Source organism: Cognatishimia coralii (assembly GCF_037478305.1).
Classification (GTDB): Bacteria; Pseudomonadota; Alphaproteobacteria; order Rhodobacterales; family Rhodobacteraceae; genus Cognatishimia; species Cognatishimia coralii.
Genome location: NZ_JBBGAZ010000001.1, coordinates 226,322 through 281,478 on the forward strand (window position 1 = coordinate 226,322; position 55,157 = coordinate 281,478).

Genomic DNA, 55,157 nt, shown 5'->3' on the forward strand with positions numbered 1-55,157 from the left:
GGTTCTGGATGGCTCGGTCGGTGATTTTGTGGAACATCCGGTGATGGGCCTTTTGGCGCGGCCGAATATGGCGCAGGGGCGGGCGGAGTTGCTTGAGGCGTTGTATGCACAGCTTTTGTTGGCTGGGGATGGTTATGTTGAGGCCGTGGGGGCCGAAGGTCTGCCCGTAGAGCTGCATGTTTTGCGAAGTGACCGGATGCGTGTTGTGCCGGGCGCGGATGGCTGGCCCGCGGCTTATGAATATAGCGTTGGTGGGCGCAAGCATCGGTTTGATGCCTCTGCAGGGCGTGTGTTGCATCTGCGGAATTTTCATCCGCAGGACGACCATTACGGGTTTTCTCCGCTACAGGCGGCAGCGGTGGCGATTGATGTGCATGGGGCGGCGTCGCGCTGGTCTAAGGCCTTGCTGGACAATGCGGCCCGGCCTTCGGGGGCGATTGTGTATTCGTCAGGCGATGGGCAGGGCTCTCTGACCAGCGATCAATATGATCGCCTGGTGGGGGAGATGGAAGCGCATCATCAGGGCGCGCGGAATGCGGGGCGGCCGATGTTGCTCGAAGGCGGACTGGATTGGAAACCGATGGGGTTTTCGCCGTCTGATATGGAGTTTCAGAAAACCAAGGAAGCGGCGGCGCGGGAGATTGCGTTGGCGTTCGGGGTGCCTCCGATGCTGCTCGGGATCCCGGGGGATGCGACTTATGCGAATTATCAGGAAGCGCATCGGGCGTTTTTCCGGCTGACGGTGTTGCCGCTAGCGACGCGGGTTTTGGCGCGACTTGGAGCGTGGTTGTCGGAGATGGCTGCTGATCCCGTGCGGCTGCGGCCGGATTTGGATCAGGTGACGGCGCTGAGTGCGGAGCGTGACGCGCAATGGGCGCGAGTCATGGCTGCAGATTTTCTGAGTGAGACTGAGAAACGGCGGATTTTGGGATTGCCAGAGGCGCAAGATGGGTGAGCGGATTGGGTTTGAAGCTTTTGAGTGTGCGCCCGCGTTGCGGCTTGAGGCGCATGAGAGGGTGGCGACGTTGCAGTTTGAGAGTTTGAACAAGCGGCTGGACCGGATTGAAGCGCTGATTGAGCGGCTGGAAAAACGGTTGTGGTTGACGGTTTACGGCGTGGTCGGAGTGATTTTAGCGCAGGCGTTTAGTTCGCTGATGCAGCTGCCGTGAAGGGGATGGCGATGGAATTGGAACGGAAGTTTATGCAGTTCGGTGAGGGGCTTGAGGTCTCTGAGGGCTCGGTCATTGCGGGCTATGCGTCGCTGTTTGATGTGGCCGATCAAGGGGGCGATCAGGTGGCTGCCGGGGCCTATGCGGCGTCCTTGGCGCGGCTTAAGGCTGAGGGTCGCTCGGTCAAAATGCTGTGGCAGCATGATCCGGCCAGACCGATTGGGGTTTGGGATGAGGTCAAAGAGGATGCGCGCGGGCTTTACGTGAAGGGGCGTTTGTTGAGCGATGTGGCTCAGGCGCGCGAGGCGATGGCTTTGGTTGAGGCCGGGGCGATTGATGGGCTCTCGATTGGCTATCGCACCAAGCAGGCAACCAAGGATGGTGCGGGGCGTCGGTTGGTTGAGGTGGACTTATGGGAAGTGTCTTTGGTGACATTTCCGATGCTGCCTGAGGCGAGGGTGGCGGCCAAAGGGGACGCGCTTGCGGATGGTGAATTGCGGGAAATGACGGCGGCTTTGGAAGCCGCGCGGCAGGAGATGGCGGGCTAGGCCGCTTCAAATTCAAGGAAAGGAAAGAAGATGGCTGAGGCGATGTCTCGGGTCGGGGAAGATCTGTCTCCGGTAGAGGAAATGAAGGCGAGCGTGGCGGGGTTTGCGCGTGATTTCAAAGGCTTTCAGGGGGATCTGAAAGTGAAACTGGCAAAGCAGGAAGAACGGATGATGACATTGGAACGTAAGATGACTGCGGCGGCGCGTCCGCTGTTGAGTGCGGCGGCAGAGGAGTCTGCGCCGCATCAGAAGGCGATGGCGGCCTATTTGCGCACGGGCGATGATGATGGGCTGCGTGGGCTGGAGCCGGAGGAGAAGGCTCTGTCCACAGTGGTGAATTCGGATGGTGGCTATCTGGTGGATCCGGTGACGTCGGAGGCGATTTCTTCGGTGCTTTCGTCGACCGCGTCGATCCGCGCGATTTCCAATGTGGTGCAGGTTGAGGCGACGTCTTATGACGTGCTGATTGACCGCTCTGAGGCGGGCGCGGGTTGGGCCACAGAGGTTGCGGATACCACCGAGACCACAACGCCGGCGATTGAGCGGATTGCTATTCCGTTGAATGAGCTCTCAGCATTACCCAAGGCGTCGCAGCGATTGCTGGATGACAGTGCCTTTGATGTGGAAGGCTGGCTTGCGGGGCGTATTGCGGACAAGTTTGCGCGTTCAGAGGCGGCGGCCTTTGTGAATGGCGATGGGGTCGATAAGCCGACGGGGTTCCTCAATCATACTGTGGTGGCTGAGAGCGCCTGGACCTGGGGCAACCTGGGTTATGTGGCGACCGGCGCGGATGGCGCGTTTAACGGGCCGGATGAGCTGATTGATCTGGTCTATGCGCTGGGGGCTGAGTACCGCGCGAATGGCACTTTTGTGATGAACTCGCGCACAGCGGGCGCGGTGCGCAAGCTGAAGGATGCGGATGGGCGCTTTCTTTGGTCTGACGGTTTGGCGGCGGGGGAGCCTGCGCGACTGCTCGGCTATCCGGTGCTGGTGGCAGAAGACATGCCGGATATTGCGAGCGGTGCGGATGCGATTGCTTTTGGTGATTTCTCAGCAGGTTACACGATTGCGGAACGTCCGGACCTGCGCGTGCTGCGCGATCCGTTCTCGGCCAAGCCGCATGTGCTGTTTTACGCGACCAAACGCGTGGGCGGTGATGTGAGCGATTTCGCGGCGATCAAGCTTTTGCGGTTCGCTGTTTCCTAAGAGGCAGTGAAGCGGCGTGGCGGTGTCGGGCTGCCACGTCAGGGCGTGCGCCGGGTGCGCGTGATCTGGCAGCTCCCCTCCGACAGAGCGACGCGCGGCGCGCGCCCGTTGCGGAGGGGAGCCATGAGGAAGGAAACATCAGATGAATTTGGTGGAGACTGGATCTGTTGCGGTCACGGCTTTGCCGCTGGCGGAGTTTCGGGCGCATTTGCGGCTGGGAACCGGGTTTGGCGAAGAGACGCTGCAGGATACGGTTTTGGAAGGGTATTTGCGCGCGGCACTTGCGGCGGTGGAGGCTCGGATCAGCAAGGTTCTATTGGCGCGGGGCTTTGAGATGACGGTGACTGAGTGGTCTGAGGCGGGGGCGCAGGTTCTGCCGCGGGCGCCGGTTTCGGCGGTGTCGCAAGTAGCGCTGCGGGATGTGACCGGCGCGGAGAGCGTTGTGGATGTGGCAAGCTATCGGCTTGAGGCGGATGTGCATTGGCCGAAGCTGCGCTCGGTTGGGGCGGGTTTACCCAGTATTGGGTCTGGTGAAGCGGTTGTTGGTTTTACCGCGGGTTTTGGGGCCTGGGCGGATGTGCCAGCGGATTTGCAGCAGGCGGTGCTGTTGTTGGCCGCGCATTACTATGAGTATCGCAATGAAACGGCTTTGGCGCGCGGGTGCATGCCTTTTGGCGTGACAAGTCTGATTGAGCGGTTTCGGCCTTTGCGTCTGGGCGCGAGGGCGGGGCTATGAGTTTGCCGAATTTAAACCGGTTGTTGGCTTTGGAAGCGCCGACGCAGGTGGCCGATGGGGCTGGTGGGTTTTCCGAAACCTGGGCTGTTTTGGGCAGCTTGTGGGCGGAGGTGAAGCCTCGGACAGGACGGGATCGCGAGCGTGAGGCCGTTGGCACGGCGCGGGTGGAGTACCGGATTACGGTCAGGGCTTTGCCGGTGGGGCAATCTTCGCGGCCAACGCCAGGGCAGCGGTTTCGCGAAGGGGTTCGGCTGTTTCGGATTGTGGCAGTTGCCGATCAAGGCGCTGAGGGGCGTTTTCTGACCTGCTTTGCGCGTGAAGAGGTGGCGGCATGAGTTATGGCGTGGCGGTGGCTCTGCAGAGTGCGATCTATCAGGCCTTGGTGGCGGATGCGGGGGTCAGCACCCTTGTAGGGGCTGCGGTCTATGACGAAGTGCCCGGGGGCGTGATCCCTGCGACCTATGTGACGCTGGGCCCTGAGGTGGTTGTCGATCAATCGGACAAGACGGGCACCGGGGCGGAACATCGGGTGACGGTTTCGGTGGTGTCTGAGGTTGCGGGATTTGCGACGGCGAAGGCAGTGGCGGTGGCGGTCAGTGATGCTTTGCACAACGCGGATTTGATTTTGACGCGCGGGACTTTGGTGGCGTTGCGCTTTGATCGGGCGGTGGCGAGCCGCGAAGAGGCCGCGAATTTGCGGCGGATTGACCTGCGTTTTGTGGCGCGGGTTGAGGATGGGATTTAGGGAAAAGGAGGCGCGGCGATGCCGGCTCAGAATGGAAGAGATTTACTGATCCGCGTGGATATGCTGGGGGATGGGACGTTTCAGACCATCGCCGGTTTGCGGGCAACGCGCATCAGTTTCAATGCGGAAACGGTGGATGTGACCTCGCTAGAGAGCACGGGCGGATGGCGCGAGTTGCTGTCGGGTGCGGGAGTTAAGACGGCGGCGATTTCGGGCTCTGGCGTCTTCAAAGACGAGGGCACGGATGAACGGGCGCGTCAGATCTTCTTTGACGGGGAAATTCCAGATTTTCAGGTGATTATCCCGGATTTCGGTACCATTGCGGGTGCGTTTCAGGTGACCGCTTTGGAATATGCCGGCAGCTATAATGGCGAGGCGAGCTATGAGTTGTCGCTGGCCTCGGCGGGCGCTCTGAGTTTCGTGGCGGTCTAGGCGATGGTGAACCCCTGGGCTGGCGAAGTGGCGCTTGTGATGGATGGTGAACGCCATGTGTTGAAGCTGACTTTGGGCGCTTTGGCAGAGCTTGAGGACGGGCTGAAGGCGGGCGGTCTGGTGGATCTGGTGGAGCGTTTTGAGGGCGGGGCGTTTTCGTCGCGCGATGTCTTGGCGCTGTTGGTGGCCGGGCTGCGGGGCGGTGGCTGGGACGGGGCTCCGAGCGATCTGCTGCAAGCAGAGATTGAGGGCGGGCCTTTGGGGGCTGCGAAGGTGGCGGCGCAGCTTTTGGCGCGGGCGTTTCAGGTGCCGGATGACAGCGCATAGACGGATGGATTGGGCAGCGTTGTTGCGCGCTGGGGTGCAGCGGTTGCGGCTGACACCGTGCGAGTTTTGGGCGCTGACGCCGGCGGAGCTCGCGTTGATGTTGGGGCAGTCGGCGGGGGTGGCTCCGATGGCGCGGGACGAGCTGGATGCGCTTTTGGCGGCCTATCCGGATGAGGAGAGATCTGATGAGTGAGTTTGAGAGCCTGGGTGATCTGGAAAGCCAGTTGGATGCGGTCGAGATGTCGGCGAGTCAGGCTGGGCAGATGGTGGCGGGTTTTGATGGCGAGTTGCAGCGGCTGCGGGGCGGTTTGCAGCATGTGGGCGGAGACCTCGCGACGTTTGAGCGAGGTATGCAGAGAGGTATTCGCCGCGCGATTGATGGGGTTGTGAAGGAAGGCGACAGCCTTGGGGATGCGTTGCGAGGCGTCGTGAGTTCGGTGATTTCAGCGGCTTATAGCGCGGCAGTTAATCCAGTGGCCGATCATTTGGGATCTTTGCTGGCGGGAGGTGTTGGCGGTCTGTTCGGCCTCTTGCCCTTTGAGAACGGCGCGCCGTTCTCGCAGGGGCGTGTGATGCCGTTCGCGAATGGTGGCGTTGTCAGCGGGCCTGTAAGTTTTCCAATGCGGGGTGGCATGGGACTGATGGGCGAAGCGGGGCCTGAGGCGATTATGCCTTTGGCAAGGGGTGCGGATGGCAAGTTGGGTGTGCGTGGTTCTGGAGGCGGTTCTGTGCATGTGACGATGAATGTGCAGACGCCCGATGTGGCGGGGTTTCAGCGCTCTCAAGGGCAGATTGCGGCGCAGGTCAGTCGCGCGATCAGCCGGGGTCAGCGGAATTTGTGAGGTAGGACATGGGGTTTCATGAAGTGCGGTTTCCGGCGAGCTTGAGTTTTGGTTCGCTGGGTGGGCCTGAGCGGCGCACGGATATTGTGACGCTGGCGAATGGACATGAGGAACGCAACACGCCCTGGGCGCATGCTCGGCGGCGGTATGATGCGGGGGTTGGGTTGCGGTCGCTCGATGATATCTCGCTTTTGCTGGCGTTCTTTGAAGCGCGGCGGGGGCAGGTGCATGGGTTTCGCTGGAAGGATTGGGCGGATTTTAAGAGCTGCGTGCCCGGCGATGAGGTGGATTTTCGAGATCAGGAGATTGCGCGTGGGGATGGGGGCGCGACGGAATTTGCTCTGTTGAAGAATTACGTGTCGGGCGAGGAGCGTTATGCGCGGCCCATCGCCAAGCCTGTGGCGGGGACGGTCAAGATTGGTGTGGGAGATGCGGAACAGTTTGAGGGCGTGCATTTTGAGGTGGATCTGACGCGGGGCGTAGTGGTTTTGGATCAGGCTCCGGGGCCTGAGGATTTGATCACGGCGGGGTTTGAGTTTGACGTGCCGGTGCGCTTTGACACGGATCGCATTCACACGAGCGTGGCGAGTTTTCTGGCAGGCGATGTGCCGAATGTGCCGGTGATTGAGGTGCGGGTCTGATGGGGATTTCCGAGAGATTTCAGGCGCATCTGGAGAGTGGGCATACCACATTGGCGCGATGTTGGCAGGTTGTGCGCAGTGATGGCGAGATCCTAGGGTTCACGGATCATGATCGGGATCTGGCCTTTGCGGACACGATTTTTATGGCCGACACAGGCCTGACGGCGCAGGTTTTGGAGCAGAGCACGGGATTGTCGGTGGATAACACCGAGGCCTTGGGGGCACTGACCGCGGCGGCGATTTCGGAGAGCGATATTGCGGCAGGGCGGTTTGATGGTGCGCGAGTGACGGCTTGGCTGGTGAATTGGGCTGAGGTCGAGGATCGCTTGGTTCTGTTTCGCGGGTCCATCGGAGAGATCCGGCGGGCCGGTGGGGCGTTTCACGCAGAGTTGCGGGGCCTGACCGAGCCGTTGAACCAACCGAACGGGCGGATTTATCAGAGGGCCTGTTCGGCTGTGTTGGGGGATCGGGCCTGTGGGTTTGATACGACGACCTCAGGCTATGAGGTTGAGGCTGAGGTGCTGGCGGTTGAGGACAACCGCGTGCTGCGTGTTGCGGCCATAGATGGGGCCGAGGACGACTGGTTCGCCAAGGGGCGGCTGGATGTTGTGACGGGTGATGCCGCGGGTCTGTTTGGGTTGATTAAGAGAGATGCGCAGGGTGACGAGCGCCTCTTGGAGCTTTGGGCTCCTTTGGCGGCGGAACTTGCCGTGGGGGATCGTGTCAGGCTGCAGGCGGGGTGCGATAAGCGGTTTGAGACCTGTCGCTTAAAGTTCCTAAATCACCATAATTTTCGAGGCTTTCCTGATCTTCCTAGCGAGGATTGGTTGACGGTTGGACCGCGTGACAATGGCCAGAATGATGGTGGGAGTTTGCGGCGATGAGGGGCGAGGCTGCGTTGGCTGAGGCGCGGGATTGGATTGGGACGCCCTATGTGCATCAGGCCTCAACGAAAGGCGCTGGCACGGATTGTTTGGGGCTCGTGCGCGGGGTCTTTCGGGCTTTGTATGGAGGGGAGCCCGCAGAAGTGCCTGCCTATACGCTTGATTGGTCCGAACCCTCAGGCGACGAGCGTTTGTGGCGCGCGGCCATGCGGTATTTGCGGCCTAAGCCTATGACGCAGGCGGCCCAAGGTGACGTCTTGTTGTTTCGCATGCGGGATGGGGCTGTGGCCAAGCATTTGGGCATTCAGGGGCGCGTCGGTGCGCAGCCTAGTTTTGTGCATGCCTTTAGTGGCCATGCAGTGATGGAAAGCGCTTTGACCGCCCCTTGGGCGCGGCGGATCGTGGCGCGGTTTGAGTTTCCAGAGAGGTAAGAGATATGGCGACCTTGCTCTTGTCAGCGGCCGGGGCCGCAGTTGGAGGCATGCTGGGCGGCTCTGTGCTGGGCTTGTCTTCGGTGGCGATTGGCCGGTTTGTCGGCGGTGTTTTGGGCAATGCGATTGATCAGAGGATCATGGGGGCGGGGTCTCGGACGATCGAGACGGGGCGGATTGATCGGTATCGCATTACCGGCACCGGCGAGGGGCGCCCGATAGCGCGGCTATATGGCAAGCAGCGCATTGGTGGGCATGTGATTTGGGCGACCGAGTTTGAAGAGCATGTGACGACCTCAGGTGGCGGTGGCGGCAAGGGGCGGCCTGCGGGACCGACGGTGCAACAGTTTAGCTATTCGGTGTCCTTGGCTATTGCGCTTTGCGAAGGAGAGATCACGGGCGTCACGAGGATCTGGGCGGATGGCGAGGAAATTGCCATGCGGGATTTGAATATGCGTGTCTATACGGGCAGCGACACGCAGTTGCCGGACCCGAAAATTGAGGCAGTAGAAGGGCTTAACACGGTGCCTGCCTATCGCGGTTTGGCGTATGTGGTGTTTGAGGATCTGGCGCTTGAGGGGTTTGGAAATCGCATCCCTCAGTTTTCCTTTGAGGTTTCGCGGCCTTCGCCACGGGCGCAAGAGTGGGCGGAGGTTGAGCCGAGCTATGCGACGCAGGCGGTGGCTCTGATCCCGGGCTCGGGTGAATATGCGTTGGCGACCGAGCCTGTTTTTGTCACGCAGGATGTGGCGTCACAGCGCGCGGTGAATATGAATGCGAGGTCAGGGAGTTCGGATTTCGTGACCGCGACGTATGCTCTGGATCGGGAATTGCCGAACTGTGGTGCAGTCTCTTTGGTCGTGAGTTGGTTTGGCGATGATCTGCGCTGCGGGGATTGCGAGATTAAGCCTAAGGTAGAGGCCAACGATCTTCAGGCGTCTTTGGATTGGTCAGTGGCGGGTGTGACGCGGCCTGTGGCAGAGGTCGTACCTTTGGACGGCGGGCGGCCTGTTTACGGTGGCACGCCCACGGATGCGAGCGTCATTCAAGCGATACGGCATTTAAATGAGCTGGGTAAAGAGGTGATGTTTTATCCGTTCATTCTGATGGATCAAATGGCGGGCAATGGGCTGCCGGATCCTTGGAGTGATGCGGATGATCAACCGGTCCTACCGTGGCGTGGGCGTGTCACGGTGTCTGAGGCGCCTGGACGGGCGGGGTCTCCGGATCAGACGGCTTTGGCGGAAACAGAGGTTGCGGCGTTTTTTGGGACGGCGTCGGCTGCGGATTTTGTGGTTGGGGATGGGACAGTCGCCTATTCGGGCCCGCAAGAGTGGCGCTACAGGCGGTTTATCCTGCACCAGGCGGCGCTTTGTGCTGCGGCCGGGGGTGTCGAGAGTTTCTGTATCGGCTCGGAAATGCGGTCTTTGACTTGGGTGCGTGGGGAGGCGGATCGCTTTGTGGCTGTTGAGCAGTTGATTGCGTTGGCGGCTGAGGCGCGTGCGATCCTGGGGCCGGATGTGAAGATCGGCTATGCTGCTGATTGGTCAGAGTATTTTGGCTATCACCCGCAGGACGGGTCGGGCGATCTTTGGTTTCATCTGGATGCCTTGTGGGCGGATCCGAACATCGATTTCGTTGGGATTGATAACTACATGCCTTTGTCGGATTGGCGCGATGAAAAAGGCCATGCGGATGAGGGTTACGGGTCGATTTACAACCTAGAGTACCTCATGGCGAATGTAGAAGGTGGTGAGGGCTATGACTGGTTCTATCACTCGCCTGAAGCCGAAGCGGCGCAGATCAGAACGCCGATCACAGATGGAGCCTACGGAGAGCCGTGGGTTTGGCGTTACAAAGATATTCGCAATTGGTGGTCGCTTGAGCATTACAACCGTATTGGCGGGATCCGCGCGGGCACACCGACGGCTTGGGTGCCTGAGAGCAAGCCCATTCGGTTTTGCGAGATCGGCTGTGCCGCGGTCGACAAGGGGACCAATCAGCCGAACAAATTTGTCGATCCAAAGTCCTCAGAAAGCAGCCTGCCGAAGTACTCTGATGGGCGGCGGGATGAGTATATTCAGCATCAATACCTGAGTGCTTTGTATGGCTATTGGGGCGATGCGGCGCGCAATCCGGTGTCGGAGGTCTATGGTGGGGCGATGGTGGATATGTCCAAGGCCTATGTCTGGGCTTGGGACACGCGGCCCTGGCCTTGGTTTCCCAGCGGCGATGCGCTGTGGAGCGACAGTGACAATTATGGGCGCGGGCATTGGATTTCGGGGCGTGTGACGCATCGGACGCTGGCCTCTGTCGTGCGGGAGGTCTGTGACGCGGCTGGCGTTGAAGCAGATGTTAGTGATCTGCGCGGGATGGTGCGCGGGTATACGGTCGCGGATGTGACCGAGCCGCGGGCGGTGTTGCAGCCGTTGATTTTGCAGTTCGGGTTTGATGCGATTGAGCGCGAAGGGGTGTTGGTGTTTCGCATGCGCGGGGCAGAGGCCGTGGACGAGGTGGTGCCTTTGCTGACAGCACTAAGTGAGGACGTACCGCATGGGATCGCCTTTGAACGCGGGTCTGAAGCCGAACTTATGGGGCGCGTGCGGATCAGCTTTGTGGAAAGCGGATCTGACTACCGGATTGTCAGCGAAGAAGCGGTGCTGGCGGATGAGGCCAGTCATGGGGTCGCCGGGAGCGAGGTGGCGCTGTCTCTGTTGCGCGGAGAGGGCAAGGCGACGGCAGAACGCTGGCTGGCGGAGGCGCGTTTGGCGCGCGACACGGTACGCTTTTCGCTGCCTTTGTCGCGGTTGGCGCTTGGCGCGGGGGATGTGGTGCGGATCGGCGCCGAGGCAGGTGCACGCTGCTATCGCATTGACCGTGTCGAACTAGGAGAGGTCTTGACCTATGACGCCACGGCGGTGGACGCCAGCGTCTATGAACGACCGGAATTAGAGCCGACCGAGGCGCATATACCAGTGGTCGCAGCGCCGGTCCCTGTGCAGCCTTTGTTCATGGATTTGCCCCTGATGCGCGGAGACGAAGAGCCCCATGCGCCGCATGTCGTCGCCGTGGCAGAGCCATGGCCTGGTGCGATTGCGGTCTATGACGCGCCGAGTGACGAGAATTATCAACTGAATACGACCCAAGCCGGACGTGCGCGCTTTGGTGTGCTTGAAAGTGATCTGGGTGTTGGGCCTGTCGGTGTTGTGGATCGTGGCGCATCTGTTCGGGTGCGGATGCGGTCTGGGGCGTTGTCCTCGATGTCACAGGAGGCGATGTTGGTTGGGGGCAATGTGGCTTTGATTGGCGATGGCACGCCTGAGGGGTGGGAAGTTGTCCAGTTCCAGACAGCCCAGCTTGTGGCCCCTCAGACCTATGAGGTTTCTGATCGACTGCGGGGTCAGCGCGGCAGCGAAGAGCGTGCGTGGCCGGCTGGCAGTTGGTTCGTTCTGTTTGACGGGGTGCCCTCGCAAATCGAGTTGGCCAGCGCGCAGCGCGGGATTGAGCGGCATTTCCGTATTGGACCCGCGCGGCAGGCCTTAAGCGATGCGAGCTATGTGCATGAGGTGCATGCCTTTGCGGGCAACGGGTTGCGGCCCTATGCGCCGGTGCATCTGCGGGCGTGGATGTCTGGTGGTGATGTTAGTGTATCTTGGATCCGGCAAACCCGGGTCGATGGAGATCGTTGGGATCTGGGCGATGTCCCCCTCGGCGAAGAAAGCGAGACCTATGAGCTGCGTGTTTCGGTCGATGGGCAGCTCGTGCGGCAAGAAAATGTGACCGCGTCGACTTGGTCCTACACGGCGGCGGATCAGGCTTTGGACAATGCCGAGGGGCTGGTGACCTTCGACGTGGCGCAGGTCTCGGCGCGGTTTGGGGCAGGGCGCAGAGCCTCGGTTTCAATTGGGCTTTGACCCGTGCGATCCGTGATGATCGGAGACCTTATGGCCTTGGCGCGCGGCATTGCAGAGGTTCCCGCGCCGGACCGTGCCTTTGCCTGTCAGGCCGCGTTTGAGCGCGCGCATGTGGCCGACAAATACCGCAAGCGGTTTGGGCGGCTGCACCCCACATGGGGTAATGGCAGCGTTATGGGCTTTGCAATGCTGGCCTATGAGACCAGAACGCAGGACGATCTGAGCGACCCCGCCTATTGCGACGCCTTTGCTTGCGCGCTGGATGCCTTAAAGACCTGGCGCCTTAGCCAGTCGCGCAGGACATGCATTTCAGAACCGCCGGATTGAGTTTGAGCCGCGCATCTGGGATGTCCTCGCCGCAATCCCGACAATAACCATAGTCGTCGTCTTCCATGCGTTTCAGAGCAGCGTTCAGCGCTTTTACCTGTATTTCCCGCTGGGCCTGAGTGGCTTTTGCCATGGCCTGCGATTGCAACGCATCCATGCGCGAAAGCCGCCCGACTGCCTGTTGATCCAGCTCGACCACCGCCTGACCGTCACGTCCCAAACGATCCTGCTCTTCCAATTCGGCAAGCTTTTGGAGAATGATTTCCCTAATTTCGGCCTCTGCACTTGCATTCATAGGCGTGATCCTGTCCACAACACTATTGAATTTGCCTCATTTTTCCTAAGTCGTATAGGATAGAGGCCAAAGGAGCACCGAGATGGCTAAAATACAGAATGTTGTGACAGCGATTGATCCGGTCTGGGAGCGTATTCTGGACGAGGGCCAAAGTGCCGTGCGAGAAGAGCCTCTGTTGGGCGGCTTGGTCCACAGTTCGATCCTGCACCACAAGTCGGTTGAACAGGCGCTGGCCTATCGTATCTCGCTGAAACTGGCCTCGGGCGAGATGTCAGAGCAGCTCTTGCGCGAGATCTGTGAAGAGGCGTTTGCCATGGATCCAAGGATCTCAACGGCGGCACGTGCCGATATCATGGCCGTCTATGAGCGTGACCCTGCGTGCCATCGGTATATCCAGCCGATGTTGTTCTTTAAGGGCTTTCAGGCGGTGCAATGTTACCGGATTGCGCATTGGCTGTGGAATGAAGGCCGTAAGGATATGGCCTATTTCTTCCAGATGCGCAGCTCTGAGGTGTTTGGCATCGATATCCACCCGGCGGCCCGTATCGGGCAGGGCATCATGATCGACCACGCCCATTCTATCGTCATTGGTGAGACCGCTGTGGTGGGGGACAATGTCTCGATGCTGCATTCGGTAACCCTTGGTGGCACTGGCAAAGAAGAAGAGGACCGTCACCCGAAGATTGGTGATGGCGTTCTGATTGGTGCCGGTGCGAAGGTGCTCGGCAATATCAAAGTGGGCGAATGCTCTCGGATTGCGGCGGGGTCTGTGGTGCTGGAAGAAGTGCCGCCGTGCAAGACTGTCGCGGGTGTTCCGGCCAAGATCGTGGGCGAGGCGGGATGTTCGCAGCCTGCGGTGAGCATGGATCAGACGCAGCTTTAAGTCTCTGATATAGAAATGGAAAACGCCGCCCGTTTGAGGCGGCGTTTTGCGTTTCTGGGGGTGGGCTTAGGCCAGCATTGCGATTGGGTTTTCCAGATTCTCAACAATGGCTTTGAGCAGATCGGCACCGAGCGCGCCGTCAATCACGCGGTGATCGACCGACATCGTGACGCTCATAACAGTCGCGACACCGAGCGTGCCGTCCTCTTGGACCACAGGCTTTTTCACACCAGCGCCAACGGCCAGAATGCCCGCATGTGGCGGGTTCACGATGGCGTCGAAATTGTCGATGCCGAACATGCCGAGGTTTGAGATCGCGAAGCTGCCCCCCTGATATTCATGCGGCGCGAGCTTGCGGTCGCGGGCGCGGGTGGCGAGGTCTTTCATTTCGGTCGACAGCGCAGAGAGGGATTTCACGTCGGCGTCTTGAAGGACAGGCGTGAACAGGCCGCCTTCGATGGCGACTGCAACGGCCACATCGGAGGCTTTCATCTGCAAAACGCGATCTCCGGCCCAGACCGCATTGGCGGAGGGCACCTGTTGCAGGGCCAGCGCGCAGGCTTTGATGATGAAATCATTGACCGAGACTTTCACGCCGCGATGTTCAAGCTGTTTGTTCAGCTCACCGCGGAATTTCAGAAGGGCATCGAGTTTCACATCCCGACGAAGATAGAAATGCGGGATTGTCTGTTTGGCCTCTGTCAGACGCGCGGCGATGGTTTTGCGCATGCCGTCAAGCGAGACTTCCTCATAGATGCGGCCTTCGTAAGCTCGGGCGACCATGTCGGCTGATGGGCTAGCAGCCATCGGAGCTGCAGCGGGTGCAGGCGCTGAGGAGGGCGCCGCAGCGGATGCCGATGCAGTCGTTGCTGTTGCGCCGAGAACATCCGCTTTGACGATCCGCCCTTTGGGGCCTGAACCTTTGAGGGTGCTCAGATCAATGCCCTTATCCGCAGCGATACGACGCGCGAGGGGGGACGCAAACACGCGGTCACCGCTTGCGGTGCTGGGCGCAGCCGGAGTCGCCGGGGCTGGCGCGCTTGCCACAGGCGCAGGTGTCGCCGCCGGTGCTGGAGCCGCCGCTGCAGCAGAAGGAGCAGGGGCCGCACCGGCCTCTTCGCCATCCTCCAAAAGGATCGCGATGGCGGTGTTGACCTTCACACCTTCGGAGCCCTCAGCCACTAGGATCGTGCCCACGACGCCTTCGTCGACCGCTTCAAATTCCATCGTGGCTTTGTCGGTCTCAATCTCGGCGATCACATCGCCTGATTGCACCTCATCGCCCTCTTTCACCAGCCATTTCGCCAGTGTGCCTTCCTCCATCGTCGGAGACAGCGCGGGCATTAGGATTTCTACTGCCATGTCAAATTCTCCTTACCGATAGGTGACTTGCTTGACGGCGGCGATGACCTCGTCGGTCGTCACCAGCGCGAGCTTTTCGAGGTTGGCGGCATAGGGCATCGGGACGTCTTTGCCGGTGCAGTTGATGACCGGCGCGTCCAGATAGTCAAAGGCCTGTTCCATGATCGTCGCTGAGAGGTGGTTGCCGATGGAGCCGACAGGCCAGCCTTCCTCAACGGTCACGCAGCGGTTGGTTTTCATCACAGACGCAAGCACCGTGTCATAGTCAATCGGGCGCAAGCTCCGCAGATCGATGACCTCGGCGGAGATGCCGTCTTCGGCGAGCTTATCTGCTGCCTCAAGTGCATAGGTCATGCCAATACCGAAGCTCACGATGGTCACATCAGAGCCCTCGCGCCAGATCTTGGCTTTGCCGATTTCGACGGTGAAATCCTCCATGACGGGGACGTCGAAAGACCGCCCGTAGAGAATCTCGTTTTCAAGGAAGATCACGGGGTTCGGATCGCGGATGGCCGATTTCAGCAAGCCCTTCGCGTCAGAGGCCGAATAGGGCATGACCACCTTGAGACCCGGGATCTGCGAATACCAGGCCGCATAGTCCTGCGAGTGCTGCGCGGCCACGCGGGCGGCCGCACCGTTGGGGCCCCTAAAGACGATCGGACAGCCCATCTGACCGCCGGACATGTAGAGCGTCTTGGCGGCAGAGTTGATAATCTGATCAATCGCTTGCATGGCGAAGTTAAACGTCATGAACTCGACTATCGGGTTCAAGCCGCCAAAGGCTGCGCCGACTGCGATACCGGCAAAGCCATGCTCGGTGATCGGCGTGTCGATGACCCGCTTGCTGCCGAATTCATCGAGCAAGCCTTGCGAGATCTTATAGGCCCCTTGGTATTCCGCGACCTCTTCACCCATGAGGAAGACATTGGCCTCACGCCGCATTTCCTCGGCCATGGCGTCGCGCAAGGCTTCGCGGACGGTGGTGGATTTCACCTCTGTGCCTTCGGGCCAATCGGGTGTTGTGTTGGCAACTGGTACGGGATCTGCAGGGGCCGCTGCCGTGGGCGCAGCGTTTGCCGCCGGTGCAGGGGCCTCATCCGCCGCTTGCGCCACGGGCGCCGCGCCGGCCTCTTCGCCGTCTTCCAGCAAGGTCGCGATGGCGGTGTTCACCTGCACGCCTTCGGTGCCTTCAGGGACCAGGATCGCGCCGATCACACCTTCGTCGACCGCTTCGAATTCCATCGTCGCTTTGTCGGTCTCGATTTCCGCGATGATGTCGCCCGAGCTGACCTCATCGCCTTCTTTGACCAGCCATTTCGCCAGCGTACCTTCTTCCATCGTCGGCGAAAGCGCGGGCATGAGAATATTGATTGCCATGTTTTACTGTCCTTCCACCGGGGTAATCATTCCGACCACATTGCCTTGGCCGTCTTCCACATAGGCGCAACGGCCAATGCCTGGGTAATCCATCGGCGGCAGAGCCTCGGCCCCGCCATTGTCCAGCGCCCAGGCGTAGCTTGCGTCGCAGTCATCGACCTCAAAAGTCATGGTGCCACCCCGGATCGCGCTGCCTTTGGCAGGGGTTTCATTCAAGCGTTTCATGAGGCCAATGGTCAGATCGCCGCCCAAGCCTTTGCCGCTGGCGAGCTGATAGTCGATCTCTTCGCCGCCCGGCATGGCGTCAAACGTCCAACCATAGAGCGCGCCATAGAAGGCCTTGCCCGCCGCGACATCCGCGAGGTGAATTTCAAAATGTGCCATCTTGCCTCCCTATGCCACAATGTCCGTCCACAGCTCGCTTTCGGCGGGCAGGGGGCTGGTTTTGGAAAACTCGGCGCTTTCGTTGACGATGGCCTTGATCTCTTTGTCGATGGCTTTGAGGTCCTCTTCTGAGGCGTGCTTGCCTTCCAGAAGCATCTCGCGCACGCGCTCAATCGGGTCGCGTTCGGATTTCACGCGCTGGACTTCTTCGCGGGTGCGGTATTTCGCCGGATCCGACATGGAGTGGCCGCGATAGCGATAGGTTTTGACCTCGAGGATATACGGCCCTTTGCCCGCGCGACAATGCGCGACGGCCTTTTCGCCAGCAGCTTTCACGGCCAGAACATCCATACCGTCCACGACTTCGCCCGGTATGCCAAAGGCTGCGCCGCGGGTGTAGATGTCAGGCGTCGAGGTTGAGCGCTGCATCGAGGTGCCCATGGCGTATTGGTTGTTCTCGATCACGAAAACCACAGGCAGATCCCAGAGCGCGGCCATATTGAAGGTCTCATAGACCTGACCCTGGTTCGCCGCGCCATCGCCGAAATAGGTGAAGGTCACGCGTTTGTTGTCGTTGTATTTGTCCGCAAAGGCCAGACCTGCGCCAATCGGCACCTGAGCGCCAACGATGCCATGTCCCCCATAGAAATGTTTTTCCTTGGAAAACATATGCATAGAGCCGCCTTTGCCCTTGGAATACCCGCCTTCGCGGCCCGTGAGCTCGGCCATAACACCGTTGGGATCCATGCCGCAGGCCAGCATATGGCCGTGGTCACGGTAAGATGTGACGCGCTTGTCGCCTTCTTCCGTGGCTGCCTCAAGGCCCACCACAACGGCTTCTTGGCCGATATAGAGGTGGCAGAACCCGCCAATCAAACCCATGCCATAGAGTTGGCCGGCTTTTTCCTCAAACCGGCGGATGAGTAGCATTTCTCGGTAGTATTCTTTCAGCTCGTCGCCACTGACATTGGGCTTTTTCGCAGCTTTCTTCGCAGCCATTCGGCACGCTCCTCCCAGCTTTGTTTAGCGTTAAACTAAATTCTGTTTGAGCTATTAAAACCACGGGCAGCGCGGTTAGGCCAGAGAAATTTTGCGTGATGTATTGCGACTGGCGTGGAGCAAGGGCCGTAGGCCCGCCACGCCCTGCTCCGAACCGACCCCAAGGGTCGGCGCATTGGTGAGCCTAGACGTGAAAGATCAATGTCACACGGAGTTTGTGAGATAAACTGGCCTAAAGAGAGCTTAGAGCGCCAACCCTCGGTTCGGCGCAAGGCTCGGCTTAGCGGATCACCATCTCGTCGCCGCGAATGAGGCCCAGAACAGAGCGTGCCTGTTGGTCCAAGAGGTCCAGATCCAGATAATCGTCAGACAGGCGCCTCGTCAGGTTTTCCATGCGCGCCACATCGTCCTGCATACTGGCCAGTTGGATTTCCAAAAGCTGGGTTTCTGCCAGAATCTCCGTCCGGCTGAACAGCCCGTATTCCCCCTGCACAGCGGCGAAGGTGAAATAGACTGCCAAGCTGAACGCCACCCCGAAAAACAGGATAGGGCCAACGGCCGGACGGGATTTTGTGACTGCCATGGTAACTGCCAATCTGCCTCAATGGACGGGGTCTTTTGCGACCCTCTATGAGACACAGTATGCCACAGGTGATTCGCCCTGTGAATCCCTAAAATGCACGGGCGATTCGTTTTTTTCGGTTTGGAGTCAGATCGTTAAAGGACGTTAACCCGCGATAGAGGCCTGATAGATCCCATCGATGCTATCCGCGATCACCGCGTTGAACTCGTCCTCGGTCTGCTGCGCGCTGAGGCCTTCGGTCAGGGCGCGCGAGAAAGAGGCGATCATGCCGGTGTTCTGGGCCAGAAGGCCATTGGCCTCTTCGCGGGAATAGCCACCAGAGAGGGCAACCACCTTGAGCACCTGCGGATGATCCACCAGCGCTTTGTATTGGTTCGCGTTGGTGGGCAGCGAGAGCTTCAGCATGATTTGCAGATTGTCATCCAGCGCGTCGAGCTCAGCAAGGATTGCATCGCGCACGAGGTCTTCGGTTTCGGCCTTGTCTGCGATGGTGATGGTCACCTCTGGCTCGATGATTGGCATGAGGCCCTTGGCGATGATTTGTTTTGCGACTTCAAACTGTTGCGCGACATTGGCTTTGACGCCCTCGGCATTAGCGGCAGAGATCACAGAGCGCATTTTGGTGCCATAGATGCCCGCCGCATTCGCACGATCCAGCAGATCATCGAGATCTGGCATCGGCTTCATCAGTTGAACGCCGTTTTCCTCGGCCTCAAGGCCTTTGTCGACCTTCAGGAAAGGCACCACGCCGCGTTTTTCCCAGATGTACTGCGCCGCTGGGATGCCGTCGATCTCGCCATCCATGGTGCGTTCAAACAGGATCGCGCCGACCACTTTGTCACCGTTAAACGCCGGAGATTGCGCGATCCGTGCGCGCATGGCGTGGATCATTCCAAACATTTCTTCGTCGCCGTTATAGGCGTCTTCCTCAACACCATAGAGGCGCAGCGCCTTGGGCGTCGAGCCGCCGGATTGGTCCAATGCTGCGATAAAACCTTGGCCTTTGGCGATGAGGTCGGTCTGGGCGGAATTGGACATTTGTGTATCCTTTGGCAGAAAATAGGAGTGTTAGGCTCCTTCTAGGTCAGCCCCAGAAGGCGCGCAATGCTGGTACCGCTAACCCTCTCCGGAAAAGAAAAGGTTAAGCCGAATGGCTAGGATTGTAGAGCTGCCACGCCGGGTAGGGTCTTGCCTTCCATCCATTCCAGGAAGGCGCCGCCCGCGGTGGAGATATAGGTGAAGTCCTCGGCCGCGCCTGCGCCATTGAGGGCCGCGACGGTATCGCCGCCGCCTGCGACCGACACCAAGCTGCCTGCTTTGGAGAGGTCAGCCGCGGCTTTGGCGGCGGCGTTGGTTGCGGCGTTAAAGGGCTCGATTTCAAACGCCCCAAGAGGGCCGTTCCAGATCAAGGTCTTCGCTTGGGCCAGAATGCTTTCGATGCGGGCAACTGACTGAGGGCCAGCGTCAAGGATCATAGCGTCCGCAGGGCAGGCGTCAGAGGCGACGGTTTCGTTGTCGGCTCCGGCTTTGAATTCACGCGCGACGACCACGTCAGAGGGCAGAACCACGTCGCAGCCTGCGTCCTTGGCTTTGGCAAGGATTTCGCGGGCGGTGTCGGCGAGGTCATGTTCGCAAAGCGATTTGCCCACGTCGATGCCTTGGGCCGCAAGGAATGTATTGGCCATGCCGCCGCCAATCACCAGATGATCGACTTTCGCAACAAGGTTGCCCAAGAGTTCCAGCTTGGTGGACACTTTCGCGCCGCCGACGACCGCGACAACGGGGCGTTTTGGCGTGGACAGCGCCGCTTCCAAAGCGCTGAGTTCGGCTTGCATCAGGCGGCCTGCGCAGTTTGGCAGCAGTTTCGCCACGCCTTCGGTCGACGCATGCGCGCGGTGGGCGGCAGAGAAGGCGTCGTTGCAATAGATGTCGCCCAAAGTGGCAAGGAAGCCAGCCATTTGCGGGTCGTTGGCTTCTTCCATCGCCGTAAAGCGGGTGTTTTCGACAAGAACAACCGCGGTGGCAGGCAGATCGTCAATCATCTCGCGGCTGGGGCGTTCGATGAAGGTGACCTCTTCGCCAAAAGCCTCAGCAAGATAGGGCACGAGCGGGCTCAGTGACATTTCTGGGACATATTGCCCCTTCGGGCGACCGAAATGCGCGAGCATAATAGGGGAGCCGCCCGCCTTCACGATATCGTGGATGGTCGGCACGATACGGTCGATCCGGGTGGTGTCGGTAACCTTGCCGTCTTCCATAGGAACGTTGATGTCCACGCGTACCAAGACGCGTTTGCCTGCCAGATCCATGTCGTCGAGGGTTTTCCAAGCCATAATGCCGTCTCCAATGTCCCGAATTTGCCCTGTGCATATAGGATTAATGCGACAGGTCAATGGCAGCTTGGCAATCCTTTGGCGAGGCACTAGGTTAGCTTCAACGAATATAAACGGAGCAGCCAAATGGCCGAGATCAAAGATCCCGAAAACACCATCCTGATGGAACTCAAAGACGGCACGGTCGTCATCGAACTTTTGCCTGACGTGGCGCCTGGTCACTGTGAGCGTATGAAGGAACTCGCGCGCTCGGGTCAGTATGACAACGTCTGCTTTCACCGCGTGATCGACGGTTTCATGGCGCAGACCGGCGACGTGGCCAACGGCAATATGGAAAAGGATTTTAATATCCGCATGGCGGGCACAGGCGGATCTGATCTGCCGAACCTTAAGGCGGAATTCTCTGGTGTGCCTCATGATCGCGGCACCTTGGGCGCGGCACGTAGCCAAATGCCAGATTCTGCGAACTCTCAGTTCTTTATCAACTTTAAGGACAACCACTTCCTGAACCGTCAATATACCGTCTATGGCCGTGTGATTGAGGGCATGGAGCATGTGGATGCCATCGTACGTGGCGAGCCGCCAATGGATCCTGATCGTATGATCTCGGTCAAAGTCGCAGCGGACGCGGAATAATGAACGGCGGGAGCAACAAACTCGTCGGTGTCGCCATGATGGTGGCAGTTCTGGGTGTGGGCGCTGTGTTTTTGGCGCAAGAAGGCACGCCGGGGCTGACCGATATCACCGAGGTCAGCAGCCAGTTGCCAGACTACGGTCTGGAAATCACCGTCAATGGTGAGGCCGAGGGTACGATTGTGATCGACCTCTTGGAGGGCGTTGCTCCGAACCATGTCGAGCGCATTGTGACGCTGGCGCAGGAAGGGTCCTATGATGACGTGATTTTCCACCGCGTGATCGAGGGGTTCATGGCCCAGACGGGCGATGTGCAGTTCGGCAAAGTTGGCGGTGACAAGCGCATGGCGGGTCGCGGTGGCTCTAGCTATTCCGACCTTCTGCAGGAGTTCTCTGAGGTGCCATTTGAGCGTGGCACGGTTGGGATGGCTCGGGGCGGTCATAGCGTAGATTCTGCGAACTCCCAGTTCTTCATCATGTTTGATCAGGGCTATTTCCTAAACGGCCAATATACGGTTGTTGGTCAAGTGACCTCGGGCATGGATGTGGTCGATGCGATCAAACGCGGGCATCCGCGCTCGGGGGCTGTGGACGGGGATCCGGACCGGATGGTTTCGGTGAAGGTCACACAGAACTAAGGTTCCGATTATACCATTGAAAAGGCTCGGGGGTTCCCGGGCCTTTTTTGTTTCCGGCTCGAAGCGCCTGCGAACGCAGGCAGGGCCATCGTCGGTTCGACGATGGCCCTGCGGTACCGATGACCACCCATCACAAGCACGTTAGGGGGGCTATGCAGGTGGGGTTTATTGGTCCCAGATGAGGCTAACGTTATAGGGAGCCCCATCATGTTCGCACGATCTATCCTTTTCGCCGCAGGCCTCAGCCTCGCCGTAAGCTCGGCTTTCGCAAGCCCCGCGCGCTGGGTCTTTGAGTGGCCCAATACGGATTTTGAGCAGACCTCGATTGAGGATTGGACGGAAATCCTGTCAGGCGGCCCGCCCAAAGACGGCATCCCAGCAATTGACGACCCGGTCATGGTGCCAATCAAAGAAGGCGCGCAGATCGGCGAGCGCGAGCCGGTGATCACGGTTGAAATCGAAGGCGAGCTGCCGCGGGCCTATCCGATCCGTTACCTCACATGGCATGAAATCGTGAATGATCAGGTCGGAGATATCCCCGTCGCTGTCACCTTCTGCCCGCTTTGCAATTCCGGTATCACCTTTGATAGGCGGGTCGGCGACCGCGTGCTGAGTTTCGGCGTCTCTGGCAAGCTGCGCAACTCGGACATGGTCATGTATGACCGCGAGACCGAAAGCTGGTGGCAACAGGCCATTGGCACGGGCATTGTGGGCGAGATGAACGGGGTCGAACTCACGACCCTGCCGACCTGGATGGAGAGCTGGCGTCAATTCGCCGAGCGCAATCCGGATGGCTTGGTGATGGCAGAGCCTCGGTTCGGACGGCCTTACGGGCGCAATCCTTACGTGAATTACGACAGTTCAGCGCGGCCGTTCCTCTATCAAGGCGAAAACCCACCGCATGGCATTCCGCCGCTGGTGCGTGTGATCCGTGTGGGTGACCGCGCCTGGCCAATGACGCGGCTGCGTGAGGCCGGAGAGGTCACCGAGGCAGGCGTGACGCTGACATGGACCGAAGGGCAGGCGTCAGCATTGGACGGGCGTGACATTGCGAAAAGCAAAGAGGTCGGCACCGTGCGTGTGAAAGACGCAAGCGGCAAGGATCTGGCGCATGATGTGATGTTTGCTTTCGCCTATCATGCGTTCTGGCCGAATGGGGAGTGGATGCTGGGGGACGGGTAAACACCGTATTCCCAAAATAGAAAGCCCCGCGAAAATCTCGCGGGGCTTATTTTTGTTACCAATCCAGAATAATCAGTTCCGCGCTTCCGCCAAATCCGCGCCTGTGCGCAGGTTGCGGAGTTTCTTCCACGTCACGTCCGGGTCAATCTTGCCATAGCCCGCGAAGGTGCCAAAGCCGCAATCGGTGCTCGCCACCACGCGGTCCATCCCGACAATATCGATGAAGCGCTGCAGACGCTGGGCGATAAGTTCTGGGTGTTCGACATAGTTCGAGCAGGTGTCAATCACGCCAGGCGCGAGGATCTTATCCTCTGGGATATCGGCATCGCGCCAGACGGTCCATTCGTGTTCATGGCAGGGATTGGCGCTTTCGAACAAGATCGTGTTCGGGCGCGCAGACAGCACGATATCAATGACCTTTTCCAAGGCGATATCATGGTCATGCGGGCCTTCGTAGTTGCCCCAGCAAAGGTGCATCCGCATCCGGTCGGCAGGCAGGCCTTCGGTTGCGGCGTTCAGAGCCTCGACATTGGCGGCGGCCATTTTCACGAATTCTTCTTCAGTCGCGTCCTGATAGCCCGTGTGGCGCGACATCGCGAGATCGGGGCAGTCGAATTGAATATCAAGACCTGCATCCAGAATGGCCTCATATTCAGGGCGCATCGCACTGGCCAAAGCCTCTAGATAGGCTTCGTGGCTGGAGTAGTATTTGTTCACCTGAAAGGCTGTGATCAGACCCGGAGATGCCGCATTCATAAAAGCGCGCGTTCCTTGGCCCTCTTTATCGAGCGCCTCTTTATAGCGGCGAATGTCCTCAAGGGCAGGCTCGAGGTTGACCAGTTTCACCTCTCCAACACAGGAGGCACGGGTGAATTCCTGGCTACCCATAATCGCGCTAAGCTTTTTGGCCAGACCGGGATGGGCCGCGAGGTCTTTTGCCGGTTTGCGATCAATATGGCCGCCAAACCCGCTTAGGCGCTCTTGCATGTAGGTCGAATAGCCGACCTTGCCGAGTTCTCCGTCAGAGACAATGGTCACGCCGGATTCCCGCTGCTTTTTCACGGCCACCGTGATGGAGTCCTGAACGGTCGTCTCAAATTCGTCCTTGTCGTAGTCGCGGCCGTTGTCTTTGGCCAAAAGCAATTCCGAGAGGTGGTCACCGCGGGGGAGGCTGCCGACGTGGGTTGTCTCGATGGTCATACTGCGTCCTTCGTCTTGTATATGAGAAGAGCATAGGCGGTGTCGGAGCGGGGGCGAAGTCAAAACTTAAAAAATGTGCTGACAGGCCTCACAGGGTGAGATTCGTGTGAATGAAGCAGCGGCCAAAAATGAAAAAGCACCGCCGAGGCGATGCTTTTCAGATTGCTATTTAAGCAAGGCTTATTTGCCAGCAGGTGCCGGAGCCGCTTTCGCTGGGGCAGGGCGTTTGCCTGCGCCACCCAGTGGGTCGTCCTGACGCTGGACAGAGCCTTCGAAATGCGCGCCGCTTTCGATGGCGATGGTTTTGTGGATGATGTCACCTTCAACACGCGCGGTGGATGTCAGGCGGACCTTTAGGCCACGTACGCGGCCCACGATGCGGCCGTTGACCACGACGTCGTCAGCAACCACTTCGCCTTTGACAGTAGCGGTTTCGCCAACAGTCAGAAGATGCGCGCGGATGTCGCCTTCGATGGTGCCTTCGATTTGCACGTCACCGGTGGTTTTCAGATTGCCTTTGACATGCAGGTCCGAAGACAAAACGGATGCGCCCACTTTTGGACGTGGCGCCGCGGCTGGGGCAGCGGCCGCTGCTGGAGCGGCCTTTTTGGCTGCTTCTGGCAGAACCGGCTTTGCGGTATCAGCAGGTGTTGCGGCAGGTTCGTTGATTTTGCTTTTAGAAAACATCTCTTGCAGCCTTGATAAATTTCATCGGGTTTACGGCCCGACCGTTAATCCGCACTTCATAGTGCAAATGGGTTCCTGTCGAGCGTCCTGTGTTGCCCATATCACCTATGTGTTGCCCGCGCGACACTCGGTCTCCCTTTTTTACGCGGAATTTCGCCAAGTGGGCGTAGCGAGTTTCGATGCCATGGGCATGTTTGATCTTGATCAGCTTGCCATAGCCCGAGGACCAACCGGCGTGGATGACCACTCCGTCAGCCGTCGCAAAGATATCGGTGCCATGCGGGCCTGCAACATCGGCACCGCGGTGCATCCGGCCCCAGCGCATGCCAAAGCCAGAGGTATAGCGGACTGCGGTTTTGTAAGGCACGGCGAAAGGCGTGGTTTCGGCGGCGATGCGGTACATGTTCAGACGGTCCAACTGGCCCAGCAGAGCGTTGGCGCGTTTCATTTCGGGCGACAGTTCTCCGCCAGAGGTGGTAACAGTCAGAGGCAGGTTTGGACCGCCAAGGCCGGTGTAGCCGCGCTTCACCTCTTCCAGCAGCGCATCAGTAGACAGGCCAGCAGAGGCAAACATCTTTTCCAGAGGCTCGACCGAGACGGTCATCGCGTCTTCGAGCTGGGTGAAGATCTGGTCGTTCATTTCCTCAAGCAGCTTGAGCTCGAGTTCCATATTGTCGGCGATTGCTACAGCTTCGCGGGCTTGTACAAAAAGCTCGTCGCGTTCTGCAGCAGTTTCAGCGAGGGCGGTGACGATGGATTCGACACCTTCGGTGTTCAGATCCTGCGCGACGGTGGATTCAACATAGGCATCTGCATCTGCCGTGACGCGCTCGAGTTCGGTGCGGGCCTCGTCGCGTTCTTTCATTGTGCGGCGCAGGGTGGACTGGATCACCTCGATGCCAGTTTCCAGCTCGCGGGATCGGGTTTCAGCCGAGAGCAGCTCGGATTGCATCAAAGAAATCTGCTCAAGCGCGGCGGTGAAACGTTCTTGGGCGGCCAAAGCCTCTGCCGAGCGCTGGTCGCGTTCGTCAGACAGAGTGTTCAGACGCAGCTGATAGTTTTCCTGATCGCGTTTGGCCTGTTCGCGGAAATTGCCAGAGCCGATCGAGTCCATGAACAGAACGGCCGTCACGATAATCGCCCAGCCCACCACAAGCGCACCGCATCCGGCGATCATCAGCTGGGTGTGAGGTTTCAGGCGAATAAAGCGTGTGTCCGTGTCGGACCTTAGGAACAAACGGCGTTCCGGGAACCACTTTTCTAGCAGCACATGAATTTTAGACGCAATTCCACGCAAAACGTCTTAGTCCTTTGGTTTTTCCCCGTTGGTGCGCCAATGTCCCCAGGCGCTCCAATTTCATTAACGGGCAGGTAAAGTTTCGGCAAGGTTTTTGACGACGCAGGCAAGTTTCCGCTTTGATTGTCCACGCATCTCGCGAAGTTTAACCTTTTGTTAAGGCTTTGTTTCCGCCTCTGTCAGCTCAAGGTCTGGGGTCATCGGCCAGAGGCCAATAAAAATCCGGTGGCAGGCCCGCTTCGGCGCGTTTTTCTTCATTGAACGGAGGTTTAAGGGCCCCGTGGAAGTATTTGCGCACCAACTTGTGAAAAACCTCTTTGGGATCAAGGTCATGGCGGCCGCAAAGGAAGTGGAACCATTTGGAGCCATAGGCCACATGGCCGACTTCTTCGGCGTAAATTACCTCTAGCGCCTCGACCACTTGGTCAAGCTTCGCTTTGCGGAAGATGTCGATCATGCCAGGGGTCACGTCCAGTCCACGCGCTTCCAGCACCATGGGAACGACGGCCAATCGCCCCATGAAATCATCCACTGTGTCCTCGGCGGCGCGCCACATGCCGGCGTGGGCGGGGAGGTCTCCGTAGAAACTGTCTAAATCCTCAAGGCAGTCGCAGATCAGGTTGAAATGTTTGCTTTCTTCATCGGCGGCTTTAACCCAATCGTCATAAAAGCCAATGGGCATTTTCACATCGGTAAACCGCGCGATGATGTCCCAATGCAGATCGACCGCGTTCAACTCGATATGCCCAACCGCGTGCAAAAGCGCGATCTGACCGGGTCGAGAGCCGGGGCGGCGGCGCGGCACATCACGGGGCGACAAAAGTTCCGGTTTCTCTGGACGGGCAGGATGCAACGGCGGCGTGGCGGCACCGATTTCGGGTGTTTCACCCGCCGCGCGCGCGGCAAACCACTGCGCCGCATAATCCCGAGACAGCGCTGTCTTCGCGCGGCCATCTGCGGTCGAGAGCACCTCGACCGCCATGTTTGCAAGGGTCTTCATCAGAGCGCTTTCGCCGCCTCCATGACTTCGTCCACATGTCCCGGAACTTTCACCTTGCGCCAGACCTGGGCGATTTTGCCCGCGCCATCGATCAAAAAGGTCGAACGTTCGATGCCCATATAGGTCTTGCCGTACATCTTTTTCTCTTTCCAGACGTCATAGGCCTCACACACGTCAGAGTCGGCATCCGTCAACAGCTCGACCGTCAGCTCTTGTTTTTCGACAAACTTGTGGTGGCTTTTCATATCGTCCTTGGACAGGCCAAAGACCTCGACGTTTTCCGCCGCAAAGGCCTCTTTCAACTCGCTAAAACCGATGGCCTCTTTGGTGCAGCCGGAAGTGTTGTCGCGGGGATAGAAAAACAGCACCACCGCTTTGGGTTTCAGGCTGGACAGGGTGACGTCCTCGCCAGAGGTGCTGGGCAGGGTAAAGTCGGGCGCGTTCTCGCCGATCTCAGGCATGAGTTCTCCTTGGGCTTTCAGTTTGAAGCCTATATGGTAGAGCGCAGAGCGCGACAAGAAACCGATTGCCGCAATAAAAAATTACCCGAGCCGCCGTGCCTGAACAGATGACCCAGCCTGATCCCGTCAAACCCAAGTCGCGCTTGCGGCGTCTGGGGCTGTGGAGCTTGGGTGTCGTGCTGGTGCTTGGTGTGGGGCTGGCAGTTCTAGCGATGACCTCGATTGGACGCACAATCCACGTCGCGCCTTGGATCAACGCTCAATTGGTGACGCAATTGTCCGGCGCTGTGCCCGGAGCATCCGTCCAGTTCGAAGGCGCGACTTTGCTGATTGAGGATGATCTGCATCCGCATGTGGTCTTTGAACGTCTGGATCTGGTGCCCGACGATGGTGGCCCTGTGATGTCGATCTCTGAAGTTGAGGCCTCTTTGTCATATCGCAAGCTTTTGCAGGGACAGATCGCGCCGCGTGAAATTCGTATGTCCGGGGTGATCCTGAATGCCACCCGCGCCGATGAAGGCGAGGTCGCGCTGGCGATTGACGGCGGGCAGGGCGGGGCTGCGACCTCGACTTCTTTGGGTGACATCGAACGTGAAATTGACCGCCTCTTGCAGACATCAGAGTTTGAGAACCTTTCGCGCGTGTCGCTGGATGCGATCACCATTCAGTTTGACGACCAGCGCGCGGGACGCAGTTGGACGGTGGATGGGGGCAGCTTCCTTCTGACACGCGACGACAAAGCGCTGCGCATGACGACGAATATCGCCTTGCTGGGCGGGCGTGACTATGTGTCCACGCTTGAATTTAATTTCGAAACCGAACTCGGCCAACCGGAAGCGCAATTCGGTGTGAACTTTGAAGACGTACCCTCCACCGACATCGCGTCGCAATCACCCGCTTTGACATGGCTGAGCATCCTAGATGCGCCGATCTCCGGTGCGATGCGCTTTGAGATTGATGAAAGCGGAGACCTTGGCCCGTTGAATGCGGCCCTGCGCATCAGCGAAGGCGTTGTGCAACCCGGTGGCGTCGTGCGTCCGGTGCCGTTTAAATCAGCAGGGACGCATTTCACCTATGATCCTCAAAGTGACGCGATTGAGTTCACTGAACTTGTGGCGGACAGCGCCTGGGGACAGGCGCGCGCCGAAGGGGTGGCCTATTTGCGCGACCTGCAGGGCGGCCTTCCCGGAGCGCTTTGGGGACAGTTTAAATTCACCGACCTTAGCGGCAATCCGGCGGGATTGTTCGGCGCACCGGTCTCGATTGATCATGCGCAGGCGGATTTTCGGCTGGATCTGACGAATTTCACCATCGATGTGGGCGAGTTTCTGTTGAAAAGCGAGGGCCAAACCGCTGTCGCAAAAGGACAATTCATCCCGCTTGACGAAGGTTGGAAGGTCAGCCTGAATGCTCAAATGGCAGAGGTGGACGCCCGCGAAGTGATCCGCTGGTGGCCGGAAAACGCCCAGCCCAAGCCGCGCAAATGGGTCGATGAGAATATCTTGGCGGGGCAACTCAGTGACGTGAACTTTGCCTTGCGTGCGGTGCCGGGCGCTAAGCCTGATATCTATCTGGACTTTGAATTTGACGAGGCCGAAGTGCGCTATGTCAAAACGCTCCCGCCGGTGAAAAAGGCAAAGGGGCGCGCGGTTTGGGTCGACAACCGCTTTGTTGTGACGGCTGAGGGCGGAGAGGTCGCGCCGGGCGCTGGCGGCGTTCTGGATGCGACAGGCACAAGTTTCGTGATCCCCAATACTCGCATCAAACAGGGGCCCGCCGAGGTCTGGCTGAAAACCCGAGGCACGGTGACTGCTGCATTGCGCTTGCTGGATCACAAGCCGCTTGAGGTCTTTTCCAAGGCGGGGCTGCCTGTCGATCTGGCGGAGGGCGAAGTCGAGGTCGAGGGCAGGATCAACCTGTTCCTGCGCAAGGGTCTGAAACCAGAGGAGGTCAACTTCGACATTGCCGCCACCGCGCGCAATGTTCGCTCGACGCAGCTTGTCCCCGACAAACAAATCGCGGCCCCCGAACTCTCGATCCTAGCCACCTCTCAGGCGGTGTCAGTGGCCGGGCGCGGGCGCATCGGCAGCGTGCCGATTGAGGCCACTTGGTCGACGGTGCTGGGTCAAGAGACCGGTGGAAAAAGCCAGCTTTTGGGGTCAGTCGAGCTCAATGAGAGCACGGTGGATGAGTTCAACCTCGGTCTGAGCCGTGAGATGCTGTCAGGGCAGGGCAAGGCGGCCATTCGGATTGATTTTGAGCGCGACAAACTGCCTGAAATGCAAGTGACCTCGGATCTGCGTGGGCTGCGCATGGCCATTCCGACCTTGGGCTGGAGCAAGCCTGCGTCGCGGGCAGCAGAACTGACGGTCACTGTGGCCCTGGACCAACCGGCGCGCGTGGAGAACCTACTCATGTCCGCCCAAGGGCTTGAAGCACAAGGGAATATTACGCTTAAGCCTGATGGTGGGATGGATGTATTTACCCTTGATCGGTTGACGGTTGGTAACTGGTTCGATGGGTCTGCGAAGCTCACCGGCCGTCCTGGACAAATAACGCCGGGAATTGAATTGACGTCCGGTACTTTGGACCTGCGGAAACTGCCAGAGGCAAGTAGTGCAGGCGGCGATCGCACACCGGTTCTGGCAAACCTGTCCCGCGTACGGGTGTCTGACACGATTGACCTGACCAGCTTTGGCGGCTCGTTCCTTGCAGGTGGCGGCATGCAGGGCGAATTTCGCGCGCGTGTGAATGGCGGGGCCACGATATCGGGGTCTTTGACGCCCGTGGGTGGGCGCAGCGCGATCCGGATATTGTCGGCGGATGCGGGCAATGTGTTGCGGTCAGCAGAATTCTTGCGCAACGCGAGTGGGGGCACATTACAGCTGGATTTGAACCCGCTGGGCAAAAACGAATTTGACGGGCGGGCAATCATCAATGATGTCCGCATTCAGGATGCACCGGCTTTTGCAGCTTTGTTGAATGCGGTCTCGGTTGTGGGTCTGCTTGATCAAATGGCGGGCGAGGGGATCTTGTTCACGGACGTGGAATCCCGTTTTCGGATTGGCCCAAACCGCATCGCTATTGCGCAGGGCAGCGCGGTCGGTCCCTCGATGGGCGTCTCGGCGGATGGGATTTATCATACGGACACGCGAAGCTTTGATATGCAGGGCGTGGTCTCGCCAATTTACGTTTTGAATGCCATCGGGCGCCCGATTGCGCGCAAGGGCGAAGGCCTTTTTGGTCTTAACTACACGCTCAGCGGACCGGTCGAGGATCTGAGGATCTCAGTAAACCCACTCTCGGTCTTGACGCCAGGGATATTCCGGAACATTTTCCGCCGCCCGCCTCCCTCGCTGGATGAGGCGAGCGAGTAATTTCGGAAGATACCATGCAGCTCTCTGACTTTGATTTTCACCTGCCCGAGCGGTTGATTGCCACGCGCCCTGCGGTACCGCGGTCCTCGGCCAAGCTTTTGGTGTCGCGGCCCAGTGGGATTGTGGACAGTCGGGTGACGGAGCTCGCGTCCTTTCTGGAGCCGGGAGATCGGTTGGTCTTTAACGACACCAAAGTGATCCCGGCGCGTCTTACCGGCCAGCGTCATCGTGTGTCGGCTCAGGGTGCGACAAGCGCAAAGATCGAAGTGACCCTGTTAGAGCCACGCGAAAACGGGCGCTGGCTGGCGCTATTGAAGCCTTTGAAAAAGATTTCTGAGGGCGAGGATGTTGTGTTTTCAGATCGCCTCAAGGCGCGGCTGGTTGAGAAATCCGACGGCCAAGGGCTGCTTGAATTTGATCTAACCGGCGAGAGTTTTGAAGCAGAGCTGGATCAGGCGGGCATGATGCCCTTGCCGCCTTACATTGCCGCAAAACGCGCCACAGATGCGCAGGACAAAACCGACTATCAGACTGTTTTTGCAAAACATTCCGGGGCGGTGGCCGCGCCAACGGCGTCGTTGCATTTTGACGACGCCGTTCTGGCAAGCCTCAAGGCTCGAGGCGTCGACATGAGTTTTGTCACGCTGCATGTCGGCGCTGGAACGTTTTTGCCGGTTAAGGTTGAGGACGTGAAAACCCATAAGATGCATGCGGAGTGGGGTCGCGTGAGCGAAAAGGCGGCCTCCGAGATTGCAGAGACCAAGGCCAAGGGCGGGCGGGTGATCCCGGTGGGCACGACGGCGCTACGGTTGATCGAAAGTGCAGGCCGGGCCGGGGCGATTGCGCCTTGGGAAGGCGAGACGGATATCTTTATCTTTCCGGGCTTTGAATTTCATGTGGCCGACGCTCTGATGACGAATTTCCATTTGCCCAAATCGACCTTGATGATGCTCGTGTCGGCCCTTGCGGGACAGGGCCGCATCAAAGACGTTTATGCCCATGCGATTGCCAATGAGTACCGGTTTTTCTCATACGGGGATTCTTCGATCTTGTTTCCCAAGTAGGCGGAAACTTCGAAAGTTTCCGACGCCGATTTCTTTGAAAGAAATCGCGGGTTTGGGGCGAGGGCGCGAAACGACATCATTCAAATTGGCGTGTCGCGAATGGCTACGTAAATTTTCGCGATTCTGTTAGGGTGACCACACGCAGTAAGGAGTTTCCAAATGGGACAGGTGATTTCCAGTACATGGGCGTTGATGCTTGGCATGTTGCTGTTGATGGTTGGAAACGGTGTTCAGGGCTCTTTGCTGGGTATTCGAGGAGAGATCGAGGGATTCTCGACCGTCGAGATGTCCTTCGTCATGTCTGCTTACTTCTTGGGCTTCCTCGGGGGCTCGCGTCTTGCCCCTGAAATGATCCGCCGAGTCGGACATGTGCGGGTCTTTGCAGCCCTTGGCTCTTTTATCTCGGCTGCTCTGATTGTCTTCCCATGGCTCACCGACCCTTGGGTCTGGATGTTCTGCCGCGCGGTCATCGGCTTTGGCTTTTGCGGGGTTTATGTGACCGCAGAGAGCTGGCTCAATAATGCGGCCACCAATGAAAACCGTGGCAAGACGCTCTCGCTTTATATGTATGCGCAGGTCACCGGCATCATCGCAGCCCAGGGCCTTTTGGTTACCGCAGATCCGTCTGGCTTTGTGCTCTTTGTGATCCCGTCTATCCTGGTTTCTCTGTCTTTCGCGCCGATCCTTCTGTCAATCTCGCCCACACCGGCCTTTGAAAGCACCCACAGCATGAAGCTGACCGAGATCTTTCATGTCTCGCCTCTCGGTGTGGTCGGCATGTTCATCCTCGGCGGCATTTTCTCGGCACAGTTTGGCATGTCTGCGGTCTTTGGCTCGCAAGCCGGTCTGACCATCCCTGAAATCTCGCTCTTCATTGCGATGTTCTACATCGGCTCGGTGGTCACCCAGTACCCTATTGGGTGGTTTTCAGACCGCATGGACCGCCGCGTTGTGATTTTTACCGTTTCAGCCTTTGCAACGGCAGGTGCGGTAGTTGGGTTACTGTTTCCAGGATCTTACACACTTCTGTTGGTCGCGGCTTTCGTGGTCGGTGGCGCGACAAACCCGCTTTATTCACTGCTGATCGCGCACGCCAATGACTTCCTGTCGCGCGAGGATATGGCCTCGGCTTCCGCTGGCCTTTTGTTCGTCAACGGCTGCGGCGCGGTCCTGGGTCCAATCGCCATCGGTTGGTTGATGACCAACCTTGGCACCAGCGCTTATTTCTTATTTCTCGGGGTCTTAACCGGCATCATGGGGCTATACACCATGTACCGCATGACCAAACGTGCGGCACCGTCTGTTGAGGAAACCGGCAGCTTTGCTCCGGTTCTGCCGACCTCGACCTCGGTCGCGATGGAAGCGGCGCAGGAATATGCTCAATATTCCATCGATGAGGAGTCTGATGCACAATCCGCGAGCTAAGTATCCGCTTTGTTGCATTTTGTGACTGTTAAGACTCAAATTTTTGTGGGTAACATTTTCATGACAAAAGCCCACGAGGATAATGCCGATGTCTACGCCCGAAGAGGTCCTGAGTTTTTGGCTGGATGAATGCGAGCCAAAAGATTGGTATGTTGAGAACGCTGAGCTGGACGCGACCATACGCACGCGTTTTGAGCCCGTTTGGAACAAGGCGATGGAAGGGGGGCTTGGTCAGTGGATGGCTTATGCCTCGGGTTGCCTCGCTTATGTGATCCTGACCGATCAGTTCTCTCGCAATATGTTTCGCGGCACGGGCAAAGCTTTCGCCTCTGACTTCGCGGCCCGCGCGGTGACCAAACAAGCGATTAGCAAGGGATGGGACATGCGCATCGATATGCCGGCGCGCCAGTTCTTTTACACACCACTTCTGCACTCCGAGAACCTCTGCGATCAAGAACGCTGCGTGCGTCTGATGATGGAGCGTCTGGACAGTGACGGAAACCTTCTGCACGCCAAGGCGCACCGCGAGGTGATCCGCGAATTTGGCCGCTTCCCCTATCGCAACGAAGCGCTTGAGCGGAAGTCCACTGCGGCAGAGCTGGCTTACATCGCCAAGGGCGGCTATGGCTTCACCGTTCAGGGACTGCAAGCGCAGGCCGCCTAAAGCGTAATCACCCCAGATTTCAAACGGCCGCGCATGAAAATTGCGCGGCCGTTTCTACGTTGCACTTCTGGTCAAGGGGGCTAATCTCTTTTCAAAAGAATTTGGGAGGAACCTATGGCGGCCAAGACATTTGATGTCATCGTAGTTGGGGCTGGGCCTGGAGGATATGTCGCAGCGATACGTGCGGCGCAGCTGGGCTTGAACGTGGCCGTTGTAGAACGCGAGCATCTGGGCGGCATCTGTCTGAACTGGGGCTGTATTCCGACCAAAGCGCTCTTGCGGTCTGCCGAAGTCTTTCACCTGATGAATCATGCCAAGGATTACGGGCTTGGTGCAACTGGTGTGAGCTATGATCTGGATGCTGTGGTCAAACGCTCGCGCGGGGTCGCAAAGCAGCTAACAGGTGGCGTGGGCCACCTGCTGAAGAAAAACAAAGTGACCGTCGTGATGGGCGAGGCGACGCTGCCTGCTAAGGGCAAAGTCTCGGTCAAAACCGACAAGGGCACTGAGGAGCTTGCGGCCAAGCATATCATTCTCGCCACCGGCGCACGGGCGCGCGAGCTGCCGGGGCTTGAGGCCGATGGGGATCTCGTCTGGACCTATAAACATGCTCTGCAACCGCCGCTCATGCCAAAGAAGCTTTTGGTGATTGGATCGGGCGCAATCGGGATCGAATTCGCGAGTTTCTACAACACGCTTGGGTCTGACACGACGGTGGTTGAGGTCATGGACCGCGTGCTGCCGGTCGAGGATGCCGAGATTTCCGCCTTTGCGAAGAAAGCCTTCGTCAAACAGGGCATGACGATCATGGAGAAAGCCATGGTCAAACAGCTCGATCGTGGCAAGGGTAAGGTGACAGCCCATATTGAAACCGGCGGTAAGGTCGAAAAGCACGAGTTTGATACCGTGATCTCTGCCGTTGGCATCGTCGGCAATGTCGAAGGGCTGGGGCTTGAGGCTTTGAGCGTCAAGATCGACCGCACCCATGTTGTGACCGACGAATACTGCCGCACCGGTGTCGACGGGCTTTACGCCATCGGAGATATCGCAGGCGCGCCTTGGCTTGCCCATAAGGCCAGCCACGAAGGCGTTATGGTGGCCGAGATGATCGCAGGCGGCCACCCGCATCCGGTGAAACCGGAGAGCATCGCGGGCTGTACCTATTGCCATCCGCAGGTCGCCTCGGTTGGCTTCACAGAGGCCAAGGCGAAAGAGGCAGGCTATGACGTCAAGGTCGGGCGCTTCCCCTTTGTCGGCAACGGCAAGGCAATCGCTTTGGGCGAGCCTGAAGGCATGGTGAAAACCGTCTTTGACGCCAAGACCGGAGAGCTCTTGGGCGCGCATATGGTGGGCGCTGAGGTGACCGAGATGATCCAGGGTTATGTGGTGGGCCGTCAGCTTGAAACCACCGAGGAGGATTTGATGAACACGGTCTTCCCGCATCCGACCCTGTCTGAGATGATGCATGAGAGCGTTCTGGACGCCTATGATCGCGCAATTCACTTCTAGATGCGGAATTCATACCTCTAAAAGTCTGAAATTCATACCAAGGATGACCCTCATACCATGCCAAGCTTGAACCGCATTGTCATGAACCGCCGCAGCCGCGCGATCCTTAAGGAAATCGGCACTCAAGACCTTGATATCGCAGAGATTTCAGGGCAGTGGGGCAAGAGCCTACCTGCGCGGTCCTACGTGCAATATATGCATCGCGAGCATGACATCTGCAAAGGGCCGGTGACCTATGCGGACGGCACGGTTCTGAAATACGATCTGATCCTCGCCAACCAAGTCTGGGAGCATCTGGACCGCCCTTACAAGGCCACCCAGCACGTCCTCGAGATGCTGCGCCCCGGCGGGTATTTCTGGCTGGCCGTGCCGTTTCATATTCCGTTTCACCCAGCGCCGCATGACTGCACGCGCTGGTCTCCGAGGGGCTTGCGGAATTTCCTGATCGAATGCGGTTTTCCACCGGCGGATATCAAGGCTGCAGGCTGGGGTAACCGCGCGGCGGCGGCTCGGAATTTGGAAGAGGTCTGGCCGCCGGAATATAACCGGGATGAGGATAATCTGGAGAATGATCCTCAGTTTCCGATTGTGACCTGGGCTTTGGCGCGGAAGGCGTAACGCGAGCCGGTCCGACGCGGGGCACGGCGGGCCTTCGGCCCGTGACGCCTTGTCGTCGTGTCAAAAACTGGCAGCAATGCGCCTGCGATTCATTTGTTCACTAAATGTTCACATTTTCTGCTTGGCGTTTTTACCTGCGCGGACTATCTCTGGAGAATGCGAACTTGGGGGCCAGAATGGCTGAGCTAAAGAACATCGAGGTGCGCGGCGCGCGCGAGCATAATCTGAAGTCCATCGACGTGGATATCCCGCGCGATCAGCTGGTAGTGATCACCGGGCTTTCGGGCTCGGGCAAGTCCTCGCTGGCCTTTGACACGATCTACGCCGAAGGGCAGCGCCGCTACGTCGAGAGCCTCTCGGCCTATGCGCGCCAGTTCCTTGATATGATGGAAAAGCCCGATGTGGATCACATCGCTGGGCTGTCTCCGGCGATCTCGATTGAGCAGAAGACCACGTCCAAGAACCCGCGTTCGACTGTGGGCACGGTCACTGAGATCTATGACTATATGCGGCTGTTGTTTGCCCGCGTCGGCACGCCCTATTCGCCCGCCACCGGGCTGCCGATTGAGGCGCAGCAGGTGCAGGATATGGTCGATCGGATCATGGGGCTTGAGGAGGGTACCCGCGGCTATCTGTTGGCGCCGATTGTGCGGGACCGGAAGGGCGAGTATCGCAAAGAATTCCTAGAACTGCGTAAGCAGGGCTTTCAACGGGTGAAGGTCGATGGGGCGTTTTACGAGCTCGACGAGCCGCCCACTTTGGATAAGAAGTTCCGCCATGACATTGACGTGGTGGTCGACCGTCTGGTCGTGCGCGAAGGCATGGAAACGCGGTTGGCGGACTCTCTGCGCACCGCGCTTGATCTGGCCGATGGCATCGCGATTTTGGAGACCGCACCCAAGGATGCGGAGCCTGAACGCATTACTTTCAGCGAGAATTTTGCCTGTCCGGTCAGTGGGTTCACCATCCCCGAGATCGAACCGCGTCTGTTTTCGTTCAACGCGCCTTTTGGGGCCTGTCCCGATTGCGACGGCCTAGGCAAAGAGCTGTTCTTTGATGAACGCCTCGTGGTGCCCGATGCGACGTTGAAGGTTTACGACGGGGCGCTGGCACCGTGGCGGAAGGGGAAGTCTCCGTATTTCCTTCAGACCATCGAAGCTCTCGCCAAACATTATGAGTTTGACAAAAACACCCCGTGGAAAGACCTCGCGCCGCATATTCAGCAGGTGTTCCTCTATGGCTCGGGCAACGAGGAGATCGACTTCCGCTACGATGAGGGCGGGCGGGTCTATCAGGTCTCTCGCGTCTTTGAAGGTGTCATTCCGAATATGGAACGGCGCTATCGTGAGACGGATTCCAACTGGATCCGCGAGGAATTTGAACGTTATCAGAACAACCGTCCTTGTGGGACGTGTGAAGGTTACCGCCTGCGGCCGGAGGCGCTCGCGGTTAAGATCGCAGATCGGCATATCGGGCAGGTGGTGGAACTCTCGATCCGCGAGGCGTTGGCCTGGATCGAAGACGTGCCGAACCATTTGACGCAACAGCGTCAGGAAATCGCCCGCGCGATTGTGAAAGAGATCCGCGAGCGGCTTGGGTTCCTGAACAATGTGGGCCTTGAATATCTGACGCTCTCGCGGAATTCGGGCACTTTGTCTGGCGGCGAGAGCCAGCGGATCCGGTTGGCCAGCCAGATTGGTTCGGGTCTGACCGGCGTGCTTTACGTGTTGGATGAGCCATCCATCGGCCTCCACCAACGCGACAATGACCGCCTGCTGGGCACGCTCAAAAACCTACGCGATCAGGGCAATACGGTGATTGTGGTGGAGCATGACGAAGAGGCGATCCGTGAGGCGGATTACGTCTTTGATATCGGTCCGGGTGCCGGGGTGCATGGCGGGCAGGTGGTCAGCCACGGCACGCCGCAAAAGATCCAGAAGGATAAGAAATCCATTACAGGTCAGTATCTTGCGGGCACGCGCGAGATCGCTGTGCCGGCGGAGCGGCGCGAGGGGAATGGTAAGTTTCTGGAGGTGGTGAAGGCTTCGGGTAATAACCTGAAGGACGTTAGCGCCAAGTTCCCGCTGGGCAAATTTGTCTGTGTGACGGGTGTCTCGGGTGGCGGGAAATCAACGCTGACGATTGAGACCCTGTTCAAGACCGCCTCCATGCGTTTGAACGGCGCCCGCCAGACGCCGGCGCCTTGTGAGACCATCAAGGGGCTGGAGCATCTCGATAAGGTCATCGACATCGACCAGCGCCCGATCGGGCGGACGCCACGCTCGAACCCTGCAACTTATACCGGGGCCTTCACGCCCATCCGCGACTGGTTTGCGGGGCTGCCAGAGGCCAAAACGCGCGGCTATAAACCGGGGCGGTTCAGTTTCAACGTCAAAGGCGGGCGTTGTGAGGCCTGTCAGGGCGATGGGGTCATCAAGATCGAGATGCACTTCCTACCTGACGTCTATGTCACCTGCGAAACCTGTAACGGCGCGCGCTACAATCGCGAGACCTTGGAGATCAAGTTCAAAGGCAAATCCATTGCCGATGTGCTCGATATGACCGTCGAAGACGCGCAGGACTTCTTTAAGGCCGTGCCAAGCATTCGCGACAAGATGGACGCGCTGATGCGGGTGGGCTTGGGCTATATCAAGGTTGGCCAGCAGGCGACGACGCTGTCGGGCGGTGAGGCGCAACGGGTGAAGCTGTCGAAGGAATTGGCGAAGCGCTCGACGGGGCGCACGCTTTATATTCTTGATGAGCCGACCACGGGGTTGCATTTTGAGGACGTGCGTAAGCTCTTGGAAGTGCTGCATGAATTGGTGGATCAGGGCAATACGGTTGTTGTGATTGAGCATAACCTCGACGTCGTTAAAACCGCGGATCATATCATCGATATCGGCCCTGAGGGTGGCGATGGCGGTGGTACGATTGTGGCCGAGGGCACGCCTGAAGAGGTCGCCGAGGTCGAGGCCAGCCACACAGGGCGCTACCTTAAGCCGATGCTGAAGGGTGCCTTGGTGGCGGCGGAATAAGTGGGTTGAACGCGGGTCATATCCATAGGCGGTCATTTATCGTTAAGAGCGGTGCGGCTCTTGTTGGGTCTGTATCGGGTATTGCCTTAGCGGGCGCTGCGCTCCCTTTGCGGATGGCACAGGCGCAGGAGGCGGGCGTGGCCTTGCGCGCGCATAATCTGGCGCTAGCGGTGCAACCCAAACAGCATATTCAGTGTCGCTCGACAGAGGATGTGGCGCGCGCCGTCAAAGACGTCACAGCGCGTGGGACACCATTTTCGATATATTCCAGTGGCCATTGTTTTGCAGGTTTTTCTCTCGGCAAGGAGGCTGTTATCGACGTGAGCCCCATGTCTCAGATCGAAGTGGACCGTGCGCGCGTGACGGCTGGGCCGGGAACGCAGGTTGGCGCTTTGACGCGGGCCTTGGGGGCTGCGGGGCGTATGTTGCCGATGGGGTTTTGCCAGACAGTGGCGCTTGGCGGGCATTTGGGGTGTGGCGGCATTGGGCATCTGAGCCGGTCGCACGGGTTGCTGGCGGATCAGTTGGAGGCCGCGACGGTTGTCTTGGCTGATGGGGAGGTGGTGACGGCCAGTGAGGACAGCCATCCCGATCTCTTCTGGGCTTTGCGCGGTGGCGGTCCGGGCAGCTTTGGGATTGTGACCGAAATGACATTCCGCACACTGCCTGACCGTCCTGCGACCCATATTTCTGCATTGGTGCGTCTGCCCGTGGCTGAGGCCGCACGCGTGGCTGCAGCTTGGCAAGGCTGGTCTATGCAACTGCCGGAGGCCGTGGCGACGACGCTTGAGGTCTTTTCGCCGGATTTTGAGACCATCCAATTGCGCCTTGCAGTGATTGCGTCTGAAGACAGCTCGGATCTGCGCAGTGCAATTGTTGGATTTATGTCTGCCGTGCCATGGCTGGAGGCGCCTAAAGTGACGCAGGGGCTCTATTCACAATTGGCCGATGTTTTTTGGCCGCGGGATTACTACCCGTCAGAGGCGCTGGCGTACGGAGCCGCTTTTGCCGAGACCCGGACCAATGTAAACGTCTGGGCTGCGATGTTCACGCAAGTGGTCCAGCAGAAAGCGCCCCGGCAACATCTGTTCATTGAACGGCTTGGGGGTGCCATCGCGCGCGTTTCATCGAAAGCCACAGGTTACGCGCATCGGGATGCTGCCTTTCTATGGCAGATAGAAGGGCGATTTAACCGGCTGCATGACAAAGAGGAACAGACCCAAGCAGTGGAGGATCTTACCCAGATCCTGCGGCGCTCGACAGGCGGGGCGTCTTATGCAGGATACCCAAACCCACGGCTTGCCGACTGGCCCACAGCCTATTGGGGCGAGAACTATGCGCGCCTGCAGCAAGTGAAGTCCGCCTATGATCCGGGCAATGTGTTTGCCCACTCGCAATCTGTGCGCCCGGCCTGAAACAAAAAAGCCGCCCGAGTTTGGGCGGCTTTTGTAAGGGTTGAGGTCGTGGTCAGAAACTGACCTCCCATTTCATTTCGATACCTCGGTCAAACACGTCAGAGCGCGTCTTGCCGTAATCGATATCCACCGTCAGGTAACCCATGCCGACCTGTCCCGACAGTCCAACGCCCAAACGCCCATAGGCGAAACGGTCGGTTGCCGCCAAAGTGGATTGGGTCGACTTGCCATCTACGCCGACGCGCAAATGCGGCGTCAGACCGGAATTCCCCATTTCCTGCAGCGCGGTGATTTGCGCACCGAGACTCACCGTGTAGCTGGTGATCTTATTGGCCGCGATGGCGCCGTAGGCCGGCTGGCTTTCTTGGAAAGCTCTCAGGTCGAAGTAGGGCGCAATGTAGGGCGCGTTTGCCAAGGCGTCCCCATTTGCCGAAAGGCCGATCGACCAGCGGGTCGAGGTGAAATTGCCCGCCGTGGTCTCATACTGTGGCCGCGCGAAGGTTAGGAAACCGTCGATAAGCATGCCCTCTGAGCGGCGTGCGAAATAAGGGCCGACAGCGACAGAGGTCTGCTTTGCGGTCGTTGTGCCGTCAGACAGGTCTGTCCGACCATAGCCAACGAGCAAGCCGACCATGGTGTTGGCGTCGATGAACCGGTCAAGGCCGCCAACGAAATCAAAGGAGTCCCCGACGTGTGAATCGCTGTACTTGCGATACTCGACCGAGGCCCAGGCGTTCCAGTCCGCGTCATTCAGCCCTGCACCTTGGGTCGAGATGAACAAAGAGTTGCGGTTGACCGAGGTGCCATTCGCGTTGTCGAACTTTGATTGCGCGTTTTGGCTGTTGCCGTCTGCAATCGCGTTGGTCTGGCTGTTACCGCTGATCTGGCCGGTGATATTGCCATCGGTGCTGGCAGCGGTGGCAGGAGCCGCACAAGTAAACGTGGTTGAGCCTGTGAGATCAACTCTGGGGGAAAGGCTGCCGTCGCCGGTAATAGTCAAGGCACCGTTCTCTGCAGTGCCTGAAAACGTATAGGTGGCAGACGCGCGGGCAACCCCGACCTGAGCCGTTCCTGAGGTTTGCGTCCACGACACCACCTCGCCGGTCACCAAACCTGAGATAGTAAAAGCACTACCCGCAATGACAACAAGTGGTGTGGTTGCTAGTCCAGAACAGGTTTGAGTTGGAATGGCACCCCCTGCTTGGCCCATCGTTGGCAAGGCCAGTAAGAGCGCTCCAATTTTAAGAAATTTGCGCATTGTTTCCCCGTTTCCCAAAAATTTGTTAATTTTCCCGCGGCCAAATAAGCACGAAACGTCGTGTAACCGCAGGAAATTTAACGTTTTGTTAATTCATTTTGAGCGGGTGTATCTAATTGTAGACAGATCAGACCATGTCGACTTGCAGTTTTTCTTGTTGTCGCAGCACCGGCGAGATCAGCGCAATCAAGAAGACTGTGTTCAAGATCCCGTTCATCCATGCGCCCACAATCAGCGAGCCGGTCGTATCAATCACGAACCAAGCGATGACTGAGGATAGGATCATGCGGCGGCCCAAGAGGGGATCTTTGACGTAGACTTCGGTCGTGACCTGCCACAGCAACACGCAGAACCCAAAGAAAATGCCTGCTGAGATCGCGGTCAGCACTTCCTCCGTGTCTCGACTAAGGCTTTGTGCGCCGTCCAAGGGCATATGGACGAGGTCGAGAAAGAAACTCATGACTTCGCGTAGCGGGGTGAAGAGGCTCGCGAACATGAAAAGCGCGACGCCAGCGCTGGCGATGATGGTGATCTTGAGGGATTTTATGCGTTTGTCGTGGGTCATGGTGACCTCCTTTTGCAGTGATGCGCTTTTGTGGCCGCACCGTGGAGGGCAAAACAATTACCTATGAGGTAAGTGAAATCATGTCGGGTTTTGGTAAGGTGGCCGTAAGAGGAGGCCGCCTATGGAACAGAGCTTTGGAACCGTCCTGAAAGAATGGCGGCAGATCCGGCGGATGAGTCAGTTGGATCTGGCGAGCGAGGCAGGGGTCTCGGCGCGGCATGTGTCGTTTCTGGAAACCGGGAGGTCTCAGGCCAGTCGCGGGATGGCGTTACGGCTGTCAGAGGTTCTGCAGATGCCCTTGGCTGAGAGCAATCGGTTGTTGACGGCTGGGGGGCTTGCGCCTGCTTACGGACAGCGCGCGGCGGCGGATGAAGAGCTTGCGCCGCTGGAAACCGCGATGCGTTGGACATTGGACAATCACGCGCCGTATCCGGCGATGGCTTTGGATCGGCATTGGAAGCTGGTGGCTTTGAATGGTCCTGCACGGATGTTTCTGGGGCCGATGGGGTTGGCGGAAGGCGATAGTCTGATTGAGGCCATGCTGGATCGCGAGGACCTGAGGGCGGCGATCGAGAATATCGAAGAGGTAGAATACCAGATCCTCTCACGCCTGCGGGTGGAACTGGCGCATTTGGGGCGGGATGCGGTTCTGAGCGGGTTGATTGAACGGCTGAGCGCGCGGGTCGAAGGCTATGTCCCGCCTGCGCAAAGCCCGGTTATACTGGCGACGCGTTATAGGATGGGCGGGGTCACTTTGTCTTTGTTTTCAACGATTTCGCAGTTTGGCGGGATCGGCGAGATTGCTTATTCAGACATCAAGATCGAACAGCTTTTTCCAGCAGATGAGCAAACCCGCGCGGTGTTGATGGCGATGGCGGGGCAGTGACCCCGCCGGTGTTATTATCCCCGACCACGCTTCTCAAAGCGCGGTAGCATGGCCGAGAAATCCATGCCTTGGCCGTCCTCACTTTCAACGAATTGCGCATAGAGATCGGTTGCGATTTGGCCCATAGGGGTGTCGGCATCGGCGGACTCTGCGGCCTGTTGCGACAGGCGCAGATCCTTGAGCATGAGGTCTGCGGCAAAGCCCGGTTGATATGCGTTGTCGGCAGGGCTCTTTGGGCCGACGCCGGGGGCAGGGCAGTAGGCGTTCATGGTCCAGCTGTAGCCTGAGGAGGTCGACACGACGTCAAACATCTTTTGACGGTCGAGCCCTAGTTTATCGGCCAAAGCAAATGCTTCGCAGGTGGCAATCATGGTCACGCCAAGGATCATATTGTTGCAGATCTTGGCGGATTGGCCCGCGCCAGAGGCCCCGCAGTGGACCGCCTTTTGGCCCATGATCTCAAACAGCGGCGCGGCCTTGGCAAAGCCCGCATTCGAGCCGCCAGCCATAAAGGTCAGCGTGCCGCCAGCCGCACCTCCGACACCGCCGGAGACGGGTGCGTCGACGGCCAGAAGGCCTGCGGCTTCGGCTTGCTCGGCGACCGCTTTGGCGCTGTCGACATCGACGGTTGAGCAATCCACATGGGCTGCGCCTTTGGTCATTGCAGGTAGGATCTCATCGGCGACGGTGCGCAGGATCTGGCCGTTGGGCAGCATGGTGATGACGACGTCCGCGCCTGTGGCGGCGGCTGCGGCGCTGTCGACCAGGGTGACGCCTTCGATGGCGACATCCGCCATGTCAAAGCCTGTCACCTCATGGCCCGCTTTCGCGAGATTGGCCGCCATGGGGCCGCCCATATTGCCCAATCCGATGAACCCGATCTTCATGCCGTCTCTCCCTTTTCAAATGTCAGTTTTTCCGCGCCCAGAGGCATCAGCATTTTCATTACCATCGCGGCCGGAGGGTTATCCAGCGTATGTGTCCATTGTGGATTGCGGTCTTTGTCGATGATCGCAGCGCGGATGCCTTCGACGAACTCGCCGGATTCACCAGAGCGATAGGTGAAGCGGAACTCTTGTTCCAGCGAGGGGCGGATGTTGTCAAAGGCGCGGCCTCGGCGGATGATTTCAAGGCCGCAGGCCATCGAGAGCGGCGAGTTGCGACCCAAGGCTTTGAGCGTTTTGGCGGCGAATTCACTGTCCTCGGATTTGAGGGAATTCACGATGTCCAAAAGCGTCGCGCCTGCGAAATGTCGATTTATATCAGAGAGATGTCCGGTGATCTTGCCTTGTGTGGGCTCGGAGGACGCTGCGTCGATCAGGCTGTAGTCGCCAGTCTCTTCAAGCTGTGCAATGAGTGCGGGCCACTGGTCTTCTGGGATGTAGTAGTCGGCAAAACCTGCGGTGATCGCGTCGCCTGCGTCCATGCGCGCGGCGGTCAGGCCGAGGTATTCCCCCATGTGGTCTGGTGCTTTGGCGAGGATATAGCTGCCGCCGACGTCGGGGACCAATCCGATGCCGACCTCGGGCATGGCGATCTGGCAGGTGTCTCCCACGACGCGGTGGCTGCCGTGGCACCCTACGCCGACGCCACCGCCCATTGTGAAGCCTTGCAGGAAGGTGGCGACGGGTTTGGGGAACTCGAACATCTTGGCGTTCATGCGGTATTCGTCGCGCCAGAATTTGCGGCCGTAGTTATAGTTGCCGGCCTTGGCCGTGTCATACATCTCTTGAATGTCGCCGCCGGCGCAAAAAGCGCGGTCGCCTTCCGCGTCGATGACAAGCATTTTGATACTGTCGTCCGTCGCCCAGGCGTCCAGTGCGTCCTCAATCGCGAGGCACATCTTGTAGGAGAGCGCATTCAGCGCCTTGGGACGGTTTAGGGTGATACGGCCCGTCTGGCCGATTTTGCGGATGTGGATGTCGGTCATATTTACTCTGCAATCATCTGACGTGACACGATCAGACGCATGATCTCATTGGTGCCCTCAAGGATTTGATGCACGCGCAGGTCTCGGACGATTTTCTCTATGCCGTAGTCGGCGAGATAGCCGTAGCCGCCATGCAATTGCAGGCAGCCATTGGCGACCTCAAAGGCCACGTCCGTGACCATGAGTTTCGCCATGGCGCAATGTTTGGTGGCGTCTGGGGCTTTGTGGTCCAGTTTCCAGGCGGCTTGGCGCAGGAAGACGCGCGCGGCCTGAAGTTTGGTTTCAAACTCGGCGAGGCGGAATTGCAGGGCTTGAAATTGGTTGATGGATTTTCCGAAAGCCTTGCGTTCGCTCATATATTGCACGGTTGCGTCTAGGGCTGCTTGAGCGCCGCCCAAGGCGCCTGCAGAGATGTTGAGGCGGCCACCGTCGAGGCCTGCCATGGCATAGGAAAACCCTCGGCCCTCGTCTCCGACGCGGTTCTCGGCGGGCACTTTGCAGTCGTCGAATTGCACCTGAGAGGTCGGTTGATTGAGCCAACCCATCTTCTTTTCGAGCGCTCCGAAAGAGAGGCCCGGCGTGCCGTCCTCGACCACGACGGTTGAGATGCCTTTGGGGCCGTCCTCGCCCGTGCGGCACATGACGACATAGGCGTCTGAATAGCTGCCGCCGGAGATAAACGCTTTGGTGCCGTTGAGCACATAGTCGGCGTTGGTTTTCTCGGCGCGGGTTTTGAGGGCTGAGGCGTCAGAGCCGGACCCCGGTTCGGTCAGGCAATAGGAGAAGACCTTGTTCATGGCGCAGAGGTCGGGGAGGAATTTGTCCTTGAATGCGTCAGAGCCGAAAGAATTCAACATCCCGCCACACATATTGTGGATCGACAGGAAGGAGCCGACTGAGGGGCAGGACATCGCCAGCGCTTCAAAGACCAGCGTACCATCCAGACGCGAAAGGGCCGAGCCGCCGTATTTCTCGTCCACATAAAGTCCGCCAAAGCCAAGTTCTGCGAGCTTGGGCCAAAGGTCTTTGGGGATTGATCCCGCAGCGTCCCAGTCGCGCGCGAAGGGGGCGATATGTTCTTCGCCAAAGCCTTTCGCCATGTCGAAAATTAAGGTTTGCTCTTCACTTAGTGCAAAGTCCATTCGGGCCTCCCATTCCACAATTGAACTCTCGTTCAATTATAAAATCCTTACAGAACTATGTCAGGCGCAAAAGTAGTTTAGATCGTCACGTCACTTTTGCAAAAAACGCCCCGGATTTTCAGGATCCGGAGCGTTTCTTTGTTTTTAAACCGATGCTTAGTCCATCGCTTTGAAGTTGAACTCGCCGCCTTCCTTGATGCCTGACGGCCAACGAGAGGTTACGGTTTTGGTGCGCGTATAGAATTTGAATGCATCCGGGCCGTGCTGGTTGAGATCGCCAAAGACGGATTTCTTCCAGCCGCCAAAGGTGTGATAGGCCAGCGGCACAGGGATCGGAACGTTAATACCGACCATGCCGATATTGATGCGGTTGGCGAAATCACGCGCCGTGTCTCCGTCGCGGGTAAAGATCGCGGTACCATTGCCGTATTCGTGGTCCATCGCGAGGCCGAGCGCCTCTTCATACGAACCAGCACGGACGGTGGACAGAACTGGGCCAAAGATCTCGGTCTTATAGATATCCATGTCAGGCGTCACGCGGTCAAAGAGATGCGCGCCGACGAAAAAACCCTCTTCATAGCCCTGCAGCGAGAAGTCACGCCCATCGACCACCAGTTCCGCCCCCTGATCGACACCGGTTTGCACCAGCCGCAGGATGTTTTCTTTGGCCTGAGCCGTCACAACGGGGCCGTAGTCCACATCATCACCCGAGGTATAGGGGCCGACTTTCAGCTTTTCGATCCGGGGGACCAGTTTTTCGATGAGCCTATCAGCGGTCTCTTCGCCCACAGGCACGGCCACAGAAATCGCCATACAACGTTCACCCGCCGCGCCATAGCCCGCGCCAACCAGAGCGTCTGCGGCCTGATCCAGATCCGCATCCGGCATGATGATCATGTGGTTTTTCGCGCCGCCAAAGCACTGCACGCGTTTGCCCTGCGAACAACCGGTGCCGTAGATATATTCTGCAATCGGGGTCGAGCCCACAAAGCCGATGGATTGCACCGTGTCATTGTAAAGCATCGCGTCTACGGCTTCTTTGTCGCCATTGACCACCTGCAGGATGCCCTTTGGCAAGCCCGCTTCTTCGATCAGTTCAGCCAGCATCAGAGGCACAGAAGGATCACGCTCGGACGGCTTCAGGATAAAGGCGTTGCCGCAGACAATTGCTGGCGCAAACATCCACATTGGGATCATCGCCGGGAAGTTGAACGGGGTGATGCCGCCCGTGACGCCCAGAGGCTGACGCAGGGAATACATGTCGATGCCGGGGCCTGCGCTGTCGGTGAATTCACCCTTCAGCATCTGAGGCGCGCCGATGCAATATTCCACGACCTCAAGACCACGCTGAATGTCTCCTTTGGCGTCAGGGAAGGTCTTGCCGTGCTCGCGGCTGAGCGCTTCGGCGAGCTTGTCCATATCGCGGTTCAGCAGGTCGACGAATTTCATCATGACGCGCGCGCGACGCTGCGGGTTGGTGGCGCCCCAAGCGGGCTGTGCGGCGGCGGCGATTTCGACCGCTTGATTGAATTCCTCGGCATTGGCCAGAGGCACCTTGGCCTGAACCTCGCCGGTGGCCGGGTTGAACACATCGGCAAAGCGCCCGGAAGTGCCTTTGACGTGTTCGCCGTTAATGTAATGAGTCAGTTCCTGCATGGGACTCTCCTGCATCTCCAAATTTCCCGCACAGTGTGCACTTGCAATTTCACACGATAAAGCGGAAATATCACATTTATGTTTTGCAAAAATGCAAAAGAGGTGCGGCTTTGGATCTGAAATGGGATGACTTGCGGGTGTTTCTGGCGGTGGCGCGGGATGAAAGCCTGAGCAAGGCGGGCAAACGCTTGCGGATTGACCCGGCCACAGTCGGGCGGCGCATAGCCCGGCTTGAGGCGGGCTATGGCGCGCCTCTGTTTGGCAAGTCTCCGACGGGCTATGCGCTGACAGATCGCGGGGAGCGCCTCATGGAGCACGCGATCCGAATTGAGCAATCCGTGGCCGCCGCAAACGAAGAGCTGAGTGGTCAAACCGAAGGCTTAACAGGGCAGGTCAGAGTAGGGGCGCCGGATGGTTCGGCGAATTTCCTGCTGCCTCAGGTCTGCGCGCAAATCGCGCGGGACAATCCGGAACTGGAAATTCAGATCGTGGCTTTGCCGCGTGTGATTAACCTGTCCAAACGTGAAGCGGATTTTGTGATCGCCGTCAGCCCTCCGACCGCAGGACGCATGATCGTGCAAAAGATTTCGGACTATCATCTGAGCCTTGCGGCCTCTGAGGATTATTTGGCCCAAAGCGCGCCTATTGCGCGGGTAGAGGACGTCAAAGACCACATGGTCGTGGGCTATATCCCGGATATGATCTTTGACAAGGAACTCGACTATTTGTCTGAAATCGGGATTGAATCGCCTGATCTGGCGTCAAACTCGGTCTCTGTTCAGATCAATTGGATCCATCAGGGCGGTGGTTTGGGCTTTGTGCATGACTTTGCACTTCCGCTCTATCCCAATGTGAAACGGATCCTGTTGGATCAAGTGCGGCTGACGCGCAGTTTCTACTTGGTGCGCCATGAAGATGACAAACGACTGGAACGGATGAACCGTTTTGCTGATGCCCTCAGCGAGGGTTTGCGCCGGGAAGTGACGCGACTGGAAGCGCTCGCTTGACATTTTATTGCGCTGGCAACACGCTGAGCTTACGGAAAGTTTTAGTACGGAGGCGTTTCTGAATGCTCGTTCAACAGATTCTCAAGTCAAAAGGCGATACAGGGGTTGTGACGGTTTCACCGGGAAGTTTGGTGCAGGATGCGGCCAAAATTCTGGCAGAGAAACGGATCGGGACCGTTGTCATCTCTGGCGACGGGAAGACGGCGGACGGGATCCTGTCGGAACGCGATATCGTGCGTGACCTTGCTGCGCGTGGTGCGGCCTGTATGGAAGATAAGGTCGACAACCTGATGACGTCCGATTTGGTCACCTGTGGTCTGACGGACAGCGCGGACTCGGTTCTGGAAAAGATGACCGAAGGGCGTTTTCGTCACATGCCAGTGGTCGAAGGCCGTGACATGGTTGGCCTTGTAACGCTGGGCGACGTTGTCAAAGCGCGACTCTCCGAACTTGCAATGGAGAAAGATGCCCTCGAAGGCATGATCATGGGGCATTAAGTCGGAATTTTGCGAGACTACACTGACGTTCCGTAAAACTTCGGGACCCTTGTCGGAAGGCTTGCAAAACGTCGCGCAATATTGTTGCGTGCCGCAAGACTAATTCGGAGCATTCTCATGCGCACAGGACTCTACCCCGGCACCTTTGATCCCGTCACTCTGGGACATATCGATATTATCCGGCGGGCTGCTGTTTTGGTGGACCGTCTGGTGATCGGCGTTGCGATCAACCGCGACAAGGGGCCTTTGTTCTCGCTTGAGGAACGTGTGGCCATGATCGAAGCGGAATGCGCGAAACTGTCGGCAGAGACAGGGACAGAGATCGTCGCGCATCCCTTTGAGAACCTTTTGATCGATTGCGCCAAGGATGTTGGGGCGCAGATTATTGTGCGTGGTCTGCGGGCTGTGACAGATTTTGAGTATGAATATCAGATGGTTGGGATGAATCGTGCGCTCGATGACAGCATCGAGACGGTGTTCCTCATGGCCGATCTCAAGCATCAGGCGATTGCCTCAAAACTGGTCAAGGAAATCGCGCGCTTGGGGGGCGACATTAGCAAGTTCGTGACACCAGCGGTCAAAGACGCGGTCCAAGCCCGGATGGGATAATTAGGGGCCATTTCCCCTTGCGTGCGGGGGGCGTGTCTTTAGGGTATCCGCAGGTTAACGAGCGAAGAGGATACCGATGAGCGGTTTGCTGGCCCTTTTGGATGACGTTGCAGGGATCGCCAAAGTCGCGGCCTCTTCACTAGACGATGTCGCGTCTCAGGCGCTGAAGGCTGGCTCCAAGGCCGCTGGTGCGGTAATTGATGATGCCGCGGTGACTCCGAAGTATGTGGCGGGCTTTGAAGCGAGCCGAGAGCTGCCGATCATCTGGCGCATTGCGCGGGCCTCTTTCCGCAATAAGCTGCTGATCCTGCTGCCGATTGGCCTTCTGTTGGCCAATTTCGCCCCCTGGATGATAGCGCCTCTGCTGATGCTCGGCGGGGCTTATTTGTGCTTTGAAGGGGCCGAGAAGATCTATCATCTGATCGTACCACATCATGAAGATCATAAGGATCACCACGAAGCGCCTGTAGATGCGGCCATGCTGGAAGAACAGCGGGCCTCAGGCGCGATCAAAACCGATTTCATTCTGTCTGCTGAGATCATGACCATCGCTTTGGCGGCAGTGCCTGCGAGCACCTTCTGGATGGAAGCGGCGACTTTGGCTTTGGTGGCGATTGGGATCACGATTGCGGTCTATGGCTCGGTTGCGTTGATCGTGAAAGCCGATGATGTGGGGCTTTGGTTGTCTCAGAACGGGCGGCTTGGGCTGACACGTGCTGCGGGTAGGGGCCTTGTGCGGGGCATGCCGCATTTTATGCGCCTGCTGACGATTGTGGGCACGGCGGCGATGCTTTGGGTCGGTGGCTCGATCATCGTGCATGCGCTGAAGGAAATGGGCTTTGGGGGGCTTGGGTATCTCATTCACGGATGGGCCCATTCCGTGGCTGTGATGGTGCCAGAAGCTTGGCAAGGGTTCACCGAGTGGTTTGCGACTGCGACGCTCGACGGGATACTTGGCCTGGCGCTTGGGTTCATTCTGATCCCGATTGGCACTCGGTTTGTGACGCCGATTTGGAAGGCGGCGACGGGGGTGTTCTCCAGGTCTTAGGTCTTCGCTAGTGGAGGCCGTGGGAGCCTCCGGCGGGGATACTTCTGGCAAGAGAAAAAGGTGGTGGAACGAAAAAGGGCGGCCCGAGAGGAGCCGCCCTTTGTTGTGATATGTCACGCGCTTAGAGCATCGCTTTGACGTTGGCGACCACATTGTCTGCGGTGATGCCGAACTTTTCAAAGAGCTCGCCTGCAGGAGCAGAAGAGCCGAAGCTGTCCATGCCCACGAAGGCTGCTTTGTTTTCGCGACCACGCTCGCCCAAGAGCCAGCGGTCCCAGCCGTGGCGTACGCCTGCTTCGATGCCAACGCGGACTGGACCTGCGGGCAGGACCTTGCGGCGGTAGCTTTCGTCTTGCTGAGCAAAGAGCTCCATGCAGGGCATAGAGACCACGCGGGTGCCAATGCCTTCGGCTTCGAGTTTTTCGCGGGCGTCCATGGCGACAGAGACCTCAGAGCCGGTCGCGATCAGGATCGCTTGGCGTTTGCCGGTGGCTTCGGCCAGAACGTAAGCGCCTTGTTCGGTGAGGTTCTTCAGCTTGTGTTCGGTCCGCACGGTTGGCAGGTTCTGACGGGTCAGAGACATGACCGATGGGGTGGTCTTGCTGGTGGCGGCGATTTCCCAGGCTTCTGCGGTTTCAACAGTGTCTGCCGGACGGAAGACGTAGGTGTTTGGCGTGGAACGGGAAATGGCGCAATGTTCGACCGGCTGGTGGGTCGGGCCGTCTTCGCCAACGCCGATGGAGTCATGGGTCATGACAAAGACCGTTGGGATCTTCATCAGGGCCGCCAGACGCATTGCAGGGCGCGCATAATCAGTGAAGGCCATGAAGGTGCCGCCGTAAGGGCGCAGGCCGCCGTGCAGCGCGATGCCGTTCATCGCCGAGGCCATACCGTGCTCGCGGATACCCCAGTAGATGTAGCGACCGCTGCGGTTGTTGGTTTCAAACATGCCGAGGTCATCGGTCTTGGTGTTGTTTGAGCCAGTGAGGTCAGCCGAGCCGCCCACGGTTTCCGGCATCACAGCGTTGATCGCTTGCAGCGCCATTTCCGAGGACTTGCGGGTCGCGACTTTGGGCTGATCCTCAGAGACCTGCTTCTTCAGGGCTTTGATGGTGGCCGAGAGCTTTTTCGGCGCATCGCCCGCCAGAGCACGGTTGAATTTCGCTTGTTTCTGAGTGGAGGCCTCTGCAAAGCGTGCTTCCCATGCTTCGCGTTCGGATACACCGCGTGCGCCGATGGCTTCCCATTGGGATTTGATGTCCGCAGGGACTTCGTATTCACCGCCGGTCCAGCCCCAGATCTCTTTGGCGGCTTTGGCTTGGTCCGCGTCGGTCAGAGCGCCGTGACCTTTAGAGGTGTCTTGCGCCGCGTGGCCCAAAGCGATGTGGGTTTTGCAGGCGATCATGCTTGGCTTTTTGGATTTTTTAGCCGCGATGATGGCCGCGTCGATGGCCTCTGGGTCATGGCCGTCGATTTCCTGCACATGCCAGCCCGAGGCTTTGAAGCGCTGCACCTGGTTGGTTTTGTCAGACAGTTCAACCGTGCCGTCGATGGTGATGTTGTTGTTGTCCCAGAAGACGATCAGCTTGCCAAGATTGTGACGACCCGCGATGCCAATGGCCTCTTGGGAGACGCCCTCCATCAGGCAGCCGTCGCCGGCGATCACATAGGTGTGGTGGTCGACCAGTTTCTTACCGTATTGCGCGCGCAGGATTTCTTCGGCGATGGCAAAGCCGACGGAATTGGCGATACCCTGCCCAAGCGGGCCGGTGGTGGTTTCAACTGCATCCAGTAGGAAGTTTTCCGGGTGACCCGCTGTCAGCGATCCCATCTGACGGAAATTCTTGATCTGATCCAGTGTGACCTGTTGGTCGCCGCACAGATAGAGCAGGGAGTAGATCAGCATCGAACCGTGGCCTGCAGACAGGATAAACCGGTCGCGATCTGGCCAGGTCGGGTTTTTTGCGTCAAATTTCAGGTGCTTCTCAAACAGCACAGTGGCGACGTCTGCCATGCCGATCGGCATGCCGGTGTGGCCAGAGTTGGCCCCTTTGACGGCATCCAGGGCAAGGGCGCGAATGGCGGTGGCCTTCATCCAGTGGTCAGGATTTTTGGCTTTAAGTGCAGCGATGTCCACGGGGATCTATCCTCTTTCTTGGGCGCTTTACGTCTAGGGTTGAGAGGCTCAATAGCAGGGTTACGTATAAGATCAAGCGCCGCCGCCAAGTCCTTGATGTTAAAGGGGCAGCATTTTGGTTTTTCATTAGGTAAACTCGCAGACACCGCTCGATTCGGCCTTTGATATGTTTGCGTTAACATTTCGGGGCGTCGCGTGGGTGGGCAGGCCCGAGGGTACATCGGGCGTTGAACTGGGTGAAACGACGTGAAGAAGAATGGGGGCGCGGGATGACCGATATTGCTGATTTGGAAAATCGGCTGTCAGCGGCCATGGATCGGATTGCAACGGGGCTGAACCAGTTGGGCGATGCCCCGGCGGCGGCCAGTGGTGATCAAAGTGGCGATCAATCAGAAGAAATTGCAGCGCTGAAAGCGGCTCTGGAAGAAGAGCGCACCGCGAATGCGCAGCTTGAGGCGCGGGTGAAGGCTCTGACAGCGGCGGCTGAGGCACGGGCCTCGGGCGACACCGACGGCGAGGTGGCCGCGGTCACCGGCGCGCATCAGCAAGAGATCGAGGCGATCCGCGATGCGGCCGCCGAGGAACGCGCGGCCTGGGCGGGGCTTAACCAGCGTCTGGTGCGGCTGCGGCGGTCTAATAAGTTGATGCGCTCGAACACGCTGGCGCTGCGTCAGGCGGCGGCGGATATGGTTGTGGATCCCGAACTGATCAACAATTCGCTGCAAGTGGAACTGGATGCCGCTATTGCTGCGCAGGAACTGGAACGCGCTGAGGCGGATGTGATCATCAAGACCTTGATGCCAATGGTGAAAACCGGAACGGAGGGCGCGTAATGCCAGAAGTCGATATCAGCATTGGCGGCCGGAATTTTGAAGTGGCCTGCCAAGAGGGCGAACAGCATTTCCTGCGCTCTGCGGCCAAGATGTTGGATGATGAGGCGCGGGTGCTGACGTCTCAGATCGGGCGCATCCCTGAAGCGCGGATGTTGTTGATGTCCGGTCTGATGCTGGCGGATAAATCCGCGGGCATGGAAGACCGGATGCGCGAGCTTGAGGCCAAGGTGGCTGAGCAAGAAGAAGAACTGGCGCGTCTGCGCTCGGCCCCTGCGCATATCGAGCGGGTCGAGGTGCCGGTGGTACCAGCGACGACGCGCGATGCCATGGCGGAACTGGCGGCGCGGGCCGAGGCCTTGGCAGCGCAGGTTGAGGAGAAGGTGGGGTAGCGGGAGTAACGAATAGTCCGATCTATTACTAGTTTGTTAGTTTAGCGATCGTCTGCTTCGGGCCCAATTTGCACCCGTTCTACATTGCAGCCAATGTCCGCTTGAAACCACTTCGACGAGACTTCGCATATGATTGATGTTGATAAGATTCGGGCTGACACACCCGGAGTAGAGCACTCGATGCACCTTCTTGCCTGTGGCTCGGCGCTAATGCCACAGAGCGTTGTAGACGCCGTAACAGCGTACACCCTGCTTGAAGCCCAAATCGGTGGCTACGAAGCCCAAGCGAAGCAATCCGATCTGTTGGATAAGGTGTATCGTTCAGTGGCGGCTCATATTGGAGCTTCTCCAAGAGAAATCGCTTTGATGGAGAACGCTACGGTCGCTTGGTGCCATGCGTTCTATGCCCTTCCGCTCAAGCCGGGTTCGCGGATTTTGACGTGTGAAGCGGAGTATGCCGCCAACTATGTTGCCTTTCTACAAAGGGCCAAACGCGATGACCTGCAGATCGACATTATTCCTTCTGATGAAAGCGGCGCGCTTGACCTTGCCGCGCTTGAATCGGCAATGGAAGAAG

56 protein-coding genes (2 of these 56 running past the window's edge) are annotated in these 55,157 nt (G+C 58.5%); 36 read left to right on the forward strand and 20 right to left on the reverse strand.

The features are described 5' to 3' along the window. The 16 genes from WG622_RS01130 to WG622_RS01205 form a co-directional block, all read left to right on the forward strand. A protein-coding gene (locus WG622_RS01130; RefSeq protein ID WP_339401909.1) for a phage portal protein crosses the window boundary here: on the forward strand, window positions 1-955 show its 3' portion. Its footprint begins 197 nt before the window's first position; only the last 955 of its 1,152 coding nucleotides appear in the window; its start codon lies off the left edge, out of view; the stop codon is at window positions 953-955. Further along, window positions 948-1,169, forward strand: a complete 222-nt coding sequence (locus tag WG622_RS01135) for a GTA head formation protein, RCAP_rcc01685 family (protein WP_339401910.1) — start codon at window positions 948-950, stop codon at window positions 1,167-1,169. Before WG622_RS01130 ends, WG622_RS01135 begins: the two co-directional genes overlap by 8 nt. An 11-nt stretch (window positions 1,170-1,180) precedes the next feature. Continuing rightward, entirely contained in the window at window positions 1,181-1,717 is a 537-nt protein-coding gene (locus WG622_RS01140; protein WP_339401911.1) for an HK97 family phage prohead protease, read from the forward strand. 30 nt (window positions 1,718-1,747) lie between these two features. Further along, window positions 1,748-2,923, forward strand: coding sequence for a phage major capsid protein (locus WG622_RS01145; RefSeq protein WP_339401912.1), 1,176 nt, complete (start codon window positions 1,748-1,750; stop codon window positions 2,921-2,923). A gap of 142 nt (window positions 2,924-3,065) precedes the next feature. After that, window positions 3,066-3,659, forward strand: a complete 594-nt coding sequence (locus tag WG622_RS01150; RefSeq protein ID WP_339401913.1) for a head-tail connector protein — start codon at window positions 3,066-3,068, stop codon at window positions 3,657-3,659. Continuing rightward, complete coding sequence (locus tag WG622_RS01155; RefSeq protein ID WP_339401914.1) at window positions 3,656-3,994, forward strand: head-tail adaptor protein; 339 nt, start codon at window positions 3,656-3,658, stop codon at window positions 3,992-3,994. The genes WG622_RS01150 and WG622_RS01155 overlap by 4 nt, the downstream gene beginning before the upstream one ends. Beyond that, complete coding sequence (locus WG622_RS01160) at window positions 3,991-4,404, forward strand: DUF3168 domain-containing protein (protein ID WP_339401915.1); 414 nt, start codon at window positions 3,991-3,993, stop codon at window positions 4,402-4,404. Before WG622_RS01155 ends, WG622_RS01160 begins: the two co-directional genes overlap by 4 nt. A gap of 18 nt (window positions 4,405-4,422) precedes the next feature. Then, the gene (locus tag WG622_RS01165; RefSeq protein ID WP_339401916.1) at window positions 4,423-4,836 is read left to right on the forward strand and encodes a phage major tail protein, TP901-1 family; all 414 of its coding nucleotides are present in this window, start codon (window positions 4,423-4,425) and stop codon (window positions 4,834-4,836) included. 3 nt (window positions 4,837-4,839) lie between these two features. Next, window positions 4,840-5,163, forward strand: a complete 324-nt coding sequence (locus tag WG622_RS01170; RefSeq protein ID WP_339401917.1) for a gene transfer agent family protein — start codon at window positions 4,840-4,842, stop codon at window positions 5,161-5,163. Continuing rightward, window positions 5,150-5,356, forward strand: coding sequence for a rcc01693 family protein (locus WG622_RS01175; RefSeq protein ID WP_339401918.1), 207 nt, complete (start codon window positions 5,150-5,152; stop codon window positions 5,354-5,356). The genes WG622_RS01170 and WG622_RS01175 overlap by 14 nt, the downstream gene beginning before the upstream one ends. Further along, on the forward strand, window positions 5,349-6,005 hold the full coding sequence (locus tag WG622_RS01180; protein ID WP_339401919.1) for an RcGTA-type gene transfer agent tail tape measure protein: 657 nt from the start codon (window positions 5,349-5,351) through the stop codon (window positions 6,003-6,005). Before WG622_RS01175 ends, WG622_RS01180 begins: the two co-directional genes overlap by 8 nt. Window positions 6,006-6,013: 8 nt before the next feature. Then, the gene (locus WG622_RS01185) at window positions 6,014-6,646 is read left to right on the forward strand and encodes a phage distal tail protein, Rcc01695 family (protein WP_339401920.1); all 633 of its coding nucleotides are present in this window, start codon (window positions 6,014-6,016) and stop codon (window positions 6,644-6,646) included. Further along, entirely contained in the window at window positions 6,646-7,530 is an 885-nt protein-coding gene (locus tag WG622_RS01190) for a phage/gene transfer agent baseplate hub protein (RefSeq protein ID WP_339401921.1), read from the forward strand. The genes WG622_RS01185 and WG622_RS01190 overlap by 1 nt, the downstream gene beginning before the upstream one ends. Continuing rightward, window positions 7,527-7,961 carry an NlpC/P60 family protein gene (locus WG622_RS01195; RefSeq protein ID WP_339401922.1) on the forward strand — a complete coding sequence of 145 codons (435 nt, stop codon included), beginning with the start codon at window positions 7,527-7,529 and terminating at the stop codon, window positions 7,959-7,961. Before WG622_RS01190 ends, WG622_RS01195 begins: the two co-directional genes overlap by 4 nt. Before the next feature lie 5 nt (window positions 7,962-7,966). Beyond that, window positions 7,967-11,875 (forward strand): baseplate multidomain protein megatron, encoded by a 3,909-nt coding sequence (locus tag WG622_RS01200; RefSeq protein ID WP_339401923.1) that lies wholly within the window; start codon window positions 7,967-7,969, stop codon window positions 11,873-11,875. Window positions 11,876-11,890: 15 nt separating this feature from the next. Then, window positions 11,891-12,202 (forward strand): DUF7742 family protein, encoded by a 312-nt coding sequence (locus tag WG622_RS01205; RefSeq protein WP_339401924.1) that lies wholly within the window; start codon window positions 11,891-11,893, stop codon window positions 12,200-12,202. Here WG622_RS01205 and WG622_RS01210 read toward each other — a convergent pair. Continuing rightward, a complete protein-coding gene (locus WG622_RS01210; protein WP_339401925.1) occupies window positions 12,159-12,497 on the reverse strand; it encodes a TraR/DksA family transcriptional regulator in 339 nt (112 codons plus the stop codon). The two genes, WG622_RS01205 and WG622_RS01210, sit on opposite strands and share 44 nt — an antisense overlap. 82 nt (window positions 12,498-12,579) lie before the next feature. Here WG622_RS01210 and cysE point away from each other — a divergent pair, with 82 nt between their 5' ends. Continuing rightward, the gene (gene cysE, locus WG622_RS01215; RefSeq protein WP_339401926.1) at window positions 12,580-13,380 is read left to right on the forward strand and encodes a serine O-acetyltransferase; all 801 of its coding nucleotides are present in this window, start codon (window positions 12,580-12,582) and stop codon (window positions 13,378-13,380) included. A 66-nt stretch (window positions 13,381-13,446) separates the two neighbouring features. Here the strand turns inward: cysE and WG622_RS01220 are convergent, their stop codons facing one another. The 7 genes from WG622_RS01220 to WG622_RS01250 form a co-directional block, all read right to left on the reverse strand. Next, complete coding sequence (locus tag WG622_RS01220; protein ID WP_339401927.1) at window positions 13,447-14,742, reverse strand: pyruvate dehydrogenase complex dihydrolipoamide acetyltransferase; 1,296 nt, start codon at window positions 14,740-14,742, stop codon at window positions 13,447-13,449. A gap of 12 nt (window positions 14,743-14,754) precedes the next feature. Continuing rightward, the gene (locus WG622_RS01225) at window positions 14,755-16,119 is read right to left on the reverse strand and encodes a pyruvate dehydrogenase complex E1 component subunit beta (RefSeq protein WP_339401928.1); all 1,365 of its coding nucleotides are present in this window, start codon (window positions 16,117-16,119) and stop codon (window positions 14,755-14,757) included. Between the two features lie 3 nt (window positions 16,120-16,122). Then, complete coding sequence (locus WG622_RS01230; protein ID WP_339401929.1) at window positions 16,123-16,503, reverse strand: VOC family protein; 381 nt, start codon at window positions 16,501-16,503, stop codon at window positions 16,123-16,125. 9 nt (window positions 16,504-16,512) lie between these two features. Further along, window positions 16,513-17,502: a pyruvate dehydrogenase (acetyl-transferring) E1 component subunit alpha gene (gene pdhA, locus WG622_RS01235; RefSeq protein ID WP_339401930.1), complete on the reverse strand. Its 990-nt coding sequence runs from the start codon at window positions 17,500-17,502 to the stop codon at window positions 16,513-16,515. A gap of 280 nt (window positions 17,503-17,782) precedes the next feature. After that, the gene (locus tag WG622_RS01240; RefSeq protein WP_209356106.1) at window positions 17,783-18,085 is read right to left on the reverse strand and encodes an FtsB family cell division protein; all 303 of its coding nucleotides are present in this window, start codon (window positions 18,083-18,085) and stop codon (window positions 17,783-17,785) included. Between the two features lie 144 nt (window positions 18,086-18,229). Continuing rightward, window positions 18,230-19,123 carry a fructose bisphosphate aldolase gene (locus WG622_RS01245; protein WP_339401931.1) on the reverse strand — a complete coding sequence of 298 codons (894 nt, stop codon included), beginning with the start codon at window positions 19,121-19,123 and terminating at the stop codon, window positions 18,230-18,232. 116 nt (window positions 19,124-19,239) lie between these two features. After that, entirely contained in the window at window positions 19,240-20,418 is a 1,179-nt protein-coding gene (locus WG622_RS01250; protein ID WP_339401932.1) for a phosphoglycerate kinase, read from the reverse strand. A gap of 126 nt (window positions 20,419-20,544) precedes the next feature. Between WG622_RS01250 and WG622_RS01255 the strand changes: the two genes are divergently transcribed. From WG622_RS01255 to WG622_RS01265, 3 genes are all read left to right on the forward strand, one after another. Then, entirely contained in the window at window positions 20,545-21,054 is a 510-nt protein-coding gene (locus WG622_RS01255; protein WP_209356109.1) for a peptidylprolyl isomerase, read from the forward strand. Then, window positions 21,054-21,689 carry a peptidylprolyl isomerase gene (locus WG622_RS01260; protein ID WP_339401933.1) on the forward strand — a complete coding sequence of 212 codons (636 nt, stop codon included), beginning with the start codon at window positions 21,054-21,056 and terminating at the stop codon, window positions 21,687-21,689. The genes WG622_RS01255 and WG622_RS01260 overlap by 1 nt, the downstream gene beginning before the upstream one ends. A gap of 207 nt (window positions 21,690-21,896) precedes the next feature. After that, on the forward strand, window positions 21,897-22,871 hold the full coding sequence (locus WG622_RS01265) for a DUF3179 domain-containing protein (protein WP_339401934.1): 975 nt from the start codon (window positions 21,897-21,899) through the stop codon (window positions 22,869-22,871). A 72-nt stretch (window positions 22,872-22,943) separates the two neighbouring features. On the opposite strand, the gene WG622_RS01270 is transcribed toward WG622_RS01265, so the two are convergent. The 5 genes from WG622_RS01270 to bcp all read right to left on the reverse strand — a co-directional run bounded on the left by WG622_RS01270 (window position 22,944) and on the right by bcp (window position 27,516). Next, window positions 22,944-24,071 carry a cobalamin-independent methionine synthase II family protein gene (locus tag WG622_RS01270; protein WP_339401935.1) on the reverse strand — a complete coding sequence of 376 codons (1,128 nt, stop codon included), beginning with the start codon at window positions 24,069-24,071 and terminating at the stop codon, window positions 22,944-22,946. A gap of 180 nt (window positions 24,072-24,251) precedes the next feature. Next, on the reverse strand, window positions 24,252-24,758 hold the full coding sequence (locus tag WG622_RS01275) for a bactofilin family protein (RefSeq protein ID WP_209356112.1): 507 nt from the start codon (window positions 24,756-24,758) through the stop codon (window positions 24,252-24,254). After that, entirely contained in the window at window positions 24,748-26,055 is a 1,308-nt protein-coding gene (locus tag WG622_RS01280) for a DUF5930 domain-containing protein (protein WP_339401936.1), read from the reverse strand. Before WG622_RS01280 ends, WG622_RS01275 begins: the two co-directional genes overlap by 11 nt. Window positions 26,056-26,239: 184 nt before the next feature. Further along, entirely contained in the window at window positions 26,240-27,055 is an 816-nt protein-coding gene (locus WG622_RS01285) for a ferritin-like domain-containing protein (RefSeq protein WP_339401937.1), read from the reverse strand. Beyond that, the gene (bcp, locus tag WG622_RS01290) at window positions 27,055-27,516 is read right to left on the reverse strand and encodes a thioredoxin-dependent thiol peroxidase (RefSeq protein WP_339401938.1); all 462 of its coding nucleotides are present in this window, start codon (window positions 27,514-27,516) and stop codon (window positions 27,055-27,057) included. Before bcp ends, WG622_RS01285 begins: the two co-directional genes overlap by 1 nt. A gap of 95 nt (window positions 27,517-27,611) precedes the next feature. Between bcp and WG622_RS01295 the strand changes: the two genes are divergently transcribed. The 8 genes from WG622_RS01295 (at window position 27,612) to WG622_RS01330 (ending at window position 40,623) form a co-directional block, all read left to right on the forward strand. Continuing rightward, the gene (locus WG622_RS01295; RefSeq protein WP_339401939.1) at window positions 27,612-30,893 is read left to right on the forward strand and encodes a YhdP family protein; all 3,282 of its coding nucleotides are present in this window, start codon (window positions 27,612-27,614) and stop codon (window positions 30,891-30,893) included. 14 nt (window positions 30,894-30,907) lie between these two features. After that, window positions 30,908-31,957, forward strand: coding sequence for a tRNA preQ1(34) S-adenosylmethionine ribosyltransferase-isomerase QueA (queA, locus tag WG622_RS01300; protein WP_339401940.1), 1,050 nt, complete (start codon window positions 30,908-30,910; stop codon window positions 31,955-31,957). 159 nt (window positions 31,958-32,116) lie between these two features. Continuing rightward, a complete protein-coding gene (locus tag WG622_RS01305; protein WP_339401941.1) occupies window positions 32,117-33,382 on the forward strand; it encodes an MFS transporter in 1,266 nt (421 codons plus the stop codon). Window positions 33,383-33,470: 88 nt separating this feature from the next. Beyond that, window positions 33,471-34,046 (forward strand): DUF924 family protein, encoded by a 576-nt coding sequence (locus tag WG622_RS01310; RefSeq protein WP_339401942.1) that lies wholly within the window; start codon window positions 33,471-33,473, stop codon window positions 34,044-34,046. 114 nt (window positions 34,047-34,160) lie between these two features. Further along, window positions 34,161-35,555: a dihydrolipoyl dehydrogenase gene (gene lpdA / locus WG622_RS01315; protein ID WP_339401943.1), complete on the forward strand. Its 1,395-nt coding sequence runs from the start codon at window positions 34,161-34,163 to the stop codon at window positions 35,553-35,555. 57 nt (window positions 35,556-35,612) lie between these two features. Further along, on the forward strand, window positions 35,613-36,173 hold the full coding sequence (locus tag WG622_RS01320) for a class I SAM-dependent methyltransferase (RefSeq protein WP_339401944.1): 561 nt from the start codon (window positions 35,613-35,615) through the stop codon (window positions 36,171-36,173). Between the two features lie 176 nt (window positions 36,174-36,349). Further along, complete coding sequence (uvrA, locus tag WG622_RS01325) at window positions 36,350-39,208, forward strand: excinuclease ABC subunit UvrA (protein WP_339401945.1); 2,859 nt, start codon at window positions 36,350-36,352, stop codon at window positions 39,206-39,208. Window positions 39,209-39,345: 137 nt separating this feature from the next. Further along, on the forward strand, window positions 39,346-40,623 hold the full coding sequence (locus tag WG622_RS01330) for an FAD-binding oxidoreductase (protein ID WP_339401946.1): 1,278 nt from the start codon (window positions 39,346-39,348) through the stop codon (window positions 40,621-40,623). Window positions 40,624-40,675: 52 nt separating this feature from the next. Here WG622_RS01330 and WG622_RS01335 read toward each other — a convergent pair whose 3' ends face one another. Then, window positions 40,676-41,881 (reverse strand): autotransporter domain-containing protein, encoded by a 1,206-nt coding sequence (locus WG622_RS01335; RefSeq protein ID WP_339401947.1) that lies wholly within the window; start codon window positions 41,879-41,881, stop codon window positions 40,676-40,678. A 127-nt stretch (window positions 41,882-42,008) separates the two neighbouring features. Beyond that, a complete protein-coding gene (locus WG622_RS01340; protein WP_339401948.1) occupies window positions 42,009-42,446 on the reverse strand; it encodes an excinuclease ABC subunit A in 438 nt (145 codons plus the stop codon). A 121-nt stretch (window positions 42,447-42,567) separates the two neighbouring features. Here WG622_RS01340 and WG622_RS01345 point away from each other — a divergent pair, with 121 nt between their 5' ends. Continuing rightward, on the forward strand, window positions 42,568-43,332 hold the full coding sequence (locus WG622_RS01345) for an MmyB family transcriptional regulator (RefSeq protein WP_339401949.1): 765 nt from the start codon (window positions 42,568-42,570) through the stop codon (window positions 43,330-43,332). Between the two features lie 14 nt (window positions 43,333-43,346). Here the strand turns inward: WG622_RS01345 and mmsB are convergent, their stop codons facing one another. The 4 genes from mmsB to WG622_RS01365 all read right to left on the reverse strand — a co-directional run bounded on the left by mmsB (window position 43,347) and on the right by WG622_RS01365 (window position 48,060). Then, window positions 43,347-44,219 (reverse strand): 3-hydroxyisobutyrate dehydrogenase, encoded by an 873-nt coding sequence (gene mmsB, locus WG622_RS01350; protein WP_339401950.1) that lies wholly within the window; start codon window positions 44,217-44,219, stop codon window positions 43,347-43,349. Then, window positions 44,216-45,262 (reverse strand): enoyl-CoA hydratase/isomerase family protein, encoded by a 1,047-nt coding sequence (locus tag WG622_RS01355; RefSeq protein ID WP_339401951.1) that lies wholly within the window; start codon window positions 45,260-45,262, stop codon window positions 44,216-44,218. The genes mmsB and WG622_RS01355 overlap by 4 nt, the downstream gene beginning before the upstream one ends. Window positions 45,263-45,264: 2 nt before the next feature. Continuing rightward, window positions 45,265-46,404, reverse strand: coding sequence for an acyl-CoA dehydrogenase family protein (locus tag WG622_RS01360; RefSeq protein WP_339401952.1), 1,140 nt, complete (start codon window positions 46,402-46,404; stop codon window positions 45,265-45,267). 156 nt (window positions 46,405-46,560) lie between these two features. After that, complete coding sequence (locus tag WG622_RS01365) at window positions 46,561-48,060, reverse strand: CoA-acylating methylmalonate-semialdehyde dehydrogenase (RefSeq protein WP_339401953.1); 1,500 nt, start codon at window positions 48,058-48,060, stop codon at window positions 46,561-46,563. Window positions 48,061-48,170: 110 nt separating this feature from the next. Here WG622_RS01365 and WG622_RS01370 point away from each other — a divergent pair, with 110 nt between their 5' ends. The 4 genes from WG622_RS01370 (at window position 48,171) to WG622_RS01385 (ending at window position 51,221) form a co-directional block, all read left to right on the forward strand. Further along, window positions 48,171-49,067: a LysR family transcriptional regulator gene (locus tag WG622_RS01370; RefSeq protein ID WP_339401954.1), complete on the forward strand. Its 897-nt coding sequence runs from the start codon at window positions 48,171-48,173 to the stop codon at window positions 49,065-49,067. A gap of 62 nt (window positions 49,068-49,129) precedes the next feature. Further along, a complete protein-coding gene (locus WG622_RS01375) occupies window positions 49,130-49,564 on the forward strand; it encodes a CBS domain-containing protein (RefSeq protein ID WP_209356131.1) in 435 nt (144 codons plus the stop codon). 117 nt (window positions 49,565-49,681) lie between these two features. Then, on the forward strand, window positions 49,682-50,173 hold the full coding sequence (gene coaD / locus WG622_RS01380) for a pantetheine-phosphate adenylyltransferase (protein ID WP_339401955.1): 492 nt from the start codon (window positions 49,682-49,684) through the stop codon (window positions 50,171-50,173). A gap of 76 nt (window positions 50,174-50,249) precedes the next feature. Further along, a complete protein-coding gene (locus WG622_RS01385; RefSeq protein WP_339401956.1) occupies window positions 50,250-51,221 on the forward strand; it encodes a DUF808 domain-containing protein in 972 nt (323 codons plus the stop codon). A gap of 121 nt (window positions 51,222-51,342) precedes the next feature. Here WG622_RS01385 and tkt read toward each other — a convergent pair whose 3' ends face one another. After that, complete coding sequence (gene tkt, locus WG622_RS01390; RefSeq protein WP_438839014.1) at window positions 51,343-53,316, reverse strand: transketolase; 1,974 nt, start codon at window positions 53,314-53,316, stop codon at window positions 51,343-51,345. 311 nt (window positions 53,317-53,627) lie between these two features. On the opposite strand from tkt, the gene WG622_RS01395 reads away from it, so the two are divergent. The 3 genes from WG622_RS01395 to WG622_RS01405 form a co-directional block, all read left to right on the forward strand. Next, window positions 53,628-54,191, forward strand: a complete 564-nt coding sequence (locus tag WG622_RS01395) for a hypothetical protein (RefSeq protein ID WP_339401958.1) — start codon at window positions 53,628-53,630, stop codon at window positions 54,189-54,191. Continuing rightward, window positions 54,191-54,580, forward strand: coding sequence for a cell division protein ZapA (locus WG622_RS01400; protein ID WP_339401959.1), 390 nt, complete (start codon window positions 54,191-54,193; stop codon window positions 54,578-54,580). The genes WG622_RS01395 and WG622_RS01400 overlap by 1 nt, the downstream gene beginning before the upstream one ends. Before the next feature lie 129 nt (window positions 54,581-54,709). Beyond that, on the forward strand, window positions 54,710-55,157 hold the 5' portion of the coding sequence (locus tag WG622_RS01405; RefSeq protein WP_339401960.1) for an aminotransferase class V-fold PLP-dependent enzyme. Its footprint extends 728 nt past the window's final position; 448 of the gene's 1,176 nt are visible here — the first part of the coding sequence; it begins with the start codon at window positions 54,710-54,712; the stop codon falls past the right edge of the window.

Excerpts from the sequence above, each read along its gene's own strand:
- WG622_RS01195 (WP_339401922.1), top strand. The coding sequence starts at position 7,527 with ATGAGGGGCGAGGCTGCGTTGGCTGAGGCGCGGGATTGGATTGGGACG.
- WG622_RS01150 (WP_339401913.1), top strand. The coding sequence starts at position 3,066 with ATGAATTTGGTGGAGACTGGATCTGTTGCGGTCACGGCTTTGCCGCTG.
- WG622_RS01165 (WP_339401916.1), top strand. The coding sequence starts at position 4,423 with ATGCCGGCTCAGAATGGAAGAGATTTACTGATCCGCGTGGATATGCTG.
- WG622_RS01400 (WP_339401959.1), top strand. The coding sequence starts at position 54,191 with ATGCCAGAAGTCGATATCAGCATTGGCGGCCGGAATTTTGAAGTGGCC.
- WG622_RS01310 (WP_339401942.1), top strand. The coding sequence starts at position 33,471 with ATGTCTACGCCCGAAGAGGTCCTGAGTTTTTGGCTGGATGAATGCGAG.
- queA (WP_339401940.1), top strand. The coding sequence starts at position 30,908 with ATGCAGCTCTCTGACTTTGATTTTCACCTGCCCGAGCGGTTGATTGCC.
- WG622_RS01135 (WP_339401910.1), top strand. The coding sequence starts at position 948 with ATGGGTGAGCGGATTGGGTTTGAAGCTTTTGAGTGTGCGCCCGCGTTG.
- WG622_RS01205 (WP_339401924.1), top strand. The coding sequence starts at position 11,891 with ATGATCGGAGACCTTATGGCCTTGGCGCGCGGCATTGCAGAGGTTCCC.
- pdhA (WP_339401930.1), bottom strand. The coding sequence starts at position 17,502 with ATGGCTGCGAAGAAAGCTGCGAAAAAGCCCAATGTCAGTGGCGACGAG.
- mmsB (WP_339401950.1), bottom strand. The coding sequence starts at position 44,219 with ATGAAGATCGGGTTCATCGGATTGGGCAATATGGGCGGCCCCATGGCG.
- tkt (WP_438839014.1), bottom strand. The coding sequence starts at position 53,316 with ATGAAGGCCACCGCCATTCGCGCCCTTGCCCTGGATGCCGTCAAAGGG.
- WG622_RS01385 (WP_339401956.1), top strand. The coding sequence starts at position 50,250 with ATGAGCGGTTTGCTGGCCCTTTTGGATGACGTTGCAGGGATCGCCAAA.
- lpdA (WP_339401943.1), top strand. The coding sequence starts at position 34,161 with ATGGCGGCCAAGACATTTGATGTCATCGTAGTTGGGGCTGGGCCTGGA.
- WG622_RS01190 (WP_339401921.1), top strand. The coding sequence starts at position 6,646 with ATGGGGATTTCCGAGAGATTTCAGGCGCATCTGGAGAGTGGGCATACC.
- WG622_RS01365 (WP_339401953.1), bottom strand. The coding sequence starts at position 48,060 with ATGCAGGAACTGACTCATTACATTAACGGCGAACACGTCAAAGGCACT.
- WG622_RS01230 (WP_339401929.1), bottom strand. The coding sequence starts at position 16,503 with ATGGCACATTTTGAAATTCACCTCGCGGATGTCGCGGCGGGCAAGGCC.
- WG622_RS01340 (WP_339401948.1), bottom strand. The coding sequence starts at position 42,446 with ATGACCCACGACAAACGCATAAAATCCCTCAAGATCACCATCATCGCC.
- WG622_RS01360 (WP_339401952.1), bottom strand. The coding sequence starts at position 46,404 with ATGGACTTTGCACTAAGTGAAGAGCAAACCTTAATTTTCGACATGGCG.
- WG622_RS01270 (WP_339401935.1), bottom strand. The coding sequence starts at position 24,071 with ATGACCATCGAGACAACCCACGTCGGCAGCCTCCCCCGCGGTGACCAC.
- WG622_RS01335 (WP_339401947.1), bottom strand. The coding sequence starts at position 41,881 with ATGCGCAAATTTCTTAAAATTGGAGCGCTCTTACTGGCCTTGCCAACG.
- uvrA (WP_339401945.1), top strand. The coding sequence starts at position 36,350 with ATGGCTGAGCTAAAGAACATCGAGGTGCGCGGCGCGCGCGAGCATAAT.
- WG622_RS01155 (WP_339401914.1), top strand. The coding sequence starts at position 3,656 with ATGAGTTTGCCGAATTTAAACCGGTTGTTGGCTTTGGAAGCGCCGACG.
- WG622_RS01210 (WP_339401925.1), bottom strand. The coding sequence starts at position 12,497 with ATGAATGCAAGTGCAGAGGCCGAAATTAGGGAAATCATTCTCCAAAAG.
- WG622_RS01200 (WP_339401923.1), top strand. The coding sequence starts at position 7,967 with ATGGCGACCTTGCTCTTGTCAGCGGCCGGGGCCGCAGTTGGAGGCATG.
- WG622_RS01140 (WP_339401911.1), top strand. The coding sequence starts at position 1,181 with ATGGAATTGGAACGGAAGTTTATGCAGTTCGGTGAGGGGCTTGAGGTC.
- cysE (WP_339401926.1), top strand. The coding sequence starts at position 12,580 with ATGGCTAAAATACAGAATGTTGTGACAGCGATTGATCCGGTCTGGGAG.
- bcp (WP_339401938.1), bottom strand. The coding sequence starts at position 27,516 with ATGCCTGAGATCGGCGAGAACGCGCCCGACTTTACCCTGCCCAGCACC.
- WG622_RS01180 (WP_339401919.1), top strand. The coding sequence starts at position 5,349 with ATGAGTGAGTTTGAGAGCCTGGGTGATCTGGAAAGCCAGTTGGATGCG.
- WG622_RS01260 (WP_339401933.1), top strand. The coding sequence starts at position 21,054 with ATGAACGGCGGGAGCAACAAACTCGTCGGTGTCGCCATGATGGTGGCA.
- WG622_RS01375 (WP_209356131.1), top strand. The coding sequence starts at position 49,130 with ATGCTCGTTCAACAGATTCTCAAGTCAAAAGGCGATACAGGGGTTGTG.
- WG622_RS01245 (WP_339401931.1), bottom strand. The coding sequence starts at position 19,123 with ATGTCCAATTCCGCCCAGACCGACCTCATCGCCAAAGGCCAAGGTTTT.
- WG622_RS01345 (WP_339401949.1), top strand. The coding sequence starts at position 42,568 with ATGGAACAGAGCTTTGGAACCGTCCTGAAAGAATGGCGGCAGATCCGG.
- WG622_RS01250 (WP_339401932.1), bottom strand. The coding sequence starts at position 20,418 with ATGGCTTGGAAAACCCTCGACGACATGGATCTGGCAGGCAAACGCGTC.
- WG622_RS01220 (WP_339401927.1), bottom strand. The coding sequence starts at position 14,742 with ATGGCAGTAGAAATCCTAATGCCCGCGCTGTCTCCGACGATGGAGGAA.
- WG622_RS01240 (WP_209356106.1), bottom strand. The coding sequence starts at position 18,085 with ATGGCAGTCACAAAATCCCGTCCGGCCGTTGGCCCTATCCTGTTTTTC.
- coaD (WP_339401955.1), top strand. The coding sequence starts at position 49,682 with ATGCGCACAGGACTCTACCCCGGCACCTTTGATCCCGTCACTCTGGGA.
- WG622_RS01170 (WP_339401917.1), top strand. The coding sequence starts at position 4,840 with ATGGTGAACCCCTGGGCTGGCGAAGTGGCGCTTGTGATGGATGGTGAA.
- WG622_RS01355 (WP_339401951.1), bottom strand. The coding sequence starts at position 45,262 with ATGACCGACATCCACATCCGCAAAATCGGCCAGACGGGCCGTATCACC.
- WG622_RS01395 (WP_339401958.1), top strand. The coding sequence starts at position 53,628 with ATGACCGATATTGCTGATTTGGAAAATCGGCTGTCAGCGGCCATGGAT.
- WG622_RS01145 (WP_339401912.1), top strand. The coding sequence starts at position 1,748 with ATGGCTGAGGCGATGTCTCGGGTCGGGGAAGATCTGTCTCCGGTAGAG.
- WG622_RS01175 (WP_339401918.1), top strand. The coding sequence starts at position 5,150 with ATGACAGCGCATAGACGGATGGATTGGGCAGCGTTGTTGCGCGCTGGG.
- WG622_RS01285 (WP_339401937.1), bottom strand. The coding sequence starts at position 27,055 with ATGAAGACCCTTGCAAACATGGCGGTCGAGGTGCTCTCGACCGCAGAT.
- WG622_RS01320 (WP_339401944.1), top strand. The coding sequence starts at position 35,613 with ATGCCAAGCTTGAACCGCATTGTCATGAACCGCCGCAGCCGCGCGATC.
- WG622_RS01255 (WP_209356109.1), top strand. The coding sequence starts at position 20,545 with ATGGCCGAGATCAAAGATCCCGAAAACACCATCCTGATGGAACTCAAA.
- WG622_RS01185 (WP_339401920.1), top strand. The coding sequence starts at position 6,014 with ATGGGGTTTCATGAAGTGCGGTTTCCGGCGAGCTTGAGTTTTGGTTCG.
- WG622_RS01275 (WP_209356112.1), bottom strand. The coding sequence starts at position 24,758 with ATGTTTTCTAAAAGCAAAATCAACGAACCTGCCGCAACACCTGCTGAT.
- WG622_RS01265 (WP_339401934.1), top strand. The coding sequence starts at position 21,897 with ATGTTCGCACGATCTATCCTTTTCGCCGCAGGCCTCAGCCTCGCCGTA.
- WG622_RS01225 (WP_339401928.1), bottom strand. The coding sequence starts at position 16,119 with ATGGCAATCAATATTCTCATGCCCGCGCTTTCGCCGACGATGGAAGAA.
- WG622_RS01305 (WP_339401941.1), top strand. The coding sequence starts at position 32,117 with ATGGGACAGGTGATTTCCAGTACATGGGCGTTGATGCTTGGCATGTTG.
- WG622_RS01160 (WP_339401915.1), top strand. The coding sequence starts at position 3,991 with ATGAGTTATGGCGTGGCGGTGGCTCTGCAGAGTGCGATCTATCAGGCC.